The organism is Clostridium simiarum (genome assembly GCF_018919175.1).
Lineage (GTDB): Bacteria > Bacillota > Clostridia > Clostridiales > Clostridiaceae > Clostridium_L > Clostridium_L simiarum.
In genome coordinates, this window is the sequence record NZ_JAHLQL010000003.1 from 1 (window position 1) to 57,671 (window position 57,671).

51 protein-coding genes, 7 tRNA genes and 1 other annotated feature (1 of these 59 running past the window's edge) are annotated in these 57,671 nt (G+C 31.1%); of the genes, 10 read left to right on the forward strand and 48 right to left on the reverse strand.

What is annotated here, in order from left to right:
* The first annotated feature begins 528 nt into the window (after nucleotides 1-528).
* Complete coding sequence (locus tag KQI89_RS09855; protein WP_216456960.1) at nucleotides 529-1,557, forward strand: DUF5050 domain-containing protein; 1,029 nt, start codon at nucleotides 529-531, stop codon at nucleotides 1,555-1,557.
* 82 nt (nucleotides 1,558-1,639) lie between these two features.
* On the opposite strand, the gene murD is transcribed toward KQI89_RS09855, so the two are convergent.
* Complete coding sequence (gene murD, locus KQI89_RS09860) at nucleotides 1,640-3,022, reverse strand: UDP-N-acetylmuramoyl-L-alanine--D-glutamate ligase (protein WP_216456961.1); 1,383 nt, start codon at nucleotides 3,020-3,022, stop codon at nucleotides 1,640-1,642.
* 227 nt (nucleotides 3,023-3,249) lie between these two features.
* On the opposite strand from murD, the gene KQI89_RS09865 reads away from it, so the two are divergent.
* Entirely contained in the window at nucleotides 3,250-3,714 is a 465-nt protein-coding gene (locus KQI89_RS09865; RefSeq protein WP_216456962.1) for a methylated-DNA--[protein]-cysteine S-methyltransferase, read from the forward strand.
* A 43-nt stretch (nucleotides 3,715-3,757) separates the two neighbouring features.
* Here the strand turns inward: KQI89_RS09865 and KQI89_RS09870 are convergent, their stop codons facing one another.
* The 42 genes from KQI89_RS09870 to purR form a co-directional block, all read right to left on the reverse strand.
* Entirely contained in the window at nucleotides 3,758-5,149 is a 1,392-nt protein-coding gene (locus KQI89_RS09870; protein ID WP_216456963.1) for a glycine--tRNA ligase, read from the reverse strand.
* Between the two features lie 401 nt (nucleotides 5,150-5,550).
* A tRNA-Asn gene (locus KQI89_RS09875) sits at nucleotides 5,551-5,625 on the reverse strand.
* A gap of 202 nt (nucleotides 5,626-5,827) precedes the next feature.
* The gene (gene lysS, locus KQI89_RS09880) at nucleotides 5,828-7,333 is read right to left on the reverse strand and encodes a lysine--tRNA ligase (protein WP_216456964.1); all 1,506 of its coding nucleotides are present in this window, start codon (nucleotides 7,331-7,333) and stop codon (nucleotides 5,828-5,830) included.
* A 25-nt stretch (nucleotides 7,334-7,358) separates the two neighbouring features.
* Nucleotides 7,359-7,841 (reverse strand): transcription elongation factor GreA, encoded by a 483-nt coding sequence (gene greA, locus KQI89_RS09885; RefSeq protein ID WP_216456965.1) that lies wholly within the window; start codon nucleotides 7,839-7,841, stop codon nucleotides 7,359-7,361.
* Nucleotides 7,842-7,970: 129 nt separating this feature from the next.
* A complete protein-coding gene (locus KQI89_RS09890) occupies nucleotides 7,971-8,798 on the reverse strand; it encodes a hypothetical protein (protein WP_216456966.1) in 828 nt (275 codons plus the stop codon).
* An 80-nt stretch (nucleotides 8,799-8,878) separates the two neighbouring features.
* Nucleotides 8,879-9,847, reverse strand: coding sequence for a tRNA dihydrouridine synthase DusB (dusB, locus tag KQI89_RS09895; protein ID WP_032123613.1), 969 nt, complete (start codon nucleotides 9,845-9,847; stop codon nucleotides 8,879-8,881).
* A gap of 4 nt (nucleotides 9,848-9,851) precedes the next feature.
* Nucleotides 9,852-10,631 (reverse strand): type III pantothenate kinase, encoded by a 780-nt coding sequence (locus KQI89_RS09900; RefSeq protein WP_216456967.1) that lies wholly within the window; start codon nucleotides 10,629-10,631, stop codon nucleotides 9,852-9,854.
* Between the two features lie 261 nt (nucleotides 10,632-10,892).
* The gene (locus KQI89_RS09905) at nucleotides 10,893-12,056 is read right to left on the reverse strand and encodes a sodium ion-translocating decarboxylase subunit beta (RefSeq protein ID WP_032123611.1); all 1,164 of its coding nucleotides are present in this window, start codon (nucleotides 12,054-12,056) and stop codon (nucleotides 10,893-10,895) included.
* A 19-nt stretch (nucleotides 12,057-12,075) separates the two neighbouring features.
* Entirely contained in the window at nucleotides 12,076-12,471 is a 396-nt protein-coding gene (locus tag KQI89_RS09910) for a biotin/lipoyl-containing protein (protein WP_216456968.1), read from the reverse strand.
* Nucleotides 12,472-12,546: 75 nt separating this feature from the next.
* Nucleotides 12,547-12,885: an OadG family protein gene (locus tag KQI89_RS09915; protein ID WP_216456969.1), complete on the reverse strand. Its 339-nt coding sequence runs from the start codon at nucleotides 12,883-12,885 to the stop codon at nucleotides 12,547-12,549.
* 13 nt (nucleotides 12,886-12,898) lie between these two features.
* Nucleotides 12,899-14,386, reverse strand: coding sequence for an acyl-CoA carboxylase subunit beta (locus tag KQI89_RS09920; protein WP_216456970.1), 1,488 nt, complete (start codon nucleotides 14,384-14,386; stop codon nucleotides 12,899-12,901).
* A gap of 315 nt (nucleotides 14,387-14,701) precedes the next feature.
* Nucleotides 14,702-16,372, reverse strand: a complete 1,671-nt coding sequence (locus tag KQI89_RS09925) for a formate--tetrahydrofolate ligase (RefSeq protein ID WP_216457192.1) — start codon at nucleotides 16,370-16,372, stop codon at nucleotides 14,702-14,704.
* Between the two features lie 112 nt (nucleotides 16,373-16,484).
* Nucleotides 16,485-16,871, reverse strand: a complete 387-nt coding sequence (locus KQI89_RS09930; RefSeq protein WP_343216353.1) for a thioesterase family protein — start codon at nucleotides 16,869-16,871, stop codon at nucleotides 16,485-16,487.
* Nucleotides 16,872-17,046: 175 nt separating this feature from the next.
* Complete coding sequence (gene ftsH / locus KQI89_RS09935; protein ID WP_032123605.1) at nucleotides 17,047-18,855, reverse strand: ATP-dependent zinc metalloprotease FtsH; 1,809 nt, start codon at nucleotides 18,853-18,855, stop codon at nucleotides 17,047-17,049.
* Nucleotides 18,856-18,935: 80 nt separating this feature from the next.
* Nucleotides 18,936-19,472, reverse strand: a complete 537-nt coding sequence (gene hpt, locus KQI89_RS09940) for a hypoxanthine phosphoribosyltransferase (RefSeq protein ID WP_032123604.1) — start codon at nucleotides 19,470-19,472, stop codon at nucleotides 18,936-18,938.
* Entirely contained in the window at nucleotides 19,472-20,899 is a 1,428-nt protein-coding gene (gene tilS, locus KQI89_RS09945; protein WP_216456971.1) for a tRNA lysidine(34) synthetase TilS, read from the reverse strand. The genes hpt and tilS overlap by 1 nt, the downstream gene beginning before the upstream one ends.
* 301 nt (nucleotides 20,900-21,200) lie before the next feature.
* Nucleotides 21,201-23,573: a stage II sporulation protein E gene (spoIIE, locus tag KQI89_RS09950; protein ID WP_216456972.1), complete on the reverse strand. Its 2,373-nt coding sequence runs from the start codon at nucleotides 23,571-23,573 to the stop codon at nucleotides 21,201-21,203.
* A gap of 381 nt (nucleotides 23,574-23,954) precedes the next feature.
* Nucleotides 23,955-24,031 (reverse strand) — tRNA-Met (locus KQI89_RS09955).
* 13 nt (nucleotides 24,032-24,044) lie between these two features.
* Nucleotides 24,045-24,120, reverse strand: a tRNA-Met gene (locus KQI89_RS09960).
* 16 nt (nucleotides 24,121-24,136) lie between these two features.
* Nucleotides 24,137-24,225, reverse strand: a tRNA-Leu gene (locus KQI89_RS09965).
* Between the two features lie 5 nt (nucleotides 24,226-24,230).
* Nucleotides 24,231-24,307 (reverse strand) — tRNA-Met (locus KQI89_RS09970).
* 14 nt (nucleotides 24,308-24,321) lie between these two features.
* Nucleotides 24,322-24,397 (reverse strand) — tRNA-Met (locus KQI89_RS09975).
* Nucleotides 24,398-24,413: 16 nt separating this feature from the next.
* Nucleotides 24,414-24,502, reverse strand: a tRNA-Leu gene (locus KQI89_RS09980).
* Nucleotides 24,503-24,662: 160 nt separating this feature from the next.
* On the reverse strand, nucleotides 24,663-25,067 hold the full coding sequence (locus tag KQI89_RS09985; protein ID WP_216456973.1) for a S1 domain-containing RNA-binding protein: 405 nt from the start codon (nucleotides 25,065-25,067) through the stop codon (nucleotides 24,663-24,665).
* A gap of 70 nt (nucleotides 25,068-25,137) precedes the next feature.
* A complete protein-coding gene (locus KQI89_RS09990) occupies nucleotides 25,138-25,416 on the reverse strand; it encodes an FtsB family cell division protein (protein ID WP_216456974.1) in 279 nt (92 codons plus the stop codon).
* An 88-nt stretch (nucleotides 25,417-25,504) separates the two neighbouring features.
* Complete coding sequence (gene yabQ, locus KQI89_RS09995) at nucleotides 25,505-25,891, reverse strand: spore cortex biosynthesis protein YabQ (RefSeq protein ID WP_032123599.1); 387 nt, start codon at nucleotides 25,889-25,891, stop codon at nucleotides 25,505-25,507.
* A gap of 14 nt (nucleotides 25,892-25,905) precedes the next feature.
* A complete protein-coding gene (gene yabP, locus KQI89_RS10000) occupies nucleotides 25,906-26,202 on the reverse strand; it encodes a sporulation protein YabP (RefSeq protein ID WP_032123598.1) in 297 nt (98 codons plus the stop codon).
* Nucleotides 26,203-26,314: 112 nt separating this feature from the next.
* Complete coding sequence (locus KQI89_RS10005; protein ID WP_032123597.1) at nucleotides 26,315-26,578, reverse strand: RNA-binding S4 domain-containing protein; 264 nt, start codon at nucleotides 26,576-26,578, stop codon at nucleotides 26,315-26,317.
* A gap of 60 nt (nucleotides 26,579-26,638) precedes the next feature.
* On the reverse strand, nucleotides 26,639-26,959 hold the full coding sequence (locus tag KQI89_RS10010) for an HU family DNA-binding protein (protein ID WP_187117440.1): 321 nt from the start codon (nucleotides 26,957-26,959) through the stop codon (nucleotides 26,639-26,641).
* Between the two features lie 203 nt (nucleotides 26,960-27,162).
* Complete coding sequence (yabN, locus tag KQI89_RS10015) at nucleotides 27,163-28,614, reverse strand: bifunctional methyltransferase/pyrophosphohydrolase YabN (protein ID WP_032123595.1); 1,452 nt, start codon at nucleotides 28,612-28,614, stop codon at nucleotides 27,163-27,165.
* 12 nt (nucleotides 28,615-28,626) lie between these two features.
* A complete protein-coding gene (locus tag KQI89_RS10020; RefSeq protein WP_216456975.1) occupies nucleotides 28,627-30,162 on the reverse strand; it encodes a putative polysaccharide biosynthesis protein in 1,536 nt (511 codons plus the stop codon).
* Between the two features lie 200 nt (nucleotides 30,163-30,362).
* Nucleotides 30,363-30,917, reverse strand: a complete 555-nt coding sequence (gene spoVT, locus KQI89_RS10025; RefSeq protein WP_032123593.1) for a stage V sporulation protein T — start codon at nucleotides 30,915-30,917, stop codon at nucleotides 30,363-30,365.
* A 273-nt stretch (nucleotides 30,918-31,190) separates the two neighbouring features.
* Entirely contained in the window at nucleotides 31,191-32,192 is a 1,002-nt protein-coding gene (locus KQI89_RS10030) for a peptidylprolyl isomerase (RefSeq protein WP_032123592.1), read from the reverse strand.
* A 79-nt stretch (nucleotides 32,193-32,271) separates the two neighbouring features.
* Complete coding sequence (gene mfd / locus KQI89_RS10035) at nucleotides 32,272-35,793, reverse strand: transcription-repair coupling factor (RefSeq protein ID WP_216456976.1); 3,522 nt, start codon at nucleotides 35,791-35,793, stop codon at nucleotides 32,272-32,274.
* Nucleotides 35,794-35,825: 32 nt separating this feature from the next.
* Nucleotides 35,826-36,395, reverse strand: coding sequence for an aminoacyl-tRNA hydrolase (pth, locus tag KQI89_RS10040; RefSeq protein ID WP_216456977.1), 570 nt, complete (start codon nucleotides 36,393-36,395; stop codon nucleotides 35,826-35,828).
* A gap of 290 nt (nucleotides 36,396-36,685) precedes the next feature.
* Nucleotides 36,686-37,936: a S1C family serine protease gene (locus KQI89_RS10045; RefSeq protein ID WP_216456978.1), complete on the reverse strand. Its 1,251-nt coding sequence runs from the start codon at nucleotides 37,934-37,936 to the stop codon at nucleotides 36,686-36,688.
* A gap of 99 nt (nucleotides 37,937-38,035) precedes the next feature.
* The gene (locus tag KQI89_RS10050; protein WP_216457194.1) at nucleotides 38,036-39,454 is read right to left on the reverse strand and encodes a sensor histidine kinase; all 1,419 of its coding nucleotides are present in this window, start codon (nucleotides 39,452-39,454) and stop codon (nucleotides 38,036-38,038) included.
* Nucleotides 39,455-39,457: 3 nt separating this feature from the next.
* Entirely contained in the window at nucleotides 39,458-40,144 is a 687-nt protein-coding gene (locus KQI89_RS10055; RefSeq protein WP_216456979.1) for a response regulator transcription factor, read from the reverse strand.
* Between the two features lie 213 nt (nucleotides 40,145-40,357).
* Nucleotides 40,358-41,320 (reverse strand): ribose-phosphate diphosphokinase, encoded by a 963-nt coding sequence (locus KQI89_RS10060; protein WP_032123588.1) that lies wholly within the window; start codon nucleotides 41,318-41,320, stop codon nucleotides 40,358-40,360.
* A gap of 25 nt (nucleotides 41,321-41,345) precedes the next feature.
* Nucleotides 41,346-42,713, reverse strand: coding sequence for a bifunctional UDP-N-acetylglucosamine diphosphorylase/glucosamine-1-phosphate N-acetyltransferase GlmU (gene glmU / locus KQI89_RS10065; RefSeq protein WP_216456980.1), 1,368 nt, complete (start codon nucleotides 42,711-42,713; stop codon nucleotides 41,346-41,348).
* 184 nt (nucleotides 42,714-42,897) lie between these two features.
* Nucleotides 42,898-43,194 carry a septation regulator SpoVG gene (gene spoVG / locus KQI89_RS10070; protein WP_032123586.1) on the reverse strand — a complete coding sequence of 99 codons (297 nt, stop codon included), beginning with the start codon at nucleotides 43,192-43,194 and terminating at the stop codon, nucleotides 42,898-42,900.
* A gap of 103 nt (nucleotides 43,195-43,297) precedes the next feature.
* Nucleotides 43,298-44,113, reverse strand: coding sequence for a pur operon repressor (purR, locus tag KQI89_RS10075; protein ID WP_032123585.1), 816 nt, complete (start codon nucleotides 44,111-44,113; stop codon nucleotides 43,298-43,300).
* A gap of 300 nt (nucleotides 44,114-44,413) precedes the next feature.
* Here purR and KQI89_RS10080 point away from each other — a divergent pair, with 300 nt between their 5' ends.
* The 4 genes from KQI89_RS10080 to asnS all read left to right on the forward strand — a co-directional run bounded on the left by KQI89_RS10080 (nucleotide 44,414) and on the right by asnS (nucleotide 49,473).
* Entirely contained in the window at nucleotides 44,414-45,481 is a 1,068-nt protein-coding gene (locus KQI89_RS10080) for an HD-GYP domain-containing protein (protein ID WP_216456981.1), read from the forward strand.
* A 243-nt stretch (nucleotides 45,482-45,724) separates the two neighbouring features.
* Nucleotides 45,725-47,104 carry a UDP-N-acetylmuramate--L-alanine ligase gene (gene murC / locus KQI89_RS10085; protein ID WP_216456982.1) on the forward strand — a complete coding sequence of 460 codons (1,380 nt, stop codon included), beginning with the start codon at nucleotides 45,725-45,727 and terminating at the stop codon, nucleotides 47,102-47,104.
* Nucleotides 47,105-47,261: 157 nt separating this feature from the next.
* Nucleotides 47,262-47,573 carry a hypothetical protein gene (locus tag KQI89_RS10090; RefSeq protein ID WP_216456983.1) on the forward strand — a complete coding sequence of 104 codons (312 nt, stop codon included), beginning with the start codon at nucleotides 47,262-47,264 and terminating at the stop codon, nucleotides 47,571-47,573.
* 191 nt (nucleotides 47,574-47,764) lie between these two features.
* Nucleotides 47,765-48,014 (forward strand) — a binding site (T-box leader).
* 64 nt (nucleotides 48,015-48,078) lie between these two features.
* Nucleotides 48,079-49,473: an asparagine--tRNA ligase gene (gene asnS / locus KQI89_RS10095; RefSeq protein ID WP_032123581.1), complete on the forward strand. Its 1,395-nt coding sequence runs from the start codon at nucleotides 48,079-48,081 to the stop codon at nucleotides 49,471-49,473.
* A gap of 119 nt (nucleotides 49,474-49,592) precedes the next feature.
* Here asnS and KQI89_RS10100 read toward each other — a convergent pair whose 3' ends face one another.
* Both KQI89_RS10100 and KQI89_RS10105 read right to left on the reverse strand, forming a co-directional pair.
* A complete protein-coding gene (locus tag KQI89_RS10100; RefSeq protein ID WP_216456984.1) occupies nucleotides 49,593-51,317 on the reverse strand; it encodes a phospho-sugar mutase in 1,725 nt (574 codons plus the stop codon).
* A 93-nt stretch (nucleotides 51,318-51,410) separates the two neighbouring features.
* Nucleotides 51,411-52,904 (reverse strand): leucyl aminopeptidase, encoded by a 1,494-nt coding sequence (locus KQI89_RS10105; protein WP_032123579.1) that lies wholly within the window; start codon nucleotides 52,902-52,904, stop codon nucleotides 51,411-51,413.
* Between the two features lie 207 nt (nucleotides 52,905-53,111).
* Between KQI89_RS10105 and KQI89_RS10110 the strand changes: the two genes are divergently transcribed.
* A complete protein-coding gene (locus KQI89_RS10110; protein WP_216456985.1) occupies nucleotides 53,112-54,143 on the forward strand; it encodes a DUF3048 domain-containing protein in 1,032 nt (343 codons plus the stop codon).
* 74 nt (nucleotides 54,144-54,217) lie between these two features.
* Here KQI89_RS10110 and KQI89_RS10115 read toward each other — a convergent pair whose 3' ends face one another.
* Entirely contained in the window at nucleotides 54,218-55,318 is a 1,101-nt protein-coding gene (locus tag KQI89_RS10115) for a sensor domain-containing diguanylate cyclase (protein WP_216456986.1), read from the reverse strand.
* Between the two features lie 190 nt (nucleotides 55,319-55,508).
* Between KQI89_RS10115 and KQI89_RS10120 the strand changes: the two genes are divergently transcribed.
* The 3 genes from KQI89_RS10120 to KQI89_RS10130 all read left to right on the forward strand — a co-directional run bounded on the left by KQI89_RS10120 (nucleotide 55,509) and on the right by KQI89_RS10130 (nucleotide 57,120).
* Nucleotides 55,509-56,354 carry a DegV family protein gene (locus tag KQI89_RS10120; protein WP_032123664.1) on the forward strand — a complete coding sequence of 282 codons (846 nt, stop codon included), beginning with the start codon at nucleotides 55,509-55,511 and terminating at the stop codon, nucleotides 56,352-56,354.
* A gap of 6 nt (nucleotides 56,355-56,360) precedes the next feature.
* The gene (locus KQI89_RS10125; protein WP_032123576.1) at nucleotides 56,361-56,810 is read left to right on the forward strand and encodes a PadR family transcriptional regulator; all 450 of its coding nucleotides are present in this window, start codon (nucleotides 56,361-56,363) and stop codon (nucleotides 56,808-56,810) included.
* A 130-nt stretch (nucleotides 56,811-56,940) separates the two neighbouring features.
* Nucleotides 56,941-57,120 carry a hypothetical protein gene (locus KQI89_RS10130; protein WP_032123575.1) on the forward strand — a complete coding sequence of 60 codons (180 nt, stop codon included), beginning with the start codon at nucleotides 56,941-56,943 and terminating at the stop codon, nucleotides 57,118-57,120.
* A gap of 71 nt (nucleotides 57,121-57,191) precedes the next feature.
* Here KQI89_RS10130 and KQI89_RS10135 read toward each other — a convergent pair whose 3' ends face one another.
* Together KQI89_RS10135 and KQI89_RS10140 are read right to left on the reverse strand one after the other, a co-directional pair.
* The gene (locus tag KQI89_RS10135; RefSeq protein WP_032123574.1) at nucleotides 57,192-57,380 is read right to left on the reverse strand and encodes a ferredoxin; all 189 of its coding nucleotides are present in this window, start codon (nucleotides 57,378-57,380) and stop codon (nucleotides 57,192-57,194) included.
* 78 nt (nucleotides 57,381-57,458) lie between these two features.
* Nucleotides 57,459-57,671 carry the end of an Mrp/NBP35 family ATP-binding protein gene (locus tag KQI89_RS10140; protein WP_216456987.1) on the reverse strand. The gene runs 633 nt beyond the window's last position, so only the last 213 of its 846 coding nucleotides appear in the window; the start codon falls outside the window, past its right edge; its stop codon occupies nucleotides 57,459-57,461.

The following is a 57,671-nucleotide window of genomic DNA, read 5'->3' on the forward strand; positions in this document are numbered from 1 at the left end:
GAAAACTCTGAGTTTAATCTACTCAAAATAATTCAAAAGAATTGCTGGTCTTTATATCATCTTTTCTGTTCAATTTTCAAAGATCAAATTGCTTCTTTACCGAAGCGACTTACTTATCTTATCATGTATCTTTTTGCTTGTCAACAAGTTTTTTATTTTTTATTTCAACCTGTTTTCCTCGCTAAGATGTTTGTTTTCTTATCGCTTCAAGCGACTTATATATAGTAACATCCATATTAAACACTAACATTTATATTATTCAACATAATTAAAAATTATATTCATCTTTCTTTATAATACTATTTTTTTCTTCTAATTTCACTTAAGGATACGCTAGGAACTGTTATCTTTATTTTATTTAATTATTGCCACATCTTAAGCTATGTTATATTATTTACTTATTAGAAATATTATTTAATCATAATAAAATTATAATTAAAATATTAAAGAAAGGTAGGTGAAAACCTAGTTTCTAATATCTATTAAAGAATTAAGATTGTGAATTAGACATTACAAACTAGGAAAAATTTGTTTTATGGTTCTAAATTATCTAAATTAAAAATCTCCTTAATACTGTTTATAGCATTATTCACCTTGGTTGGCTGTTCTAAAGAAAAAGAAACTTCTACTGGAGACAGTAAAACAGAAAGTAGTTCTTCTACAAACACAAATAATATTACTTCCTCTGGAAATACCATAGAGGACACATCTTCTGATGAGCAACTATCTAAAGCATCTATTTCTACTCCTGTGCAACCCGGTAGTTGGCTTTATGAATTAAACAATAGTTTAATATTTATAAATTGGAAAGACCAGAACAAAATAAATATTTCTCCTTTAGATAGTAATACCTTTGACTTATCTAAAGCCAAACCCCTAGGAGAATTTTCTGCTAATGAAATATTCTTATTAAATGACTTTATTTATTATAGTAATATCTTAGACGGCGGTAAACTATATAAAATGAAGACAGATGGAACAGATAATAAAAAATTAAACGATCATAATTCTTCAAATATATCTGTGATAGGTAATATGGTCTATTACATAAACAAATCAGATAATAACAGAATATATAGTGTTAATGATGATGGAACTAATGTATCTATGATATCAAAGAATAGTACAGGAAAATTCGTTTATGGTGGTGAGTGGATTTTTTATCAAAACGCTAATGATAAATATAAGCTATATGCTATAAAAAATGATGGGAGCGAAAATGTAAAAGTAACTGATGACGTTTTTGAATATTTAGCTTTAAATAATGACTACATTTATTACTCTAATAAATCTGATAACGATAAACTTTATCGCATAAGTCCAGATGGAAGCAATAAAGAAAAGCTATTAGATTTAAAAGTATCGAATCTCATCATTAATAATAATTTATATTTTATAAATAAAGATGATATGAATAACCTTTATAGATATTCTCTAAACGATGAAAAGACAGAAAGACTCGCCACGGATATGATATTCGATTACGTTGTAGAATCTTCATCTTTATATTATCGAAAAAAGACTGATGATGGAATTCTAATTAGACTAAAAAACTAGTATACTAAAAAGACCTAAAGGTTTGTAAAACTTCCTTTAGGTCTTTCTATTTGAAATTTAATGATAAATGTATGCCTTTTAATTAGTCTAAGGTATTCACTATTTCTCTAAATTTATTTCCCCTTACTTCAAAGTTAGGGAACATATCAAAACTCGCACAAGCCGGTGATAATACCACACTATCTCCATCTTTCGATATAGATCGAGCTTTATTTACTGCCTCTTCTAAGGAATTAACTTCATAAATAGGTAACTCTAATGATTTTTCGCTCTTTACCTTTTCAAACACTGCTTTTATTTTACCTTTTGTAACTCCTAAAAGCACTAAAGCTTTTACTTTGTCATACCCCTTTTCTGCTAATGGTTCAAAAGGAATAGCCTTGTCATATCCTCCAGCAATTAATATTACTGGTTTTTCAAACACAGAAATAGTAGCTAAGGTCCTAGTAGGACTAGATCCTATGGAATCGTTATAATATTTAGTTCCCCTAACTTCTCTTATAAATTCATTTCTATGAGCTACTCCACTAAAATTCTTAAATACTTTTATCATGGCATCCTTGCTAACTTCCTCTTCTACGGCTAAAAAAGCTGCCATATAATTTTCTATGTTGTGTAGACCCTTAATTACCATGTCTTTTCTTTCACATATAGCTTTTCCTTTTATATATATGGTTTCATTTTCATAATAAGCCCCATCTTCTATGACTCTTTTACTACTAAATAGTTTAACTCTGCCTTCAACTTCATCTCTTATGCTATAGGTTATCTCATTTTCTCTATTTAATATGACCACACCGCTTGCTCCTTGATTGGCAAATATGTTTTTCTTTGCTTGAATATATTCTTCCATACCCTTGTGTACGTCTAAATGATTAGGAGTAATATTTGTTACAATAGCTACTTCTGGACATACATCCATGGTCATAAGTTGAAAGCTGGAAAGTTCTATAACAACCCTATCATTAGGTTTCATATCCTCTATCTTAGAAAACAATGGTGTTCCTATGTTTCCTCCCACCCAAGTATTATATCCTTCTTCCTTTAAAAGATTATATATTATTGTAGTTGTAGTTGTTTTTCCATCACTACCTGTTACTCCATATATTTTAGCTGGGCAATACCTAACAAACTCCTCCATTTCAGAGGTTATATAAGCCCCCTCTTCTTTAACTCTAAGAAGAGCTTCACTATCTATTCTCATTGATGGTGTCTTAAACACCACATCAAATCCTGAAAGTTTATCTAAATACCCCTCCCCTAGTTGGAATTTAACATTCTTTTTTTCAAATTCCTCAACTATAGTTCCTAACTGTTCTTCTGTCTTTTTATCAAAAGCTGTAACTTTAGCTCCTATATCCACTAGCATATTTATTAAGGGTATATTACTAACCCCTACTCCTACAACAGCTACATTTTTTCCTTTTATATATGATTTAAATTCTTTAAACTCTTTCTTTCCCATGATATATACCTCCAAAATTTTACAACTTAATCTTTGACACTATTTATTATATAAATACTTTACTTTAAATTCTTTTTATCCTTTGGCTGACATATTTATCATCCAGAATAATTTTATCACATTACCTTAAATAAGTTAATAAATTAAGCGCTTTATATAAAGCTAGTAAAAATTCTTTATTTCTAATATTATATAAATATGATATCACATAGCAAGGAGGGATTGATATGAATGAAATATTTAAAGGTTATTATAGTTCGCCCATTGGGATTATAGAGGTATCAGCAGATAATCAAGGAATAACTTCTCTTTACTTTGTTGATACTTTAGGTATTTCAGAAAACAATAATCTTATTTCAAAATGTCTAACTCAATTAGATGAATATTTTAAGGGTTTTAGAAAGGATTTTGAAATAACTCTATCCTATAAATTTGGAACTGAATTTCAACACAAAGTGTGGAATGCTTTAAAAAATATTTCTTATGGTAATACTTGTAGCTATAAGGATATAGCTATTGCTATAGGAAATGAAAAGGCAGTTCGTGCTGTTGGTGGGGCAAATAATAAGAATCCCCTCTCCATAATAATTCCTTGCCATAGAGTGGTAGGTATGAATGGCAAATTAGTGGGCTATGGTGGTGGACTATGGCGAAAAGAATGGCTTTTAGAGCACGAGAACAAAAACAAATAATTTTGTAGAAATCATAAAAAAGACCACAAATGTGGTCTTTTTCTTAAAATTCCATTTTTGATTTTACGTAGTTTACTAATTCATCTACATTCATTCTTACTTGTTGCATAGTATCTCTATCTCTTACTGTAACTGTGTTATCTTCAAGAGTATCGAAGTCTACTGTTACACAGAACGGAGTTCCTATTTCATCTTCTCTTCTATATCTCTTTCCTATACTTCCTGCTTCATCATATTCTACATTAAATTCTCTTCTTAATTTATCATAGATTTCTGTTGCTTTTTCAGAAAGTTTTTTAGTAAGTGGTAATATAGCTACCTTGAAAGGTGCTAATGCAGGGTGTAGACGTAATACTGTTCTAACATCTCCACCTTCTAGCTCTTCCTCATCATAAGCATCACATAGGAATGCTAAGGCAACTCTATCTGCTCCTAATGAAGGCTCTACACAATATGGAACATATCTTTCATTTGTAGTAGGATCAAGGTAACTCATATCTTCTCCTGAATGGCTAGCATGTTGCTTTAAATCATAGTCAGTTCTATCTGCTATCCCCCATAACTCTCCCCATCCGAATGGGAAAAGGTATTCTATATCCGAAGTAGCCTTGCTATAGAAAGATAATTCCTCTTCGCTATGATCTCTCATTCTTAGATTATCTTTACCCATACCTAAGTTTAATAAGAAATTCCAGCAGTAATCTCTCCAATATCCAAACCACTCTAAATCTGTTCCAGGTTTGCAGAAAAATTCTAGTTCCATTTGTTCGAATTCTCTAGTTCTAAATACGAAGTTTCCTGGAGTTATTTCATTTCTAAAAGATTTACCTATTTGAGCTATACCAAAAGGTACCTTTTTCCTTGAAGTCCTTTGAACATTTTTAAAGTTAACAAATATACCCTGAGCTGTTTCTGGTCTTAAATATATTTCTGATTTAGCATCCTCTGTTACACCTTGGAAAGTCTTGAACATAAGGTTAAATTTTCTTATGTCTGTGAAATTTTTCTTTTCACACTTTGGACAGTGTATATCATTACTATCTATATATTCTTTTAGTTCTTCATTGCTCCATCCGTCAGCAGATGCTACTTCTGCACCTTGCTCTGTCATATGATCTTCAACTAATTTATCTGCTCTAAATCTCGCTTTACATTCTTTACAATCCATAAGTGGATCTGAAAACCCTCCAACATGTCCTGATGCTACCCAAACTTCGCTGTTCATAAGTATTGCGCAGTCAACACCAACATTATATGGACTTTCTTGCACAAACTTCTTCCACCAAGCTTTTTTTACGTTATTTTTAAATTCCACCCCTAGAGGACCATAATCCCAAGAGTTTGCAAGTCCTCCGTATATTTCTGAACCTGGATATATATATCCTCTGCCTTTACATAAAGCTACAACTTTATCCATTGTTTTTTCAAATGCCATATAAATTACCTCCTTACTATTATATCAAGTGATTTTTAAGTTCAGGTGGATTTTTCTATAAGGAACACCTCTTCCATCTGAGCTTTAAAAGAACTTCTAAAAATGGGTAACAAAAAAAGCCTTACCTCTAAGGGACGAAAATACATTCCGCGGTTCCACCCTCATTGGCAATAGCCCTACTCTCAATACATTTCCACTCAAAAGCTCCCTTCACCTTAATACCATAATGGTTTCCACCCTGCACCATCTCTCTAAAAAAGCACTTAAAGTTACTCTTCTTTATCATTGTGAAATTTTATTAAATTATATAATTAATTTTATCAAATTAGATGCTATTGTCAAGTTCCTTATAAATATGGGTTGTATGACATAGCACATGTTATTTATCAAAAAAATAAAAATGGCTCCGCGAAGAGGATTCGAACCTCCAACCTATCGGTTAACAGCCGAGTGCTCCACCGTTGAGCTATCGCGGAACGTTATTACAAATATTATTATATCAACTTATTTTAAAATTGCAAGATATTTTTAAATTTATTTTTAAAAGTTTTTCATATCTATATAAGTTAAAACATAATAAAACTTAATATAAAATAAAGAGGATTTAAGAATTAATTAATTCTTAAATCCTCTTAAAATTGAAATTTATAATAAAAAACTTAAATCTTTAATAACAAATTAATTTTGAGGCTTCATGGTTGGGAATAGTATTACGTCTCTTATAGAATAAGCATCTGTTAAGAACATTACTATTCTATCTATTCCTATTCCTAATCCTCCTGTAGGTGGCATTCCAGTTTCTAAAGCACTCATAAATTCTTCATCTATTACATAAGCTTCATCATCTCCAAGTTCTCTTTCCTTAGCTTGTTGAGTGAATCTATCTCTTTGAACTATAGGATCATTTAACTCTGAGTAAGCATTACATACTTCTCTTCCAAATATAAATCCTTCAAATCTTTCTGTATATTCAGCATTTCCTCTTTTCTTCTTAGTTAGAGGTGATATCTCTACTGGATAATCGCATACAAAAGTTGGTTGTATCAATTTTTCTTCTGCATATTCTTCGAATAATGCATTTAATACATCTGCCTTAGTACAATCCTTCAGTTCTTTCTTGAATTCTAAATGCTTTTCTTTAGCTATAACCCTAGCTTCTTCATCTGTTTTTATTTCATTAAAATCTACATTGGCATATTCTTTTACTAAGTCAACCATAGTAGCTCTTCTCCATGGTGGAGCAAATTCTATTTCAGTTCCTTGATAAGTAAGCTTAGTGGTGCCATGAATTTTTTCGCAGGCATAAGCTACAAGGTTTTCCATTATCTCCATCATATCATTATAATCAGCATAAGCTTCATATAACTCTATCATAGTGAACTCGGGGTTATGTCTTATATCAATTCCTTCATTTCTAAAGTTTTTGCCCATGTCATATACTTTTTCAAATCCAGCTACTATACATCTTTTTAAATATAACTCTGTAGCTATTCTAAGATACATATCTATATCTAATGCATTATGATGAGTTGCAAATGGTCTTGCAGCCGCACCTCCAGCAATAGGTGAAAGTATAGGAGTTTCCACCTCCAAGTATCCCCTGTTATCTAAAAATTCTCTTATGTATCTTATTATTTTTGACCTCATGATAAAAGTTTCTTTTACTTTTGGATTTGTTATTATATCCACTTCTCTTTGTCTATATCTTAAATCTGGATCTTTTAATCCATGCCATTTCTCTGGTAACGGCTTTAAAGACTTAGAAATAAGTTCATATTCAGTAACTTGAACACTTATCTCCTCTGTTCTAGTCTTGAACACTTTACCAGTAACACTTATCCAGTCACCTAAATCTAATGTTTTAAATTCTTTATGTTTCTCTTCCCCTAATACATCTATCTTTATAAATAGTTGGATTCTGCCATCTTTATCGTGTATGTCTGCAAATCCTGCTTTACCTTGAACTCTTTTAGACATAAGTCTTCCAGCTATTTTTACTTCTGCTCCTTCTAAAACATCATAGTTTTCTTTAATTTGTAATGAACTATGCGTTCTTTCAACCTTGTACACATCAAATGGGTCTCTGCCTTGAGCTTGTAATTCTGATAACTTTTGTCTTCTTAAAGCCTCTTGTTCGCTATAACTTGCTTCAAGCTCTTTAATATTCATTTCATCATTTGCCATTAGTATCCCTCCATTTAATCCATTGTTAATCTCTTCTTATGCCAAGTATCTCAAACTTATTTACTCCTCCTGGAACATTCACTTCAACTACTGCTCCTACTTTCTTTCCCATAAGTGAACTTCCTACTGGTGATTCATTAGATATCTTAAATTCCATAGGGTCTGCTTCCGCTGAACCAACTATGGTATATTCTACTTCTTCATCGAATTCATAGTCCTTAACCTTTACTATAGATCCAACTGATACTGTATCTATAGATATTTCACTCTCATCAACAACTGACGCATTTTTTAACATATTTTCTAATTGAAGTATTCTTCCTTCAACAAAAGCTTGCTCATTTTTAGCTTCATCATATTCTGAGTTTTCACTTAAATCTCCATAACCTAACGCTACTTTTATCTTTTCTGTTATTTCTTTTCTTTTAACACTTTTAAGATATTCTAATTCCTCTTCTAACTTTTTAACACCCTCATAGGTCATTATATATTTTTTTGCCTCACTCATTTTTTTCTCCCCTTCTAAATCATCATTTTATATGTATTCTATATCATAAAAAATAAAACTACTAAAAAGTCCAATACATTTTAATAATTATAAATCAGCTAAAATGTCTTTGTCAACAAAACTCCTTAGCTAAAGCACTATTAGTCTTTCATTAAACTTTATCTTATCTATAAACAATCCATTATATCTTAAAGAAGTCTCTATATCCTTCTCTGACATTTGGCATAGTATAGCACCTATAAGCTCTGGAGATATATCTTCTAAAAGATTACTCCACTGCGACTTAAATGATATATCATTTATAAATGTATCTCTTATTTCATACGGTTCATATATATTATTTATATACCATATATTATCGCAATATCCATAACCTTTATCCCTAGTACTTATAACAAAGTCAGATATTTTTACTGCATATTCTTCCTCATAGGTGATCTCCGGAGAAATCCCAAAGTTAGCTATTATCTTTTGTTGAACTTTTGAGGTTTTTTTTATGTCCTTAGATAATAATACTATGTGCCTACATTGCTTTGAAAGTTCTTCTAATATATTATACGCTTTAGGATCTAAACTATCATCCACTAATATAGTGCTATTTTTTAAGGATTTATTAGTTTTTCTAAGAACTAGCTGTATACTTTTGACTACACTATATGCAAAAACTTTTCTTTGAAATTCATTAAGTAAATTATAATCATAATTTCTAATACCCCTAGGACTTACTAAAAATCTAGGTACACCCATCTTTCTTTTTATGTTGTAAATATTCTTAGAATATGCTGTTTTATTTCTGTTTTGTGGTAAATATCCATAATGTATATTTAGATTTATATCCTTAATATATACTTTATTATCTATACCACATTTTAATCTATCAACAATCCTGGACATGGCATTAAATTTATCATAAGGTTTGCCTCTTCTTTGTACCTCTACATTTAATATATCAATCATAAGATTCACCTCATAATATTTATACCATAGTCTATTCAATTTCTTCCTTATTAATTACTAGATTTAATTCTTTATATTATCTAATCTTCTAAGAGCTTTTTGTATTCTTCCATTAAATCCAAAACCTTCATTGCACTTTTTTCCATATTTACAGCCATTTTTATATCTGTGCAGTTTTTTAGTCCCTTTACATACCAAGCTATATGCTTTCTCATCTCTCTTACCACTTTATCTTCTTCATCATATTCTAAAGAGATCTTATAGTGTTTTATGCATAAATCTATCTTTTCTAAGTCTGTAGGATATATAGCTTCTTCTCCTTGTAGTATGGACTTTATCTGTTTAAATATCCAAGGGTTTCCCAAACTCCCTCTAGCCACCATTATACCATCACAATGAGATATATCTATAAGTCTTTTAGCATCTTCTGCAGAAAACACATCTCCATTTCCTATTACAGGTATAGTTAAAGCTTCTTTTACTTCTTTTATTAAATTCCAATCAGCCTTACCTTCATACATCTGCTCTCTAGTCCTACCATGAACTGTTACAGCCTTTGCTCCAGCTTCCTCTAAAACCTTAGCAAAATCTACAGCAGTGCTCTCTTCTCTAGTAAAGCCTTTTCTTATTTTAACTGTTACTGGTTTCCTTGAAGCTTTAACTACTTCTTTTACTATTTCAAAAGCACGTTTAGGTTCCTTCATTAAAGCAGATCCCTCACCATTTTTAACTATTTTAGGTGCTGGACACCCCATATTTATATCAATTATATCTACATCTTCTCTATTACTTAATTTTTCTGCCATGGTAGCCATTATATAAGGTTCATTTCCAAAGATTTGTACCGCTGATGGCTTTTCTTTCTCTGATATCCTTAAAAGCTTTTCAGTATTTTCACTACCATAATATAGTGCTTTTGCACTAACCATTTCAGTATAAGTTAAACCACATCCCATATCCTTACATAACCTTCTAAAGGCTACATCTGTAAATCCAGCCATAGGAGCTAATAGAACTGGATTTTCAATATATACATTGTGTATTTTCATAAAATTACTCCTTGTTTTTTTGGTATATAATATTTAATCCCTTTAATGTTAATAAAGAATCTATCCTATCTATGCACTTTGCTTCGTCAGATATAAGTTTAGCTAATCCGCCAGTAGCAATTACATAAGGTTCTTGTTCACCAAGCTCCATCATTTCTTCTTTCATCTTGGATACTATATATTTAACTTGACCTACATATCCATATATTACCCCTGCTTGCATACTATTTACAGTATTCTTACATAATACAGTATTTGGTTTTATAAGCTCTATCCTTGGAAGCTTAGCAGCTCTTTCAAACAAAGCTTCTGATGATATCTTAATTCCTGGGCATATGGTTCCTCCTAGATAATCACCATTTTTATTTACTGCACAAAAGGTAGTGGCAGTGCCAAAATCAATAATAATAAGAGGTCTTCTAAACTCATGGTGTGCAGCTACAGCATTAACTATTCTATCTGCTCCCACCTCTTTAGGGTTATCATATTTAATATTTATGCCTGTTTTTATCCCTGGTCCTACAATAATTGGTTCAATTTTGAAATACTTTCTTATAAGGTGTTCTAATGAATACATTATATTAGGGACTACAGAAGAAATTATAACCCCTTCTATTTTCTTATAATCTAAATTGCTATGTAAAAATAATTGCATTATCTCTATTCCATATTCATCGGATGTTTTTTTTGTATCTGTGGACATCCTCCAATCTGCAATAAGTTTATCTTCATCATACACCCCGAGTACTATATTTGTATTTCCTACATCTATAAGTAATACCATAAAGCCCACCGCCTCATTAAAATTATAAAAAAGCAGCCAAAAAGCTGCCTTAAATTCTACTCTATAATTTTCATCCTCTTTATCAGAAAAACTATATATGTCTTCGGACCATTAAATTATAGTTTGACAATATAATTTTAACAAGTTAATACCATTTGTCAAGTTAATTATTCCTATGTTTTATTTCATATTTTTTGTTTTTTTATTCAACTTAAAAGCTTCCGTATAAAAAACCATTCAGTCTTTTATACGGAAGTAATTTTATCCAAATAAGGTTAAAAGCACACCTGCTGCTACAGCCGTTCCTATAACCCCAGCTACATTAGGTCCCATAGCATGCATAAGTAAAAAATTACTTGGATCTTCCTTTTGACCTACCACTTGAGATACTCTTGCAGCCATAGGTACCGCAGAAACCCCTGCTGACCCTATCAATGGATTAATCTTTCCTTTCGTAACTTTATTCATTATTTTTCCTATTATAACTCCAGCTGCAGTACTAATAGCAAAAGCAACCATACCTAAGGCTACTATCATCAAGGTTTCCTTCTTTATAAATATCTCTCCTTTAGCTGTAGCCCCAACTGTTAATCCAAGGAATATAGTTATTATATTAATCAAAGCATTTTGTGCTGTGTCTGACAATCTTTCTACTACTCCAGATTCTCTAAATAGATTTCCTAACATAAGCATACCTATAAGAGCTGAAATAGATGGTAATAATAAAGTAACTATTATTGTTACCATTATAGGAAATATTATTTTTTCAATTTTTTTAACTTGTCTTAGTTGTCCCATTTTAATTGTTCTTTCTTCTTTAGTAGTTAATGCTTTCATTATAGGAGGTTGGATCATAGGCACCAATGCCATATAAGAATACGCCGCCACCGCAATAGGTCCTAATAAACTTGGTGCTAATTTGCTAGTTAAGTAAATAGCCGTTGGACCATCTGCTCCTCCTATTATTCCTATTGATGAAGCTTCTTTTGGGGAAAATCCCATAAGTAAAGCACAAATAAATGTAAAAAATACTCCGAACTGAGCACCTGCCCCCATTAATATACTAGATGGATTGGCAAGTAAAGGTCCAAAATCTGTCATGGCTCCCACCCCTAAAAATATAAGAGGAGGGTAAATATCTAATTCTACCCCTTTATATAAATAGTAGAAAAGTCCACCTATCTCTTTTGTAACTAAGTGTCCGTTTATCATTTCATAAATAGGTTCCTTATGTAGTCCTGCAAAGGGGAGATTTGCAAGCAACATACCAAAGGCTATAGGTAATAATAGCAATGGCTCGAACTCTTTAGCTATGGCAAGATATATTAATACACAAGAAATAGCTATCATAAGCAACTGTTGCCATGTTATACCTACAAAGCCTGATGATTCCCATAGATTCTTCAAGGCTTCAATAAAGTTCATCCTCTCTCATCCCTTTCTATTATTTTATAACCGCTAGTACATCACCTGTATTTACAGATACTCCCTTTGCAACTACAACTTGCGCAACACTACCATCTCTTGGCGCCATTATTTCATTTTCCATTTTCATAGCTTCCAATATAAAGAGCACATCACCTTTTTTAAATGTTGCTCCTTCACTAACATTAACTTTAAGTATGGTTCCAGGCATAGGAGATTCTATTTTCTCTCCTTCTGTACTTATTGCTGATTTATTCTGAGCCTTAACAGGTTCTTTTTCAACTTTAGGTGCCTTTGGAGCTTCTTTTATTACAGCCGTTTCATTATTAATAAGTTGACTTTTAGTTTCTCCTTGCACTTCCTCCACTTCTACCTCATACTTATTTCCATTCACAGTAACAAAATATTTTTTCATAATTATCCTCCTTACCTTTGATGATTCAATTTAATGGATTACCTTTTAATCTTTACTTTAAATTTCATCTACAAACTATCTCATTCCAGCTCTTCTCCACGCTGAATCACTGTTGTTTATTCTTTTTATACTTTTAATCTTAAATTCCATTCCTTCATTATCCATAAAAGATGATATAGCGGCCATTATTACTGCTACTAGTTCCTCATCTTTATCCTCTTCCTCTATAACTTCCTCTTTCTTAGTTATTATTTCTGTATTAGTTATATTACCTTCATCAGCTTGTTTATTTTTTCTTTCCTTTGATAGCAATAAAGTTTCTATTTTTATTAAAAACATTATTACTATAAGTACCGTAAAAACTATAGCCATAGAAAACCCTGTAATTCTTAATCCTTCTAAAAATAATTCCATAAGTTATACCCCCTTATATAAAGGTATTTCCATGATTTTTAGGATATTTTATTTCTCTTTTACTTTGAAGCATATCTAATACCATAAAAATCCTTGCCTTAGTTTCTGAAGGTATTATCATGTCATCAATCATCCCTACTTTGGCGGCTTTATAAGGATCTATAACATCTTCATAGTATTTTCCAACTAACTCTTCTTCTTTATTTTTTGGATTTTCACTTGCTAATATCTCGGATCTATTGTGAATTTTTATTATACTTTCAGGTTTAGTTAAGCTTATTTCAGCATTGGGCCAACTATAACAAAGATCGAAAGCTGAATCTTTACTAGCTAAAGTTATATATGCTGCTCCAAAAGCCTTCCCTATTATTAAAGATACTTTAGGCACTACAGCTTCGCATAAACTATAACTCATATTTGCTACGCTAAGGGCAAGCCCTTCTCTTTCTTCATTAACATTAGCTTCAAAACCTTTACAATCTACTAATGATACTATTGATATATTAAAGCTATTGCATAGGCTTACAAACTTTGTGATTTTATCAGCTGCCTTTTTATTAATATACCCATTATTCTCCTTTGAGTTGTTTGCTACTATTCCTATAGTTATTCCATTTAGCTTAGCTAAAGCAGTTACAACTTCTTTTGAAAAGTCTTTATCGAATTCTATAATTGATCCTTCATCGATTATGTTTTCAATTACTTCGTATATGCATTTATTGTCCTCTTTACTGATATTGTTTAATCTTTCACATACATTGTTGTGACAGTTTTCTTCTCTTATAGGAAGTTCCATATTGTTAGATGGTAAATATGAGAATATTTTCTTAACTAAATCTAAGGCTTCTCTTTCATTTTTGGTAGCTAATTGTATACTACCATTTCTCAGACTTTCTTCTCCCTTAGCATACATATTATAGTCTACATATTGACCTTCTTTTTCTATTATATTTTCAGGAGAACTTACATAAAAACTTCCCTTTTCTTCTGAAATTATTGTAAAATCGCTCATAGCTGCGCTTATAGCAGACATTCCATTGCAAGGTCCTAGTATTACAGATATTTGAGGTACCACTCCTGAAAGTTTTGAATTCATATTTATTATTTTTCCAAAAGCTGAAAATAAATTTATACCTTCATCTAAATCTGCTCCTACTGAGTCTAAAATTTGTACTAAAGGCGCTCCCATCTTTAATGCCATATCCATGATATTACATATTTTTTTGCTTCCTTCTAAATCAATAGAGCCACCCTTTACATTATAGTCCTGAGCATAAAGGTATATAAGTCTTCCATCTATGGTACCAAAACCGGTTATTACTGTTGTTTGTCCTAGATTTACAAATCCCCCTATTTCTACAAAGGAACCCTCATCTAGTAGAAATTCAATTCGTTCTCTAGCAGTGAGTTTTTTTAGTTGTTGTTGAATATTCATTGATTCATTTTCTTTTTTAAAATGAATCTTTTGCTTCTTTTGAATCAAATCTTCCAATTTATCCATTTATATTCCTCCTTAATGCAGTTCTTAGAAGCATTTTTTAATTTTATGATTAGTAAAGCACCAATGATGTCTATTATGATAATGGTGTTTTAGTCAATGTTTGAATTATCTTAAAAGTCTACCCATTTTAATAATAGCATATTGTAAGAAGGTTGTACACAGATATATGCAAGTTTTATTTCATTTATCTGTATATTTTTTATAGTAGGATTAATTAATTAATTAATTAATTATTTTATTTTTTTATAGCAAAAGAGAGATTTTTAAAACCTCTTTTAAAAATCTCTCTCTAAATCTCAAGAATTTAATATTCTATTAGAACAATCCTTTTATTTCTCCATTATTTAATATGTCCATCTTCTCTGCTGCTGGAACTTTAGGAAGTCCTGGCATAGTCATTATATCTCCAGTTAAAACTACTATGAAGCCAGCCCCATTAGAAACCCTAACTTCTTTTACTGTTACCTCAAATCCTTCTGGTCTTCCTAGTAATTGTGGGTTATCGGATAATGAATACTGTGTTTTAGCAATACATATAGGTTTTTTATCTAGGCCAAACTTTTCAAGCTCTTTAATTTGTTTCTCTGCTTGTGCTGTATAAACTACACCTTTTGCACCATATACTTTTGTAGTTATTTTGTCTAGTTTTTCTTTTATGGTTAGTTCACTTTCATATAATACTTGGAAGTTACTTTCTTGATTTTGTATAGTATCTAATACAGCTTCACCAAGCTTTAATCCACCTTCTCCACCATTAGCCCATACTTCTGTTAACGCTACTTTTACACCTAACTTATTGCAATAATCTTCTATAAACTTCAGTTCTTCTTCTGAGTCTGTAATAAATCTGTTTATGGCAACTACAGGAGGAACTCCAAAGCCTTTAATGTTTTCTATTTGTTTTTCTAAGTTCTTTATTCCTTCCGCTACAGCCTCAACATTATTCTTACCTAAGTCTTCTTTCTTTACACCACCATGGTGCTTTATAGCCCTAACCGTAGCTACTATAACTACACAGCTAGGTTTTAACTCTCCAAATCTACATTTAATATCAAAGAACTTTTCTGCTCCAAGATCTGCTCCGAAGCCCGCTTCTGTTACTACATAGTCTCCAAGTTTTAATGCCATTTTAGTAGCCATTATACTGTTACATCCATGAGCTATATTTGCAAAAGGCCCTCCATGAATTATAGCTGGAGTATTTTCTAAAGTTTGAACTAAATTAGGTTTTATAGCTTCCTTCATCAAAAGAGCCATAGCACCCTCAACCTTTAAGTCTTTACAATAAACAGGTTCTCCCTTTAAATTATAAGCCACCAATATATTTCCCATTCTTTCTTTTAGATCCATTAAACTATTTGAAAGACATAGTATAGCCATAACCTCTGAAGCTACCGTTATCATGAATCCATCTTCTCTTAAGAACCCATTTGGCTTACCGCCTAAGCCTATTACTATACTCCTTAATGATCTATCATTCATATCCATAACTCTTTTAAATATTATTCTTCTTGAATCTATTTCAAGAGAATTTCCTTGATGAATATGGTTATCTATAGCTGCTGCAAGCAAGTTATTAGCTGAAGTTATAGCATGCATATCTCCAGTAAAATGAAGATTTATATCTTCCATTGGAACTACTTGGGCGTATCCACCTCCAGCTGCTCCTCCTTTAACTCCAAAAACTGGTCCTAGTGAAGGTTCTCTTAATGCAATTACTGCATTTTTCCCCATTTTGCATAACGCCTGCCCTAGCCCTACTGTAACAGTAGACTTTCCTTCTCCTGCTGGAGTTGGATTTATTGCTGTAACAAGAACTAGTTTTCCATCTTCCTTCCTCCTATTTTTTTCTAAGATATCTAAAGAGAGCTTGCATTTATACTTACCATAAAGCTCTATATCATCTTCTGTCAATCCTATGTTTTTAGCTACCTCCACTATAGGAAGCATCTTTGAACTTTGTGCTATTTCAATATCAGTTTTCATAATACATTCTGTCGATAATATTATCGACATTCCCTCCTTTCAGTTATTTATTTTTTTCAAATCCATTAATGGTTTGAATATTATTTTTTTTAATTAATGTAGCTAATATTTTTTATCTATAAGCCCTATCTAAAAATTCTTTTTCATTTACAATATATCTAATATGAGTTCCTTCTCCTATTTTTCCTTTTTCATCAAAAGCTTCAACTTTGAAATACAGTCTTTTTCCTTCTACTCGTTCTAGTAAACACTGACCCTTTACTATAGAACCTATAGCACTAGCCTTTATATGTTTTACATTTATCTCTATACCCACTGTTGTGTAGCCCTCTTCAATATAATTCTTTACAGAATCCTTTGAAACACTTTCCATTAGGGCTATCATAGCAGGAGTAGCATAAACTTCCATAGTTCCTGAAGAAAGAGCCTTAGCCGTTAACTCTTCAGTTACTTTAATCTCTTCTTTATGTGTTAAGCCTTCTTCTAATTTAAGTTCCACATCATCATCTCCCAACTTAAAAGTTTCATATATATTATACCATATCTATTGGATTTCATAATACTATTTTTTATATATTTTGATAAAACTCACTATTTAAATATTTTTGAATATTTAAATAAAAGATTAATCAAAAATAACCACTACCAAAATCGGTAGTGGTTATTTTTATCTATTATGCATTTTGAAATATCTCTTCAAATTCTTCTGCTTCTAATTTTTCTTTTTGTAATAAAGCTTGAGCTACTGCGTGAAGTTTATCTATGTTGTCTTTTAATAGAGTTTGAGCTTTATCATAAGCTTCATCAATAAGACCCTTTATCTCCTTATCTATCTTAGCTCCTATCTCTTCACTAAAGTTTCTACCTCTTCCAAGATCTCTCCCTAAGAATACTTCATCATGATCTGCTCCAAAAGCTATTGGTCCAACAGTATCACTCATTCCATATTCCATAACCATCTTTCTTGCAATAGTACTAGCTCTATCTATATCATTTTTAGCACCTGTACTTATATCTCCGATTATAAGTTTTTCAGCTACCCTTCCACCTAGAAGTCCAACCATATCATCCTCTAATCTTGATTTTGATGTATAGGCTCTATCCTCTTGAGGCAAATGCATAGTATATCCTCCTGCCATACCTCTTGGAATTATACTTATTTGGTGAACAGGGTCTGAATTAGGTAATAATTTCATTACTACAGCGTGACCTGCTTCATGATAAGCTGTAAGTCTTCTATCATGCTCACTTATAACTCTACTCTTCTTTTCAGGTCCTGCTATAACTCTTGTTATAGCTTCTTCCATCTCTTCCATTCCAATAAACTTTTTATCTTTTCTTACAGCTAATAAAGCCGCTTCATTTGTAAGATTTTCTAAATCTGCGCCAGTAAATCCTGGTGTTCTTTTAGCTAGAACATCTAATTTAACATCTTCGGATAAAGGCTTATTTTTTATGTGAACTTTTAATATTTCTTCTCTACCCTTTACATCTGGAGCACCTACTACTATTTGTCTGTCAAATCTACCAGGTCTAAGTAATGCAGGATCTAATATATCTGGTCTATTAGTAGCAGCAATCATTATAATTCCTTCGTTTACTCCAAATCCATCCATCTCAACTAGCAATTGATTTAAAGTTTGCTCTCTTTCATCATGTCCTCCACCAAGTCCAGCTCCCCTTTGTCTACCCACTGCATCAATTTCATCAATAAATATAATGCATGGGGAACTCTTCTTTGCTTGTTCGAATAAGTCTCTAACTCTTGATGCACCTACCCCAACAAACATTTCAACAAAGTCAGAACCAGATATACTAAAGAAAGGTGCTCCTGCCTCTCCTGCTATAGCCTTAGCTAAAAGAGTCTTTCCTGTACCTGGAGGACCAACTAAGAGCACTCCTTTTGGTATTCTTGCTCCTAAATCTAGATATCTTTTTGGTTGTTTTAAGAAGTCTACTATTTCAGCTAACTCTTCCTTTTCTTCGTCAGCTCCTGCTACATCTTTGAATGTAACCTTCCTCTTATCTGGAGTAGCCATTTTTGCTCTACTCTTTCCAAAATTCATCACACCTCGGTTTCCACCGCCACCACTTTGTGATTGTTGCATGAATATAAACCACACTGCTAAAACCATTACTATAAGTAAAATAGTAGGTATTATCTGTAACCATGCTGGCATACCTGAAGGTGCATCATATAATTCTTTTACATCTCCACTGTTAGGATATTGGGACATAAATTGGTATAATCTTTGTGCTGGTACTACAGTAATAAAAGTTTTACCATCTTCAAGAGTACCCTCTACTGTCATTTTATCTTCTTTCACTCTTATGCTTTGTATGTTATTGCTCTTCCATTCTTTCTGGAACTCATTAAATGCTATTGTATTGCCGCCTTTTCCTGTTTCTGACCAGGCTAATGCTGCAAGTATTACAAATATAAATACTATAATCCAGGCCGTTGCACTTGAAAATTTTTTCATTATAGGCCCCCCTCTCTTTCTAGTTACTATAAAAGATTTTAACATACTAAAATTTTCATTACAATAAGTAAGTATATTAATTATTTATAAACATTTTCTTTTAAGATTCCTATAAAAGGAAGATTTCTGTATTTCTCAGCAAAATCCAATCCATATCCAACTAAGAAATAATCTGGCACATCAAAACCTAGATATTTAACATCTATTTCTGCTTTTCTTCTTTCTTTCTTGTTCAATAGACATGCTATTTCTATACTGTTTGGTTTTCTTCCTTTTAAATAATCTATAAGATAACTTAATGTTATGCCTGAATCTATTATATCTTCAATTATTAACACATCTTTATTTTCTATAGAATGATCTAGATCCTTAAGTATCCTAACTACTCCTGAACTTTCACTAGAATTTCCATAGCTAGAAACAGCCATAAAATCCATGCTACAATGAATAGAAATCTCTTTCATAAGATCTGACATAAACATTACAGACCCCTTAAGCACTCCTATTAATACTAGTTCTTTTCCCTTATAATCCCTACTTATAGCTTCGCCTATCTCTTTTATCTTTTTCCTTAGTTCATCTTCTGTCAATAGTACCTCTTTGATATCTTCTTTCATTAATTTTTTACCCCTCTTTCAATTGTTATGCTTAAAATGTTTTTTGTTTTATTTTCTACTTTAAAAGTATCACTTACCTTATACCCCACTATCCAAGCTATATGTTCACCAAAGCATATAAGTGGAATATTATCTCTCTCTTCCCTAGGCACTTTACTATCAATAAATATATCCTTTAACTTTTTACTTCCTCTCATTCCATAAGGGATAAACCTATCCCCTTCTTTTCTATATCTAATAGAAAGATTCCCTTTAATTTTATCAAAATCGAAATATTTAATATTATATTTACCATTTAAATTTAATTTATTATCATTCTTACACAAAAGCTTAATCCCGAGACATATCCTTAGTTCAGGAATATTAATGCTAAACCCATCTTTTAAAGCTTCTTTAGAATAACTTTCTAAATTAATTAAAAAAGTTAACTCTTTACACTTTGTGTCTCGTCTAACCTCTTTTTTTATAACTACATCATCATAAATATTTTCAGCTATAACACCTCTAGGTAGACTAATCCTTTTTCCTGTCCCTTGTTTTCCTAAAGATATTATACTGTAAATATGAGTCATTTCAACATTATTTAAAGTTCCTTCTAATTTTTCTATAGCTAATCTAATTATTCTAGTTATAATTGAATCCTGCTCATTAAAAGCTTCTTGATGAATTACTATAGATTCCTCAGAATTTATTTCTATATGCTCATTAAATTTATTATAAGCTAACTGATCTAAATATTCACTATCTTTTGCCATAAGTTCTGAAAATCTATTTAATGTATTTATTATATCTTCATTAAAATTTTCTTTTATGTAGGGTATTAGCTCTAATCTCACCTTATTTCTAGCATATATTGGCTCACTATTAGTTTTATCTATTCTTGGATGAAGATTATTTATCTCACAATACTCCTCAATTTCTCCTCTTGAGAGAATCAATATAGGTCTAATATATACATCATCCCTTATGGGTCTTATCCCTGTAAGTCCTTCAATTCCCGTTCCACGCATAATCCTCATAAGAATAGTTTCAGCCTGATCATTAGCATTGTGGGCTAAAGCTACCTTATTTATGTTTAGTTTTTCCTTTAAGTCTTTAAAGAAATCATATCGTACTTCTCTTCCTGCCATTTCACTAGATATGCCTTTTTCCTTAGCTATAGTGTTTATGTCATATCTTTTAACAAAACATTCAATACCTAAATTTTTGCATATATTTTTTACATATACCTCATCCTCATCTGATTCATATCCTCTTAACTGATGATTTATGTGAGCTGCATATATCTCTATGTTTAATTCTTGTTTTAAACTATAAAGTATATGTAAAAGGCATACTGAATCTGGACCACCAGATAAAGCCACTAAAATTTTATCTCCTCTATCTATCATAGAGTGCTTGCTAATATACTCTAAAATCTTCTTCATGAAGCCACTTCCTAATTCTTATGATATTCTATTATAACACAAAATTATGCATATAAATGAAATTATTGCAATCAAAAAATTAGAACTCTAAAATTCATTTAATACAATCTAAGTCTATAATATTTATAATTTAACCTGGATAAAATATCCACATAATTAGCATAGACTTAATATATTTTCTTGAATTTAAGAGTCCTTTTAAATTTTAGTTTCTCCTCTAATATAACTTAAAATCAACACTCTAGAAATAAATCTAGAAAAACCCTTAATGACATACTAATTATACTTAACTTTTCCTAATTTAATATAGGTTATATATTTTTGATACTATAACAGTCATGTCATCTTTAACTTTTCCTCCCGTTAAACTCTGTGCCTTTTCCATTATTTCATCTGCCAATTCTTTCGGTGTGCTACTTTTGCTGCTAATAAGGTACTCAGCTAACCACTCCATATTTCCTCCTTCACAGCAATCTAATACTCCGTCACTTACAGTAATTACTATATCTCCGTTTTTAACCTTCTTTTCTATTATATCTATATCAACTTTGTCCAATACACCTATAGGAAGGGTTTTGGATTTTATTATATCTATCTTTTCTCCTCTTTTTATAAAACTGGCTACCGCTCCAACCTTCATAAAAGTTACTTCTCCACTATAAAGATCTATTGAATTTAAATCCACAGTTGAAAATTTTTCATCCTCTGAAAATTTAAAACTCATTATAGAGTTAACAGTATCTATAGCGGTAATTTTATCAAAACCCGCATTGGTGAATTTTTCTATCAAGTCTACCGCCGCTTTACTTTCTTCACCAGCTTGAGGTCCCGAACCCATTCCATCACTTATTATAGTCATATAAGTACCATCTTTTAATTTTCCAAAGCTATAGCTGTCACCATTAAACACTTCTCCATCCTTGCATTTTCTAGTTATAGAAGTTGCAATATGGTATTTAGGTGTTTCCTCAAAAGTTACAGTGCAATTGTCATTTTCTGGATTTATAATGCAACCCTCATCACAAATACACATAGGTCTACCTACAGCTTCATTTATCAACGGTAGCATATCTTTTACACATTTTTGCCTTCCTCCACAAGAGGCCATTGTTATTTTAACTTTTAACCTAGCATTTCTGTCATCGTAACATAATATATCATTAATTTTTATATTAACCTTATTTAAACACCTCCTTATATGCCTTTCCATATCATTATTAACGGAAACTTCTGAGCTAAAATCTTCAACTATTTTACCGATAGATTTTGCCATATTATGAATCTGTGAAGCTAGCATCTTTCTTCCTTCACTTAACCTACTCCTCCACATTTCATTTATTATATATGAATTAAGAAGTTCTTCAGCATTTTTTATTAAAGCTGTTCTTTTTACGCACTTCCTTTCTATTTCATAAGGTATATTATGAACTTCCTCTTGATAGTTTTGAATAAGTTCACTGAAAGCTATATAGGTACAGTGCATTTCCCGTTTCCAGCAAATAGATTTCATATCGCAACCACTGCATACTCTATCTGCTAGATTTTCTACCAATGCACTACTTTTTGTTTTCATAAGCAATTTATCATTATCCACTAAATTATTTAAGGTAGTTGACATATTTATTAAAACTTCTGAAAAACTATCTAGCTTTTCTGTAAATACTTCTTTTAACTTATGCATATAACTTTCATTAGTTATATCTTGCTTTTTCTCCCAATCTAGTTCTACAGATATTTTTTCATAAATTCTCTCAGGAATAGTTATAAATATTAAGAAACTCAATAACCCTTCAATAAGTTTAAAATCTGTACTCATTCCTAAGTACACTTTAAGTAAGGTAAATATGGTTATATAGGCTAATGAAGTGAACCACTTGCCTGTCTCTTTAAATATTCCTGTTACAAGTCCACATACTGCATAAATAGATACGTAATTAACCATATTATTTGAAGTTATACCCATTATCACTCCTATAGCCACCCCTGTAGCTGCTCCTGTAGAACTTCCATTTACATAAGCCATTATAGAAACAAATATTAATCCTATTACATTTCTTATATCTATATTAAAGAACTTTATTCCCCAAGTTCCTGAAATTATTAGAGAAAAAACTATAGACATGCTTATTATTTCTTCATTGGTAAAAAGATGTTTGCTTTTAAACTCTCTTGAACATGTTAACGCATAATCTATAATAAAATATATAGGCAATATACATCCTATATGAAAAGAAGAAGTAAGAATGTTTATACCTAATGTATACTGATTTATTACAGCCCTAAATATAATAGATTCCAGCAGCATAATTAAACTTATAAAAAATATTCTTTTCCTTCTTGCTATATCTCCTGTAAAATAACCAAAAAGAATTAAGGTTCCTATCATTATTATATAAAGAGCTATATCATCTAAGTTTTTATATAATGTTACATATCCTATTATAGCTCCTGTTCCTGCAGCTATAGAAAGCTTGTCCTTCCTTTCATTCATTACCGCCATTATAAAAGCTAATCCAAAAGGAGCTGTACTGTTTATCAGCACTACACGACTTATAAATATAGCAGCAACAAAATATCCTACTATCCTAAAAGACGATATATACCCTTCACTTTTCTGCCCTTTTTTATTTTCTTTTAATCTTTTGTATGTTATAACCTCTGCTCCGTACTGCATATTATTCCCCCTCTAAATCTTTTAAGTTTTCCAAATTAATAACTCACAATTAAGTGAACTATACAGTATCTAGATTATAGCAAAGGGTTATGGAAATAAATGTCATAAGCTGTATGGCATTTTTTTATTAATAGGACATAAAATTCTTATTTATTTTATTAAAGGCAAAAAATATACATCTTAAAATATCTATATATTTTTTAAAGATATTTTAATTGTCATCTGCTAAAAAAAACTCAACTAATTTGTGGATAACTTTTTGTAATAAAAAACTTTTCCACAACAAAAGCAATGCATGTTGACAAAATTCTATTAATAATTAAAAAATAATAAATAAAACAAAAATACTCACAAAGATCTATCTTTGTGAGTATACTTATATGGTAGCGGAAATAGGACTTGAACCTACGACTCTTCGGGTATGAACCGAATGCTCTAGCCAGCTGAGCTATTCCGCCATATTTACTTTTTTGGTTGCGGAGGCAGGACTTGAACCTACGACCTTCGGGTTATGAGCCCGACGAGCTACCAACTGCTCCACTCCGCGATATTAATTTAAAAATTGGTGCTGAAGACCGGAATCGAACCGGTACGGTGTTCAACCACCGCAGGATTTTAAGTCCTGTGCGTCTGCCAGTTCCGCCACTCCAGCACTATTGGTAGCGGAAATAGGACTTGAACCTACGACCCTTCGGGTATGAACCGAATGCTCTAGCCAGCTGAGCTATTCCGCCATATTTAGTTTTTTTGGTTGCGGAGGCAGGACTTGAACCTACGACCTTCGGGTTATGAGCCCGACGAGCTACCAACTGCTCCACTCCGCGATATTAATTTAAAAATTGGTGCTGAAGACCGGAATCGAACCGGTACGGTGTTCAACCACCGCAGGATTTTAAGTCCTGTGCGTCTGCCAGTTCCGCCACTCCAGCACTATCTGCCAACTATTATCGGCGACATAGATTATTATATATCAGCCATATACTATTGTCAACATATTTTTTAAAAAATCTTTTTTTACTTATAATAGCTTCTATAATTAAACCCCTATATCAAAATATAGGGGGTTTACTTACTGAATATATCATTTTACTAGATTTTTTTATTATATCCTCTTGCTCTGTTGTCTTGATGCTTTTTAACATCTTGCATTCTTTCTTCGCTATCCTTTAAAAATTTTGACATTATGTCTTCAAAGTTTCCTGAAGAATTTTTGCCCTTTTCTGTATTCCAGTCAATCTCAGCTGGTCTAACAGATTTTTTCTTTATGTTCGCTTGTTTAATAGAAAGACTTATCTTGCCATTATCGTCTATAGAAATAACCTTAACTTTTACTTTATCTTGTTCTTTAAGATATTCCTTAATATCTTTAACAAAAGTATCAGCTACCTCTGAAATGTGAACTAGACCAGTCTTACCCTCCACTTCAACAAAAGCTCCAAAATTAGTAATATTAACCACTGTACCTTCTAAAATGTTTCCTGCCATTAAGGTCATATTAAAAAGACTCCTCCTTAAAAATAATTAATATATATTATATAAAATAATAAACCTAAACTTAAATGAGTTACTTAGAATTACTATCAATTACAGGAGTCTCTCCAGGTTTAACGTAACCTAATCTTTCTCTTACCTGCTTTTCCTTGTAAAGATCCGTATTTGATAACTCAAATTCATCCTTTAATTTTTGATTTTTCTCTTTCACTAATTCCAATTCTTTTTGTTGGTTTGATATGTCTTTTTTTATTTTTTTCATAGTTAACTGCTGACTAACTATAGTGTACGAGCTAAAAATCAATAATAAAATTATTATTACACTTTTAAGGGTAAGTTTTTTCTTTTTCATGATATATTTCCCCTTTAAGTTAATAGTATGGTTTATCTCTTAAGTATATTTTAAATATAATTCATTTTTTATTCAAGTGTTTTCATAGTTATTTTTTATTTTCATCATAGAATATTAATTTAAAAGGATATGATAGATAGTTAAAGAGTAACCTAAAAGTTTTTGCTATGATTCTATATAGACTATATTGAATCTTCAAAAGGTATCTACTAAAAATTTTAAGATGTAAATATATTCCCAAAATTATGTATAGGTACACATAAACTCCTATAAAGGCATAATTGGTATAGAGTAAAAAGATAAACACAATCAGTGATGCTAAAATCCAAAATAAAAAATCTTCGATAATTACTAAAACTTTATTATTATTGTACCCTCTTATAATTCTATAAAAGTCAAAGAGTATACCTGTTATAAATCCTGCTAATATACTAAATAATAGGATTTTAAATTGAAATACTAATGGTACTATCATTATAATGTCTCCATCTATTTAAATAATCTTTTTATAATACTTTCTTTATTTACTTGTTTTGCATCTGATGTGCTGTATACGAAAGAATCTATGGTACCTATAATTGCAACTTCACCATTTTGAACATCTAATTTATTCATCTTTAAATTTTTACCCTTTATATTCAATACTCCCATAGAAGTATTTAGTGCTATATTTTCTTCATTAAAACTAAATACCTCAATAACTCCTGTTAGGGATAATCTTTTTCTACTATCTAAAATCAGATTGCTTTTTTTATCTTCAATCTTTGTATCTTTTTTGTTTTCCATAAAACTAACCTCCCAATATATTTCTCTACAATATATGTGGAAGGTTATATATATATTACTTGTTATTTTATAGTTTTTCTTTATTATAATATATTATTCCTTTATAACTTATTTATTCCTCTGTATCTTCTTCTCCTTCTAGAATATCATACATAGCTTTTGCATCTTCTTTTCTTACATGCTCTGCAACATTTATTATTCTAGCTCTTAAAGATTTATTTGCAAAAGAAATTTCTATTATATCTCCTTCTTTTATTTCTGTACTTGGCTTTGCTACCTTCCCATTAATAGACACTCTACCGCTTTCACAAGCCTCTTTTGCTATAGTTCTTCTTTTTATTATTCTCGAAATCTTCAAATATTTATCTAATCTCATAAATCTTCCCCCTTGTATTGAAAAAACCCGAGATACCCCGGGTTAAACAGTTTTAAATACTTATTTATTAACTCTTTCCTTAAACTCTTTACCTGCTTTGAATACTGGAACAGTTGTTGCAGGTATTTTTATAGTTTCTTTAGTTCTTGGATTTCTTCCTTCTCTCTCAGCTCTTTCTCTTGTTTCAAAAGTTCCAAAGCCAACTAGTTGAACTTTTTCACCTTTTTCTAGAGCTTCTTGTACGCTTTCTATGAATGATTTTAAAGCTGCTTCTGCATCTTTTTTAGTTAATTTACTTTTTTCAGCCATGCTTGAAATTAATTCTGATTTGTTCACCTTTTTTTCCTCCTTAAAATTAGAGTTTAATTTGAACTTATACATGTATGTATAAGTTTATATGTATAAGTTTTATAAATTTATTATACATTATCATATTATATAATTAATTGCAACACAAGTCTACATCTAGCTTTCAACAATTTAATTTTTTTTTTATTTTAACATGATATTTGTAAATAAACCTAACTCTCTTTTCTAAAATCTATATATTCTCCATATTATAATAAAATTCCTTCTAAAAATTATTACTTTTCATTGTTTTTTGCAACATTCCACAGTTCATCCATGTCTTCTAAGGACATATCTTCTAAATTAAGCCCCTTTTTTTCTGCAGTTTTCTCAATGAAAGTAAATCTTTTTATGAATTTATCTGTTGTTTTATTAAGTGCTAGCTCTGGATCTATCTCTAAAAATCTAGCTACATTTACGCAGGCAAATATAAGATCTCCTATTTCTTCTTCTATTCTTGCCTTATTTGAGTCTTTATATACATCTTTTACCTCATAATATTCTTCTATAATTTTATCCATAGCATGCTCTACTTTATCCCAGTCAAAACCTACTTTCTTTGCCTTAGACTGAACCTTTTCAGCCCTTATCAATGCAGGCAAGGATTTAGCTATATTTAACATAGCTTCACTATAACTATTATAGCCTTTTTCTTTATTCTTTATTTTATCCCAATTTATTAGAACCTCTTCTGAACTCTGAGCCCTAGTCTCGCCAAATACATGAGGATGCCTATCTATCATCTTTTGATTTATAGCATTTATAATATCACCTATATCAAAATAACCATCTTCTTTTCCTATAGCAGCATGAAATACCACCTGAAGTAAAACATCCCCTAACTCTTCTATTATTTTATCTTCATTATTTTCATCTATAGCTTCTACAACTTCGTAGCTTTCCTCAATTAAATACTTTTTTAGACTATGGTGAGTTTGTTCTCTATCCCAAGGACATCCATCCTCTGATCTAAGCTTCTCCATTACATCTAAAAGATCATTAAAATCCTTGTATCCTTTTGAACCACTTGGAATGTATATTGAAGTTAAGTAGTCTATATCCTCTTGCCTATCTAGAGTGTATAGTGGAATCTTTCTTATACTTTCTTCCCCCTTAACTCCTGCTGCTCTAACAAAATATATATCCTTATCGTCATCATAATACTGACATAGCTTTATTTTAACCTCTGAAGCAATATAAGGATCATATACCTGGGTTATTATTATCCCAACTCTCTTATCTAATACTTGATTACCTATATCAAAAGCATCCATGACTTTAATTCCTTCTATAGGATCAATATTTAATCTTTCCATCATAACATCTATAAAACTCACTGCCGGCACTATATCTACAGATATATTATTATTTTTACATAAATCCACCAATATGTTTACTGTTTTTTCTGCTACAAAAGGGTGTCCTGGCACTGCATATATAATATCCCCTTCTTCATCATGCTTACTTATTAAATCCTTTGCTATAAAATCATAAACTTCATCAAAGCTATCAAACTTATCATAAGCAAAGTCATAAGTATTAAAACTTATACCCATATCTTTAATATATCTTACTGTAGGATGTTTTTCTGTTCTTAAATAAATTTTATTACTTGCCTTAAGTTCATTTAGGGCACCTAGGGTCAATGCCTCAGGTGCTCCTGGTCCTAAGCCTAATATTTTAATCATCTGTTTCTCTCCTTATCTACCGAAAAATCTAGATTTTATATAGTCATATTTGAAAACTCCAAACACTATTGTTAATACTATATATATAATAATACCTAAAAATACAGCTATGAGGCAAGAAGCACCATTACTTTTTGTATAGATAAAAAGTTTGTTATAACTGACTAACACACATATCATCATTATCACAGAAGCATAAGCAGGCTTTATGGTGGTATCGTAATAGTTTATCCTTATACCTAATCTCTTCCTTAAATCCATCATATTAAGCACCGAAGACACCATATAGGCTAATATAGTAGCTATAACAGCACCATAAATATTAAAAATTGGTATCGGTACAGTGATTAAGGTTATTATAATTTTAACTATACACCCTATGAAAAGATTAATAACAGGTTTAATATAATTTCCAGTGCCTTGTAATATAGCAGTACTAGTTTGAGCTAAAGCTGTAGCCGGTATAGATATAGCTAGATACCTTAATATATTATAACCTTCACTATGCCCTGGAAACAGTAAATTCATTATAGGATTTGATAAAAGCATAAGTCCTAGCATAGAAGGGATTGCAATTACTGATGATATTTTAATTGCAATCTCTACTTTATTTATAATATCACCTTTTCTTTGCAATATATAAGCTTCAGCAATAATAGGCACTATAGAGGCACATAGAGCCATGGAAAGAGTTAATGGTACATTTACTAATACATTAGCCTTTCCCGTTAACTGGCCGTATAATATAGTAGCTTCTTTAGAATTAAATCCAGCTTCTAATAGTTTTTGAGGAACTAAAACTGAATCTATAAGCCCCATTATAGTAGATACAGTAGCTCCTAAAGATAGTGGAATTGCAATCTTTAAGATAACCCATAAAGTTTTATCATCTTTTTTTATTCCTTTTAATCTTATAGGTTTATTTATTTTCATGTATTTAATAAACAAATAAATTCCCGCAAAAAGGCCTCCTGCCGCCGCCCCCAAAGCAGCTCCCCCTGCTGAATATTCTACTCCATAAGGTAGCAATAAAAAGGCAAGTCCAACTCCTACCACCACTCTACCTATTTGTTCAATAATTTGAGACATCCCTGTAGGCTGCATATTTTGTAACCCCTGAAAAAAACCTCTAAATACACTCATTATAGATATAAATGTGGGTGCAATGGCAATAGCAATGAGAGAGTAATAAGACTTATCATTCCACCTTAAATATTTTATTATAGGTCTCGAGAAGGTAATGAGCAATAAGGTAGCACCTAATCCCATAAAAATCATTAATATAAAGGATTCTTTTAGTACTTTCATTATCCCTTCATGATCACCTATGGCATTTTTTTCTGAAACCAATTTTGATATGGCTATAGGAACTCCCGAAGCCAATGCTACAAAAAATGTATAGAGGGGATAGGACATCTGATAATATCCTATTCCTTCATCCCCTATTAACATTATTAGGGGCCATCTAAAAAACAATCCTAAAAACTTGGCCACAATTCCTGCCACCCCAAGTATTATAGTGCCTTTTATAAGCGAATGCTTTTTCATACAATACCTCCAAATCCGTTGAGTAAATCCTTTAATAGTTATTTCTATTTAAAGATTTGAAGTATTATTACTAAAAATTTCACTTATTGTTTACTACATATTTAAAGTACTTATAAATTTTATACTAAATTGAATATATTATAAACTTTGTGTCAATAATCATAATGCTTGGGTAAAAATAAATGGCAGCCAAGCTGCCATTATTGTTCCATTTGTTTACCCAAGAAGGCGGATGCAGTTTCAGCAAGCTTTAATTCTAAGTCTCCAAATTTATCCCCCTCTTGTTTTGATAGGATTATAACTGCTCCTATTGCATCCCCTTCTGCTAATATAGGAGATATAACTTGCGTAGAGTACTTTTCTTTAGGTTCTTCTTCATTATAAAGTGCAATTAAATTATCTTTTTCTTTTAATAATAAAACTGTCTTTCTTTCCTCCATAACCTTTTCTAAATCATTGCTGATTTTCTTTTCCATATAATCTTTCTTAGCAGTTCCACTAACAGATATAAACGCATCTCTATCCGCAATCAATACTATATGTCCAATAGATTGTTGTAGGGACTCTGCATATTCCTTTGAAAAATCACTTAATTCTCCTATAGGAGAATATTTTTTTAAAATTACGCCCCCTTCTCTATCTGTGAATATTTCTAAAGGATCTCCTTCTCTAATCCTTAGAGTTCTTCTAATTTCTTTTGGTATAACAACTCTTCCAAGATCGTCAATACGTCTTACTATTCCTGTTGCTTTCATTTGTTTCCCTCCTTATTCTGTACACTGAGATTAATTTATTGCATTATTATTATCCATCAAATTATGCAATTTTATACACTATTGTAGGTTTTTATTTTAGTTATCCCTAATTTAACAACATATCCTTTAAAAAGCCTAAAGAATACTTAAAAACTCCTTATTCTATAGCAAATTTAGTTTAATCCCACTTTAATAACTTTATGGTTTAAAAATATTCTTTAAAAAAATCACCAAAGGGATAATTCTAATCCCTTTGGTGATTTTTATTAAAACTTAAATATTATCTTCATATATTTTAACTTTAGCTTCTTTTTTCCAATCTTCTAAAGTTTTATTAAATGTTTCCTTTTGTTTTTCTTGTAATAAGGTATTGGTTATATCTTCTTTAACTTTGTCAAATTCCTTAGCAGTTGCCTCAGTTTTAATTCCTGTAACCTTTATTAAATGATATCCCCATTGAGTTTTTACTAATGATGACACTTCACCTTCTTTAAGGTTCTTAAAACCAGCTACAAAATCTGGATCATATGATTGTGTATCATATTCTATAAATCCTAATTTTCCTCCTTGATCCTTAGTTCCATCTGTTCCATACTCTTTTGCAAGAGCTGCAAAATCTTCACCTTTATCTATCTTAGCTTTTATAGTATTAGCAGTTTCCTCATCTTTTACTACTATATGTGAAACATCGGCTCCTGGTTTATCTGTATAAAGAGCATCTTTATTTTTCTCATAATAATCTTTAGCTTCTGCTTCCTCTACTTTAACGTCTTTTATCATGTATTCTTGAACCTTAGACATTATTGTATCTTCTTTTATAAATTCTTTTATTTCATCTAGGGTTAACCCTTGCTGTTTCATTGCCTCTTCAAACTTAGTATCATCATTACCAAACATAGTTTTCATGTCTGCTAATCTTTTATCTATTTCTTGATTCATCTCATCCCCTGTTGGAATGATTTTTAACTCTTCACCTTTTTTAGAGAATATCTCCAAAGCTACTAATTGATCTACCATTTGAGTTCTAAGGTTTTTTACAGCGTCCATAGCCTCTTGATTATTTTTATAGTCTTCTCCAAATTGTTGTTTTACCATATCATCATAAGGAGCCATCTTTTTATCTAAATCTCCTCTAGTTATCTTCTTACCACTTACCTTAGCCACCGCACTTTTCGCCATAGCTTCTGGAGTTTTCTCTATCATCGTACAGCCAGCAGCTGTTAAAGTAAATGCAGCTATCATAGTGGCAGTTATTATCTTTTTTATATTCTTCACTATTATTCCCCCGCTCTTAATTTTTTTAATTTTTGTACATATTTCTGATTTTATCAGTATTTTAATATAAATTCAATTGTTATTTATTCCTAAGTGTTACCATATATTCTAGTAGACTCTTAAATTCATCTAGGATTTCTTCTTTCTTCACCATTGCAATCCTATACCCAAAGGCTGGCTTTTCTCCAAACTTGAATATCACCTTCTTACTATACTTATCCATTAAGCCCTTTATAATAGTTTCATCTAAACTATTTTTGCTATCAAATTGGAATATAACCTCTTCTTCTTTTTCTTTTATTTCTTCTATATTTAAAATCTTTCCAAGACTTCTTATATAAGATATATTTATAAGATTATTTACTGGCTGTGATATATCCGAAAATCTATCTTCTAATTCATCCATTATATCATACATGTCTTCTTGATTTTCAATAGATGCTATTTTCTTATAGATTTCTATCTTTTGAACTTCGTCTTCTATATATTGATTAGGTATATAGGCATCTATATTTAAATCTATAGTGGTTTCTACTGGCTCTTTTTCTATATCTCCCTTTATAAGTTTTATAGTATCCTCTAGCATCCTGCAATATAAATCGTAACCTACCGCAGCCATATGTCCATGTTGAGCTGAGCCCATCATATTTCCAGCTCCTCTTATTTCTAAATCTCTCATAGCTATCTTAAATCCAGAGCCTAATTCCGTAAATTCTTTTAATGCTTTTAATCTTTTTTCTGCTACCTCTGTTAGTATTTTATCCTTTTTATAGGTAAAATAGGAATAAGCTATCCTATTGGTTCTCCCCACTCTTCCTCTTAATTGATAAAGCTGTGAAAGCCCCATTCTATCTGCATCATAAACTATCATGGTATTTACATTTTGAATATCCATTCCTGTTTCTATTATAGTGGTACATACAATCATATCTATCTCACCACTTATAAATCCAAGCATTACTTTTTCTAGTTCTCTTTCAGTCATTTGACCATGAGCTATACCTATCCTAACCTCAGGAACTAAATTTTGAAGATAACCTGCCATATTTTTAATGTCTTCTACCCTATTATAGACAAAATATATTTGTCCTTTTCTATTTAACTCTCTTAATATTGCATCTCTTATAAGCTGATCATTGTATTCAACTACATAAGTTTGAATAGGATACCTCTCCTCTGGAGGTGTTTCTATAACACTTATATCCCTTACTCCTGTGAGAGACATGTGAAGAGTTCTAGGTATAGGGGTAGCACTCAAAGTAAGCACATCTATATTCTTTTTTAAATTTTTAATCTTTTCCTTATGGGTTACACCAAATCTTTGCTCCTCATCTACTATAAGAAGCCCTAAGTCTTTAAAATTTACATCTTTAGATATAAGTCTGTGTGTACCTATTAATACATCTACATTTCCTTCTTTTACTGCCTTTAATGTAACCTTTTGTTGCGCTGCTGACCTAAATCTACTCAACATATCAATCTTAATAGGAAAATCTGAAAATCTTTTAAGCATATTCTTATAATGTTGCTCTGCAAGTATAGTAGTAGGCACCAAAAAGGCTACTTGTTTACCATCCATTACTGCCTTAAAAGCGGCTCTCATAGCTACCTCTGTCTTTCCGTATCCTACATCCCCACATAAAAGTCTATCCATAGGCTTATCAGATTCCATATCACCCTTTATCTCTTCTAAGGAGGTAATTTGGTCTGGTGTTTCATCATAAGGGAATTCTTCTTCAAATTGCTTTTGCCATACAGTATCTAAGGAATATTTATACCCCTTTAAAGTAGATCTTGTAGCATATAATTTTACCAGATCTTCTGCAATCTCATTTATAGACTTCTTAACCTTACTCTTAGCTTTAGCCCACTCACTACCTCCAAGCTTATTTACCTTTGGTGATTTTCCTTCGCTACCAATATACTTTTGTACCATGTCCAACTGCTCTACTGGTACATAAAGTTTATCTCCTTTATCATAGCTAATATCTAGATAATCTCTCTTATGTCCTTCTAGCTCCAATTGTTTTATACCCTTGTACACACCAATTCCATGATTTACGTGAACGACATAGTCACCTGGCTTAAGTTCTGCAAAACTTTTTATTTTAGCTACACCTTTTTTACTAGAAACTCTTTTCTTTGTCTTACGTTTTGATTCACCAAAAACTCCCCTATCTGATATTACACATATCTTAAGTTCTGGATACTCAAATCCTTTAAGTTGATTACCAAAGGTAACAACTACTTCCCCGTACTGTATTTCAGATACAATATCTTTATATACACTTTCAATTCCCTTATCTCTTAGTGTATCTACAAGTCTTTCACCTCTAGGTCTTGTACCTGACAATATGATTGTTTTATATCCTTTAGATTTTTTATCTTTTATATCTTCAATTAAAAAATCTAACTGTCCACCGTAATTTGTTAAAGTTATCTCAGAAAAACCATATATAGCTCTTGGTTGTATATATTTATTAGTTTTAGCAATAGACTCAAGGGTTATCAAAGCTCTTTCTGTTAAGTTTTCCACTATACTTTCTTTAAGTACTAACAATTCTCCTTGCCTTGGAAGTATATCTCCTCTTTCTAGAAAAGCCTTATAGTTCTCCTCAAACTCATAATATATACTCTCTAGCTTTCCCATAGATCTTTGAACATCATCTAATATTATTATTCCATCATCAATATAATCAAAGAAATTAGAAGGATTTTCAAAAAAATAAGGTAAATAACTGTCAATAGTTTCAAAGTTCCAACTTTCTTTTAAAGATTCTAAATTTGCATTAACTACCTTATTTATCTTTTGAACCATATCTTTATTCTTTTTACTGTTACGAGAGTCTACAAAAGAATCCAAATCCTTCTTTATTAAGCCATAGCCCCTTTGTATACTTTCAGTGCTTAGTATCATCTCTTTTGCAGGAAATATCTCTACTTCCTTTACTTTTTGTATACTTCTTTGAGATTCAACATTAAAGGTTCTTATTGAATCAACTTCATCTCCAAAAAGCTCTATTCTATATGGGCTAGAGCTTATAGGTGGATAAATATCCAATATACCTCCTCTTACAGAAAACTGCCCTTTTCCATCTACTAAATCCATTCTCTCATAACCACATTGGATCAACTTTTCTGTTAAATCCTCTATATTTATAACATCTCCTACATTATATTTAAGATTATATTTTTTATATAAATCTATAGGGGTATAACAGGGTGAGAAAGCCTCAACAGAAGTTACAATCACCTTCTTCCCTGGTCTTATCATCTCTTTTATAACCTTTAACCTTTCCCATCTTAAGTCTCCAGATATGGCATCTACATTATAAAACACAACTTCTTTTGTAGGAAAATAGTATATCTCTGGTATATACAAAGATAAATCCTCATATAAATTTTTAGCTTCTAAATCACTATGACTTATTATGAAAAAAGGTCTTTCTTCTTCTTCATAAATAGCATCAATAATATATGATTTAGCAGATTCAGATATTCCATATATGGATATAGGGTATCTATTTTCTTTTATATTCTCTTTTATACTTGCAAATTCTTTACTCTGCTTTAAAGGTTCTAGTAATCCTTTAAACCTCATCTCTTATAACACCGCCTTAAACCATAGAACTGTTATCTTTCAGCAATAAACCCATTGAACTTATTCATTGACTCATTTAACCCTTCTTTCATAATGCAAGCTGTAGCCTCCACTGAGGCTTTTATAGTTTCATCTATTAATTCTTTATCCTCTTTAGAAAACTTCCCAAGAACGTGAGAAACAAGGTCTCCCCTTGGACACCCCACTCCAATCTTTATTCTAGGAAATATATCTGTACCTAAGTTTGCAATTATACTTTTAATTCCGTTATGCCCTCCTGCGCTACCTTTAGCCCTTATCCTCATTCGACCTATATCTAAACTTATATCATCATATATAACTACAATGTCTTGATTTTCTATTTTATAAAAGTTTACAATTTCTCTTACGCTTTCACCACTAAGGTTCATATATGTAGTTGGCTTTAATAAAATAGTCTTTTTTCCATCTATAAACCCTTCTCCATATATCCCTTTAAATTTTGTCCTATTTAATGAAATATTATACCTTTCAGCTAGAACATCTATAAAATTAAACCCTACATTATGCCTTGTATTCTCGTATTCCTTACCTGGATTACCTAACCCTACTATAAGATACATCTAATATTTCCTCCAATTAACTCTGATATAGTATTTACCAGATGACTCCCCGCTCTAATACCCCCATCTTCTTCAAATTTGGAATAAAGAACGGCTACGTCCCTGGATAACGATTTCTAAGCTTTATAGGGAGTAAAAACTCCCTATAAAGGCAAAAGCTCTGTTTATTTAGGTTATTTAAGTCTCTGCTCTCTGAGTTCAAAAACCTATGTTAAATCTCCTTATATAATATATTAAAAAATGAAAACAATAAAGAGACTTTTAAAGTCTCTTTAAAATTAAAATAGAATTTATTTCTTTTCTGTAAGAGTAAGGTCTAACTTCAAAACACTTCCGTCTCTCCATATTTTGCAGTTTATCAAATCGCCTACTTTATGTTCATCAACGGTATTTTGTATATCGGACATTTTTTTAACTTCTTTATGATCTAATTCAACAATTATATCCGTAGCTCTTACCCCTGCATTATGAAGAGTTTCTCCTTGGGTAACTTCTCTGACGTAAACACCCTCTACACCAAAATTCTCTGAATTATTATTTCTAACTACAGTTTGACCCACAAAACCTAAGTGTGGCTTATTTACTTTACCATAGTCAGTTAAAGATTTTACTATATGTGTAACTTCATTTGAAGGTATTGAAACTCCCATACCTTCAGATATATACTGGTTAGTGAGTTTAGCACTATTTATACCTATTATTTCTCCAATACTATTACATAAAGCCCCTCCTGTATTATAGGCATTTATGTTAGTATCTGTTTTTATCACCTTGTAAGAACTCTTCTCTCCAGTTTTAGGATCCACATATTCTAGTTTTTTATTAGGCATACTTACAATTCCCATAGTTACAGCACCTGACATATTTTCTCCTAAAGGATTGCCTACTGCAATAGCTAAATCCCCAGCTCTTACCTTTTCTGAATCACCAAACTTTGCATAAGGAAGATTATCCTGCTCTATCTTTATTACAGCTAAATCTGAACCTCTATCAAGTCCCACTACTTTAGCCAGCATAGGTTTTGCTCCATAACTTGATAATTTAACATAAATCTCCTGTACCTCATCAACCAAGGATGAATTAGTTACAATATAACCACTTTTATCAAATATTATGCCTGAACCAATATTTTTACTGATTTCATTTTTAGAAAAGCTGTCCTCTTTGTTACTAACACCTACTATTACATCGCTCAACCCTTCTACAACCTTATTTATGTCATTCTTTGGTACTATTTCCTTTGAAGTATCATCTTTAAGGTCACGTTCCTTATTTGAATATATTATAGAATTATTATTTTTACTTTGCATTATTTTGCTATACTTTTTTTCAATTATATAGGTGGCTGATAGGGCACCTGAAAATGCGGCTATTAACATTAGAGAAACTCCCTTGCAAAAGTACTTTATCTTTCTTCTTTTCTTACTTTGCCTTATGTTTATTTCTCCATAATTAGCGCAGGGTTCTACTCTCTCTTCTTCATTAAATTTTAGATCATAATTAACACTTATGTCTTTATTTAATTTGTCTTCTCTTTCCATAAAGCACCCCCTATATTTCTGAAATTATTATACTCAAATAATTTAAATTAAGTATGAACAAAATATGATTTTTTAATTACCTTTTCATATATTTAAACTCTACGCTTTAGTCAAAGTAAATACAAAGGTTACTCCCTTTTCCTTTATTTTATTTTCAACCCATACATCTTCCCCTAGCTGAGACAATATGTTTCTAACTATAGGTAACCCAAGTCCTGTACTAACCTTTGAGGTTCTTGATTTATCTGACTTATAAAACCTATCCCAGATGTGTCTCATATCCTCTCCAGAAATATTAGGTCCATTATTAAATACTGAAACCAATATTTTATTACCTTTTATTTTAGTGGCTACTTTTATGTTCCCTCCATCTGGCACATATTTTATAGCATTGTCTAATAAGTTTGTCATTACTTGAATAAGTCTATCTCTATCTCCCGCTACATATAGATGTTCATCTTGTAGTAGCACATCTACCTTTAATTTCTTATCATTAATCTTAGGTTCAAATTTTATAACACATACTTTTATAATTTCATTTATATCTATCTCTGTTATCCTAAGAGAAAACTTTCCTGACTCCATAGCCGCTAAATCCAAAAGATCATTTACTAGTCTAGTTAGCCTTTGAATCTCTTCATAAGCTATCTGAAGATAATGATTTTCCTTATCCATAGGAATAACTCCATCCAGTATACCTCCTATAAAGCCTTTTATAGAAGTTATTGGCGATCTAAGTTCATGGGAAACATTAGACATAAATTCTCTTCTATTTTTTTCTACTTGCTCTAGAGAATCTGCCATAGTATTAAAGGATTTTGCAAGTTCTCCTATTTCATCATTGGAATCTATGTAAACTCGTCGTTCTACTTCCCCTTTTGTTATCTTTCTTGCTACAGTATTTATCTTTGCTAAGGGTTTTATAATTATCCTCTGAGAAAAATAGTATATTATAATACTAGTTATAATTACAGAGAAGATAGCGCCAACCCATATTATAGAGTATACTTTTTTTATAGGGGCCTTTATTTGATCTATTGGAGTATGCATCAATATGAAACCCTTGAAGACCCCCTCTGAAAATATAGGTTTCATATAAATATAGGAAGGCTTATCTACTATATTTTCATATACCCCTTTCTTTTCAACAGTCCTTCCAAATCTTAATTCATCCATTTCTTTAATAACTAAACTATTTGGTGCGATATCTTTATATTTTGGATTAGATACTGCATACACATAACCCAAACTATCAGCTACGAGTATATCTGAACTTATTAAGTCTCCTATAATTTGCATTTCACTTTCTAGTCTATTGAGAGAAATATTAGTTCCATAGCTTAAAAATTTTGTTGCTGAGCTAGCTATTTTATCTCCCTGCATATCTAATTGACTTTTTCTTTGATTAAAATAATAATTTTCAAACCAAAAAGATAATATGGTTGCTACCATAATAAACATAATAGCCACAATAGATGTAAAGGCTGCTATCATTTTTGACACAAGGCTATTTTTTATCATCTACTTCACCTCAAATTTATATCCAACACCCCAAACAGTTTCTAGTTGCCAATTTGATCCTCCATGAAGCTTCTCTCTTAATCTTTTAATATGAACATCTACTGTTCTAGAGTCTCCTGGATAATCATATCCCCAAACTTCGCAAAGAAGTTGTTCTCTTGTAAAAACCCTATTTTTATTATTTGCAAGATAATATAATAATTCAAATTCCTTAGGTGGCATCTTTATCTCTTCACCTTTATAAAGTACAGTGTATGAATTTACATCTATGGATAAATCGGGGAATGAAAGTGTTTCTTTACTTCCGTTATCCACATTATACCTTCTCATAACCGCTTTAATTCTAGCTATAAGCTCTTTAGGTTCAAAAGGTTTTACCACATAATCATCCGCTCCTAGTTCAAGCCCTAGAACCTTATCAAAGGTATCACCTTTAGCAGTGAGCATTATTACCGGTGTCTCATTTTCCTTCCTTATCCACTTTAATACATCTATTCCATCTACGTGAGGAAGCATTATATCTAAAAGCACTAAATCTGGTTTATATTCTAAAAAAACCTCTTGTGCCTCTTTTCCATCATTTGAAATTCGTGTATCATATCCTGAACTTTGTAAATACATTTTTATAACTTCACATATGTTTTCATCATCATCTACTACAAGTATTTTCCCTATAGTTCCTTCCATCTTTCTAACCTCCTAACCATAATATGACCTAATTATACCTATATATTAATTTATCACAAATTAATATTTAAATACTCCTTTATATTAAAATGTTACAAATAATTTACCACTGTACAAAATATTTAAAATTATTTAAAACTTGTTGTTTAAGTTATAATAACTAAGGCATAACAATACTTTTATAGTATCGTTATGCCTTTATGTATAATATTTCTATTCTTGTTCAAACAATATGCTAAGAGGAACATCATCATATATTCTTCTTATAGCTTCTGCGAATATTGGAGCCACAGAAAGTGAAGTAAACTTTTGTAAATCATCTCTCTTTGGAAGATCTACAGTATTTAACATAACCAATTCTTTAATAGCTGAATTATTTATCCTATCAAAAGCTGGTCCTGAAAGAACTCCGTGAGTACAGCAAGCATATACTTCTTTTGCTCCTAAATCTTTTAATGCATTTGCAGCATTTGCTATGGTTCCAGCTGTATCTATCATATCATCCACTAAAATAGCAGTTTTGCCTCTAACATCTCCGATTATATTCATTATTTCAGATACATTAGCTCTTGGTCTTCTCTTGTCAATTATAGCTATAGGTGCTTGCAATCTATCTGCAAATTTTCTTGCTCTCGTAACGCTACCTAGGTCTGGTGATACTATAACCACATCTTCATCTTCTCTGAATCCCTTGTCTTCAAAATATTTTGAAAGTATAGGTACTCCCATCAAATGATCTAGTGGTATATCAAAATATCCTTGAATCTGTGAAGCATGCAAATCCATAGTAAGTACTCTATCCGCTCCTGCAGCTGTTATAAGATCTGCTACAAGTTTTGCAGTAATAGGGTCTCTTGACTTTGCTTTTCTATCTTGTCTTGCATATCCATAGTAAGGCAGAACCGCTGTTATCCTTCCTGCTGAAGCTCTTTTAAATGCATCTATCATTATTAAAAGCTCCATCAAATTGTCATTAACAGGAGAATTTGTAGGTTGTATTACAAACAAATCCACACCTCTTACAGTTTCATTAATATCTACTGATATCTCTCCATCACTGAATGTTCCTACTTTTGCTTCACCTACAGGTACGCCTAATATATCCGCTATATCTTTAGCAAGTTTTGGATGGGCGTTTCCAGTGAAGATTTTTATTGTTTTGCCATGGGTTATCATTTTGAGTCCTCCTTAAATTTTTTATTTACTTTTTAAGTCCCTTTTTATCTACCCAGCCCTCAATATTTTTTTGTTTAGCTCTTCCTATAGCAAGGCTGCCTTCTGGCACTTCATTGGTTATAGTAGATCCTGCAGCAATATAGCTATTATCTTTCACCTCAACTGGAGCCACTAGATTAGTGTTACATCCAATAAAGGCTCTATTACCAATTTTAGTTTTGTATTTTGCTTTACCGTCATAATTTACTATTACAGTTCCACAACCAAAATTGCAATCCTCGCCCACTTCTGCATCGCCTATGTAAGTCAGATGAGACACTTTCGTATTATCCCCTATAGTAGATTTCTTAATTTCTACAAAATCCCCAATTCTAGCATGTTTTCCTATAGTACTTTCAGGCCTTATGTATGCAAATGGGCCTACTGTTGTTTCTTCCCCAATATGACTTTCAAGTATTACAGAACTTTGTATGGATACACCTTGTTCTATAATGCTATCTTTAATCCTAGAATTTGGATATAATACACAATTTTCTTTTATAACTGTCTTTCCTTCTATTGCGTTACCAGGATAGATTATAGTATCCTGTCCTATTTGTACATCAGCACCTATATAAGTATTTTCAGCATCTATTAGCGTAACTCCATTTTCTAAATGCTTTTTATTTATTCTGTTTCTTAATATCTTTTCAACTTCAGCGAGTTCCACTCTAGAGTTTACCCCCATAGTTTCCTCATAGTCAACTATCATAGCACCTACAGTATTATCTTCACTTCTTAATATCTCTATTACATCTGTAAGATAATATTCCCCTTGAGCATTATTATTGTTGAGTTTATCTAAACTTTTTACAAGACTTTCTATATCAAAACAATATATACCTGCATTAATCTCATTAATAGATAACTCTTCCTTATTGCAGTCTTTATGTTCTACTATCTTATCCACTACACCTTCTCTTCTTACGATCCTCCCATAACCTGTTGGATCATTTAATAGAGAAGTTACAATGGTGCACTTATAACCATTGTTTTCATGAGTTTCAATAAGTTTTTTTACTGTTTCAGCTCTCATAAGAGGTACATCACCATTAAATATAGCCACTATACCTTTTTTATGTTTTAAAAACTCCTTAGCACAAATTATAGCGTGTCCAGTTCCTAATTGTTTATCTTGATAGGAATAACTAACATCTCTAAACCTTGTACTCTCTTTTACTTTATCTGCGCCTTTTCCTATTACTATATTTATATCACTTAAATCTGCTATCCTCATAATGTCTATTACGTGATTGACCATTTCCTTGCCACATACCTTATGTAAAACCTTTGGTGTAGTAGATTTCATCCTCTTCCCTTCACCAGCAGCTAGTATTATAGCACATTTATACATTCCCTCACCTCTTTATGTTGTATATTAAAGAATTAGAGTATGCTATTTCCGTTAAAAACATAACATTGAAATTTCATGCCCTTTTTATTATATTTTATAAAAAGATTATTTTCAACACCGAAATGCCTTATTCTACTTGTAAGAAAATTAAAAAAAATAAAAAGGAGACGTCTCCTTTTTATTTTTATTCACCCTCAACTTCGTTTTCTGTTTCTTGAGGCTCTTCATTTTTTACTTTTTCATACTCATCTAGTATAGCCTGTTGTATTCTTTCTCTAGTTTGAGTATTTATTGGATGCGCAATGTCCTTAAATTCTCCATCAGGAGTTTTTCTACTTGGCATTGCTATGAAAAGACCATTTTGTCCTTCTATTACCTTTATGTCATGAACCACAAATTCATTATCAAAAGTAACAGAAACTATAGCTTTCATTTTACCATCAGCTGCGATTTTTCTAATTCTTACGTCTGTAATTTGCATTAAAAATCCACCTCCAAGATGCTTTATAGAATATATATTTCTCTATATGTTTTGTTTTTCCTTCTTTTTTATGTAAAAAACTTATAAATTTTTAGAAAATTTATTATTTAAAAAACTTTGATGGTTTTAATATAGACTCTCCGTCTTTATCTATACCAAAAAATTCTATAATAGAAAAATATTCAGTAACAAGTTTTCTATCTAACTCCACGTTATCTACCAATACCCCTATACCTAATAGTTGGCTTTCAAATTCCTTTAAAAGATCCATTATGCCTTTTGCAGTTCCTCCAGCTTTCATAAAATCATCTATAAATATACACCTACTACCTTTTTTCAATGATTTCTTGGAAAGTGACATATTTTGTATCCTTCCACTAGAGCCTGATACATAGTTTATGGTTACTGTAGGTCCTTCTGTAACCTTGGTATCTCTTCTTACTATTATAAGCTCCACTCCGAGATTTTTTGAAACCTCATAAGCTAGTGGTATTCCCTTTGTTTCAACAGTTACTACATAATCTATTTGCTGTCCTTCAAAGAAAGATGATAATATAATTCCTGCCTTAGATATTATTTTTGGATTAAACATTATATCATTAATGTATATGAAATTTCCTGGCACTATTCTTTCTTTATTCATAAGATTCTCACATAAATCTAATGCAAATCGATTCATTTCTTCTTTTGAAATCTTTGGTATGTATTTTATCCCTCCAGCAGCGCCGGATATAGTTTCAATCTTACCTAGTTGAAGTTTTTCCATGGTGTCCCTTATTATTACTATATCTTCACTTATAGTAGATTTAGCTGCATTTAATGGTTCTAAAAAATTATTAAGACTTATTACCTTGTTAGGATTCCCCAAAAGCATCTTTGTTATAGCTACAATTCTATTATTTCTATTAAATCTATCCATTCCTATCACCCATCACTTAAAATATTACGAATTATATGATAAAAAAACCTTTTATTATTCATATTCTATTCTATTAGAGCTATAATTTCAATTATTATTGAACCAATAATTAATTTAATAATATTATATATGTATACAAGTAACTTTTTCCCTTGGGATTTTTTATAAATAAATCATTTTATATCCTATTTTATTAGATTTTATGTTAAAATTATATTGTATTTTCAGCATATTAAGAAATATATGAATAATAAATCTTGTATTAAAACATTTAACCTAATCATAGAAAGGAATGATTTTATGAATGCTCACAGTATAAAACCCATTCTACCTTTTAATCTTAAACCCGGCATGATTCTTGCAAAGGATTTATATATAAATAACCTTAAATTATTATCTAAAGATACAGTTCTCAATGAAAAAAATATAGATAGAATTAGAGCTATATTTCCCACAACCCCTATTCATATATATACCCATGAAGAGAATTATGACTTAGAAGTTACAAGATCAAAAATCTCTGGCGAATACAAAGAGGTTGAAAGTAAATTTTCTAAGTTCTCTGATAATGCAGAGATCATCTTTTCTCAAGTTATGTCTAATTCAAAAGTTGATATAAAAAACATAAGAGGTCTTTCTGAGGATATACATACTCAAATGAAGGATTATGGAATAATTATTAAAAATATAATTGATGATAGAAATTCTAACAGTTATCTCTTTCATCATTCGGTAAATGTTGCCATACTAAATGCTATGCTTGGCAAATGGCTTAATCTGTCTTCTAGAGATATAATGCTTTTAACCTATACTGGGATACTTCATGATATTGGTAAGTCGAAAATCCCTGCTAGCATAATTGACAAGCCCCATAATCTTACTAAAAAAGAGTTTGAACTTGTAAAAACTCATTCTATAAAAAGCTATGATATAGTAAAAACAATTCCTTATATAGATCCTGCTGTTGAAATGGGGGTACTTATGCATCATGAGAGAATGGATGGTAGTGGCTATCCATTAGGTTTAAAAGGTGATACTATACATCTTTATGGAAAAATAACTGCAATTACTGATATGTTCGATGCTATAACCTCAAATAGACCTCACAAAAAAAAGCAATGCCCTCTTCATGCTTTAGAAATACTAAAAGCAGATTCCTTCGGAAAGCTAGATCCTAAATGTGCCACTACTTTTGTGGAAAATATGGTAACCTACTATGAAGGAGAGTTTGCTAAGCTTAACACAGGAGAAATTGCAAAAATATTAAAGATTAATAAAAATTATATATCTAAACCTAGCATTTTTTTGCATAATGAATTAATTGATTTAACCCAAGATAAAAATTTATTTATTGTAGATATTCTATAAAATTTCGATGTGTATTATTTTATATATAAAATATTCCCTATAAAACTGTTATTTTGCTATAAGTTTGTTTATAATTATTAAATGTATGGGCTATGCAATATATAGAATTTTGTTTATCCTATGTGTATGGATAAGTTCTTCTTAGCTTCAGATAAGGTGTTTCATTTAATCAAAATCCACCTAACGCAAGAACTTCTGATATCTTAGCCCTTTGATTTATAACCTATTAAAAGGAGTGAGTATATGTCATTTGACTTTTTAAAAGATAAGAATAAAAAAATTCATTTTATCGGTATCGGTGGCATAAGCATGAGTGGCTTAGCTGCTATAATGCTTAAAAATAACTTTAAAGTTTCTGGATCTGATATGAAAGATTCGGAAATTTTAAATAAACTAAGAAAAAAAGGTGCAGAGATTTACATAGGTCATAGTGATAAAAACATTAAAGATGTAGACTTAGTTGTATATACTGCAGCTGTTCCAAAAGATAATCCTGAACTTCAATATTCTATAGAAAATCAAATTCCATTAATGGATAGAGCTGAGTTTTTAGGTGAAATAATGAAGGGTCACAAGTATAATGTAGCTGTATCAGGTACCCACGGGAAAACCACTTCTACCTCTATGTTAGCTCATATAACCCTTAAGGCGGAGCTTGACCCTACTATCCTAGTAGGGGCGGAGTTAGATATCATAGATGGTAATTTCAGAACTGGAAATAGCGAATATTTTGTTACGGAGTCCTGTGAGTACAAAAAATCTTTTCTTAAATTTTTCCCTTACATAGGGATAATATTAAATATAGATGCAGATCATTTAGATTATTATAAAGACATCGACCACATAGAATCTGCCTTTACTGAATTTGGAAACCTAATTCCTGAAGATGGTTATCTTATAGGCTACGCAGGCGATCCTAGAGTTATGAATGTAGTAAATAAGGTTAAGTGTAGTACCTTAACTTACGGAATTGACTGTGGAGATATTCAAGGTAGAAATATTTCCTTCAATGATAAAGGTCAGAGCCATGTGGATGTCTACAGAAATGATGAAAAATTATTTTCTATAGTATTAGGGGTACCCGGAAATCATAATATATTGAACGCTTTAAGTGCCGTGGCTACTTCATTAATTTTAGGTATAGATCATAAAGCCATAATAGAAGGATTGGAAAGCTTTAAAGGTGCTCACAAAAGATTTGAATTTAAAGGGGAAAAGAAGGGTATCACTGTAATAGATGACTACGCTCATCACCCTACAGAAATAAAGGCTACTTTAGATGCAGCCAAAAATTATCCTCATAATAAAATATATTGTGTATTCCAACCACATACCTACAGTCGAACTTTAGCTTTATTAGAGGACTTCACCCTTTCCTTCGATAATGCAGATGAGATTCTTCTTATGGATATCTATGCTGCTAGGGAAAAGGACACTGGTCTTGTAAGCTCAGATATGTTAGGGGATAAAATAAGAAAAAGAGGTTTAAAATGCACAAATCTCCGTAACTTCGATGAAGCGCTAACCTATCTAAACTCTAAAGCTTCAAAAGGAGATTTAATATTAACAGTGGGTGCAGGTGATGTGGTTAAGGTCGGGGAGATGTTTTTACACAACAAATAGTTTTAATAATTAATATAAAATCTATTATTAACTTTAGTTTTGTTGTGTTAAATTTAACCATGTAAATTTTTGTTTTTTTCTTATAATAAATTTCCTGGTGTAAAAAAATTATTATAGTTAATAATAAATATATAAACTACACCAGGAGGTGTTTTATATGATGAATTTTCTAATATCTTCCGCGGTAAATTTAATTATTATTCTAATAAGTTTTTTCATATTCAAAAGCATTATTAGTGGACCTACAAGACATAGACTCTATGAGAAATTTATGTCATCCTTTGCAAAGTTTATAATATATGTTTTTGTAGCCTCTATAGTTATAACCGGTCTTACGGCTCTAGTTTTATATAAAACTAGATATATAGCTTACGTAAATATTGCAGCACCAGCTTTGGTTTCTATAATAGTTGGATTTGTAGCTTCTACAGTACCAACTAGAGGTGCGGGTGATAAAGAAAAAGCATGACTAAATGGACAATTGATGGATATCAATTGTCCATTTAGTCATACATTTATTCCATTTCCACCATTACTAATACTCTTTTTAATGAAATATATTTTTTTGTATTAATTGTACTTTAATTTTTGCTTAAAAAGTATATTAAAATATTTGCATTAACCTTACTTTTAGTGTAATATAATGATATTCATATAAAAAAATCAACCGTGAAGAGAAGAGTAAATATAGGAAGTAGTCTTAGCGAGTCGGTGAAAGTGAAAGATCGATACGAGGCCTATATCGAAGAACATCTCGGAGTTTCTAACCGAAATCCTATAGGAAAGTAGACTTAGACGGAATCAACCCGTTAGAGATTGAACAGCATTATTGTGCTGATAGAGTGGTCAACATATTTTTATTATGTTGACAAAATGGGTGGCACCACGAATTTAGCCTTTCGTCCCTTTGTGAGATGAAAGGTTTTTTTATATTTATTTTTAAATTTAAATAATTAGAAAGGCAGGAATAAAAAATGAAACCTTTAGAAATTAAAGAACTTTATAGAAGCGGCGACAAACATTATAACCAGAAGGTTAAAATAAATGGATGGATAAGAACTTCAAGAGCTTCTAACGCTTTTGGATTTATTGAACTTAATGATGGAACATTTTTTAAAAATGTTCAAATAGTTCTTGAAAGTGATAAATTAGATAACTTTAAAGACATAACTAAACTTCCTATAAGTTCTTCTATTACAGTTGAAGGAGAACTTATACCTACTCCCGAATCAAAACAACCTTTTGAAATTAAGGCAGAAAATATAATAGTAGAAGGTCTTTCATCTGCTGACTATCCTCTACAAAAAAAGAGACATAGTTTTGAATATCTAAGAACTATTGCACATTTAAGACCTAGAAGCAATGCTTTCTCTGCAGTATTTAGAATTCGTTCTATGGCAGCCTTTGCTATACACAAGTTCTTTCAAGAAAAAGGATTTGTTTACACTCACACTCCTATTATAACCGGAAGTGATGCAGAAGGTGCTGGAGAAATGTTTAGAGTATCTACATTAGATATTTTAAACCCTCCGAAAACTGAAAATGACAAAGTAGATTTTTCAGAAGACTTCTTTGGTAAAGAAACAAATCTTACTGTAAGCGGTCAACTCGAAGGAGAAGCTTATGCTTTAGCTTTCCAAAAAATATATACTTTTGGACCAACTTTTAGGGCTGAAAATTCAAATACCGCAAGGCATGCATCTGAATTTTGGATGATAGAGCCTGAAATAGCTTTTGCTGATCTTAAAGATGACATGCAACTAGCTGAAGATATGCTTAAATATGTTATAAAATATTTACTAGAAAATGCCCCTGAAGAAATGGAGTTCTTCAACAGCTTTATAGATAAAGGTCTTATAGAGAGATTAACAAACATAGTAAACTCTGAGTTTGCTCATGTTACCTATACAGAAGCTATTGAGCTTTTAGAGAAATCAGATAAGAAATTTGACTACCCTGTTAAATGGGGGATAGATCTTCAAACAGAACATGAAAGATATATTACTGAAGAACTATTTAAAAAACCTGTTTTTGTAACTGACTATCCAAAGGAAATAAAAGCTTTCTATATGAGATTAAATGAAGACGGAAAAACTGTAGCTGCTATGGATTGCTTAGTTCCTGGAGTAGGAGAAATAATTGGTGGAAGCCAAAGAGAAGAAAGACTAGATGTATTAGAGGGAAGAATTGAAGAATTAGGATTACACAAAGAAGATTACTGGTGGTATTTAGAACTTAGAAAGTTCGGTGGTACTAAACACGCTGGATTTGGTCTAGGTTTTGAAAGACTTATAATGTATGTAACTGGTATGTCCAACATTAGAGACGTAATACCGTTCCCAAGAACTCCTAAAAGCGCTGATTTCTAAAATAATTAATTTAAAAAGGAAGTTTAGAGGTAATATACCCCTAAACTTCCTTATTTTTATCTTATAACTACTACCTGTAACATTTCTTAAAGATGCTAATCTTTATATCTTCAAACTTATTACTTAACTTTATCTAGTTTATCTAAAACTAAATTCTCTATATTTTTTATCTTATTATCTGCTTCTTCTAAAGTATCAGCTATGGTGTAAATATATAGTTTAATCTTTGGTTCTGTACCTGATGGTCTTAAAGCATACCAACTCTTATCATCAAAGAGGAATTTTAACACATCAGATTTAGGTATCTCTACAGGTAACTTTTCTCCAGTATTAAAGTTAAATAGAACTCTATCTTTAAAATCTGTATACTTCTCAAGCTTCACTCCATGAACTTCTCTTAAAAACTCTTTTCTGTATTCTACCATCATTCTTTCAATTCTGGCTTTACCTTCAACTCCCTCAAGTACCAAAGATATTTGTTTCTCTCTGTAATATCCATATTTTTCATAAAGCTCATTTAGCACTTGAATTAATGTTTTTCCTTGAGTCTTATAAAAAGCAGCTGCTTCACATAATAGCATAGCAGAACTTACTCCATCTTTATCCCTCACAAAGGTCCCAGTTACATAGCCTATACTTTCTTCATATCCAAATATAAATTCAGCTTCCCCAGTTTTTTCAAACTCTGGTATCCTTCCGCAAATGTTCTTAAAGCCTGTTAAAGCTTCATAGGTCTTAACTCCATAATCCTCTGCTATTCTCTTTCCTAAATCTCCAGTTACTATAGATTTAACTATAGCTCCATTCCTAGGTAACTTATTCTTTGCTTTTAATCCTTCAAGTATGTATTTTATTAAGATAGCGCCTGTTTGATTCCCTGTAAAAGGAACATACTCCCCATTACTATCTCTTACCTCTATAGCTAATCTATCACAGTCAGGATCTGTAGCAATTAAGAGCTCAGCACCTTCTTTTTTACCTAACTCCTCTGCATATTTAAATGCCTTTGTATCTTCAGGATTTGGATATCCTACCGTAGTAAAATCTGGATCTGGATTTTCTTGCTCTGGAACTACTATTATATTTGTGAATCCTCTTTCTTTTAATGTTCTTCTAACAGGTATATTTCCTGTTCCATTTAAAGGCGTATAAACTATTTTTATATCCTTATCTATATCATCCCTTATACTTAAGCCCTTAACCATAGCTATATATTTATCATCCATTTCTTTTCCTAAATAGCTTAATAAATCTTTATTTAATGCATCTTCTTCTTTTATGGTTTTAACTTTACTAAAATCATCAATGCCTTGAATATTATCTACTATAGCATCAGCAATATTAGATAATATTTGTGCTCCATCTTCCCAATAAACTTTATAGCCATTATAATCTCTAGGATTATGACTAGCTGTTACAACGATACCAGCAGCAGTCCCTAAAGTTCTCACAGCAAAGGAAAGCTCTGGTGTAGGCCTTAAACTTTCAAATAAGAAAACTTTAATTCCATTACCCGCTAATACTAAAGCTGCAGTTTTAGCAAAATCTGGAGAGAAATGTCTGCAATCGTAAGCTATAGCCACCCCTCTCTTTGCATAGTCATAACCTCTAGAGTTAATATAATCAGCTAACCCTTGAGTAACCTTTGAAATATTATATACATTCATTCTGTTAGTGCCTGCTCCAAGTTTTCCTCTAAGCCCTGCTGTCCCAAACTCCAACTCCTTATAAAACCTATCTTCTATCTCTACTTCATTACCTTCTAACCCTTTAAGTTCTTCTTTTGTTTTTTCATCAATATATTGATCCTTAAGCCATTGGTCATATATACTTTTATAATCCATTATATAACCGTCTCCTTCTCATTAATTTTATAACTTCTAAGCAAAAGCTTAGAAGTTATATTATTTTACATATTAAATTTAATAAGCTACCCTCTACTTATTGCAACTTTCTTTGCAGGATTTTTCTTTAGCTAGGTAATATAGGATCCTAACTCCTGCACCAGTACCGCCTTTTGATAGATATTCCTTTTCACTTTCACTCCAAGCAGTACCAGCTATGTCTAAATGTAGCCATGGTTTATTTTGTACAAATTCCCCTATAAATAGACCTGCTGTTATAGTACCAGCATTTCTTCCACCTATATTCTTTAAATCTGCTATATCAGATTTAATAAGCTTTTTATATTCATCAAAAGCAGGAAGCTGCCAAACCTTTTCTCCTGAAAGCTCTGATGCCTTTTCTAATTCTTTGTAAAAATCATTATTATTTGTAACTACACCAGTGGTAGTATTTCCCAGAGCCACAAGTACAGCCCCTGTAAGAGTAGCTACATCCACTACCTTGCTAGCCTTCTCTTTCTCTATTGCATAATGTACAGCATCTATTAAAGTTAAACGCCCTTCCGCATCTGTGTTTAATACTTCTATAGTTTTCCCAGCCATTGAAGAAATTATGTCTCCAGGCTTATATGCCTTTCCAGAAATCATATTCTCGCAAGCAGCTACTACAGCTACAACATTAATTTTTAATTTCATCTTAGCTATAGAAGCCATAGCTCCAATAACTGCTGCTGCTCCACCCATGTCACTTTTCATAGTAACCATTCCATCAGTTGGCTTTATTGAGTATCCGCCTGAATCATAAGTCAATCCCTTTCCTACTAGCCCTAAGATATCCTCTTTATTTGCTTCATCACCAAAATATCTCATAACTATAAGTCTTGGATCTCTTGAGGAGCCCTTTGCAACTTCCATAAAGGAATGCATCCCTAACTCTTCTATCTTATCTTTCTCATGAACTTCTACCTGAAAACCATACTCTTTACCAATATTCTTAGCTCTTTTAGCTAATTCTTTTGGATCAAGGAAGTTAGCAGGCTCGTTTACAAGTTCTCTTGCCTCAATTACAGCTGAAGCTAAAACTTTAGCTTCACCTAAAGCCTCTTCAGCCTTAACCTTATCTTCCTCTTTTATGCCTTTAATAAACACTTCTTTTATTGAAGATTCCTTTTTTTCACTTAAGTATTTATCAAATTTATAGTTCGCAAGAATCATGCCTTCATAAATAGCCTTAACTCTTCTCTTTATGCAAACCTCATTGGATTCAAACATTTTCACTAGTACATTATTAAGCTTAAGTTCCTTAACTTTTTTCAAAGCCTTAGCATAAGCTAGTCTTATAGTTTCTGAGGATAACGCTTCCTTTTTGCCTAATCCTAATAGTAAGGTATACTGAAATCCATCTTCAACTTCTTTCACTGTATAAAATAATTCTCCAGCCTCGCCCTTAAACTTACCTGCTTTTTTTAGTTTATCTACTTGAGATTTTACACACCCACAAATATTTTCTTCACTGTCATCTTGAAATAATGGATAAATTAATCCATCAGCTTCTGTATGGTTTAAATCTCTAATAAAAAAATCCATTTTAATCACCTCTCCAATCAGTTCTTTATATCTTTATATATAGTATAATTCAATTTAAAGACAATTCCAATAAGGAAAATCATTATTGTTTAATTTATTGTTATAAATTAGTTTAAATAGTCATATAGTTAATTGAATATATTTCTAAACCATTAATGATCCCTTAAGATTTCAAAAGAAACTTTTAAAAACTAAAGGAGGAGTATCATGAATAAAAAACTCTTATTATCTTTAATTATTATAGTATTTTTATCTGGTTGTGGAACTAGTGATAACAATACTATTTTAAATGACAACTCTTCAAATAATTCTTTATCTCTTAACACCTCATCTCCCAAGGAAGAATCTTCTAAGCCCCTAGAGAAAACTTATCCTTTCACAGGGGAACCTATGACACAAGAGAATAATTTTTCGCCTTTTATGGCTATAGTAGAAAATTCAAAGGATGCAAGACCCCAATCTGGACTTTCTAAAGCTGATATAGTATTCGAAACCATGGCAGAGGGAGGGATACCTAGGTTTATGGCTTTATTTCATAAAGAATCAAGCAAAGAAATAGGTCCTATAAGAAGCTTAAGACCTTATTTTATAGAAATTTCAGAAGGTTTTAATCTCCCTTTTGCTCATTGTGGCGGAAGCGAAGATGCTCTTAATCTAATACAATCTAATAATCTTATGAGTCTTAATGAAATGAGGTTCCAAAAAAGCTATTGGAGAGATAATAGTAGAAAAGCTCCTCATAACTTATATACTTCTAGCGATAAAATTACTACTCTAGCTAAAGAAAAAGGGTATAATAAAGAACCTAAGTCTAACATCAAATTCTTATCCTCCTATTGGGATAACAAAGATTTAAAAGAGTGTAATGGAATAAAAATAAATATGAATAAATACTATGAAACTTCCTATACGTATGAAAATGGAGGGTATAAAAAATTTATTGGCAAAGATGTCTTTGTAGATAAATCAGAAAATAAGGATATACAAATAGAAAATATCGTTATACAACAAACTACCATAAATTTAAACAAAGATAATGTCCATGTAGATATCCCTTTAATAGGGGAAGGCACAGGGTATGTACTAAGCAAAGGCAAGATTATGCCTATGGTATGGAGTAGAAAAGATATAAATAATTCTCCTGAGATAAAAGATGCCGAGGGCAACACAATTCCTTTACATCCAGGCAAAACATGGTGGAATATAATAGATAAATCCAATGAAATAGTTCTTTATTAATTAAAAAGAAGAGATATGGTTAATACATGAAATCTTACTAATCAACAATTAACTATATTTCTTCTCTTTACTAATTAAACCTTGACTTTTCTTAATCTCTTATTAAAATACATATTGTTATCTGCCATCTTTAGGATTTTCTCTGATGATACACCTCCTTCAGGATGTATAACCTCAATACCATAACTAAAACTTATGCTGCAAGGAAGAAGTTCCAATCCTATGAGAGATTCCCTTAGATTCTCTAAAATTCCCTTTGAATCTTTTAATGATTTGTTTGAAAATATAACAACAAATTCATCACCAGACATTCTAAAACATTTATCTTTTTCAGTAGTTGTTTCTATAAGCTTTTCCGAAAATATTCTAAGTGCTCTATCACCTATACCATGACCATAATTATCATTAATATATTTAAAATCATCTATATCTAAAAGCGCTAAGCAAGATACATATCTTTTTTCCCTTATATCCATCATTTCTTTCTCTACCATATGATTAAAACTTCTACGGTTGTACAATTGGGTTAGTTCATCATGAGATGCCATATACTTTAATTTATCTTGAATCATAAAATTCTTTAAAGCTAATTCCATTTCATGTTTTACATACCTTATTGTTTTTACATCTTCCTCATTAAAGTATTTTTCCTTATTGTTTACGTCCAAATTTAGTATACCTATTAACTTTTCATCAATATATATAGGAGAACTTAATGTGGCTTCAATATTCATAGCTCCTATTTCTGATAATATTTCAAGGCTTTTTCTTTTAACAAATTTTGAATTAAAATCAAAAGGATTATTAATAATAGTGATATCCTTAAATCGATTACACCTGTATAAAAATGTATCTTGTTTTTCAAATTTCACATTATAAATCTCATTAGAAAATCCTCTTACTGCTTTAAAGTGAAATTTATCATCTTCTTCTATAATAAGAATGCTACCCCTATCAGCTTTCTCTACTATTCTCAAAGCATAATCCAGTATAAGAAAATACACATCATCCTTACTTTCAGCCTTACTAACACTTTCTCCAAGATTAAATATCTTATTTTTTATATCTTGAATACCTTCAGAATATCTCTTTAAATTCTTAAACATTAATCTCTGAAGAAGAAGCATAGTAGTTAAAATAAATATACAAATCATTAATAAATAATCTCTTACCATTACCAAGCACCCCATTACCTATAAAATAGCTACCAATAATCTATATAGGTACTTAGAATTATAGACCATATTACAAATATTCACAATTAAAAATTTACAACTATATCAATAGTGATATATATCACTATTGATATAGTTGTCAGTTGTGATATAATTATTATATTAATTTAGTATTTAGGAGGAATTTATGTTGGAAAAAATAGCATTAATTGCAGACAGTACTTGTGATCTACCTGAAGAATTAATAAATAAATATAATGTTAATATACTACCTTTAAAGGTAATTTATACAGATAGGGAATATACAGATAGAGTTGATATAACTCCTCAATACCTTTATGATAACTTAAAAACAGAAATACCTAAGACTTCACTACCTTCTATGAAGGATATGGATGATCTTTTTGAAAGGTTAAAAAAGGAAGGTTATACTCATGCCATAGCAATATGCATATCTAGCGGCTTATCCGGAACTTATAATAGCCTTAAGCTTGTTAGTGAAAATCATCCTGAAATAATATCTACTATTTTTGATTCTAAGTCCATATCCTTTGGAGTTGTACCGACAATAGTGGAATGTGGTGATTTAATAGCTAAAGGTGAAAAATATGATTCCATAGTATCTAAACTACCAAGTATGCAAAAGAAGGTATCTGCATACTTTATGGTAGATACTTTAGAATACTTAAAAAAGGGCGGAAGAATAGGCAAGGTTTCTGGAACTATAGGTGAATTACTTCACATAAAACCCATAATTTCTATAAATGAAGAAGGTATTTACTACACTTATGCTAAGATTAGAGGCAAAAAACAAGCCTTAAGTAAGTTTCTATCTATTATAAAAGATGAATTAGACAAACAAAAATGCGGTCTTTGGGTAGCCCACGGGGGAGCTTCTGAGGAAGGAAAAAATATCTATAACACACTAAGCACTTATAATAACCTTACTAGCATAGGCTTTGGTGAAGTTGGTCCTGTGGTTGGTGTTCACACTGGACCAGGATTTATAGCTATCTCTGTCAAAAGAGAAGATTAACGTTTTATGAGAGATAGCGATTTTAACAGTGAAGATATAAAAGCCGAAGAGAAGCGTTTATATGAAGAGTACAAGAAAAAACTAGCAGAACTTAAAAAGGTACAGAAGGAAAAAGAAGCTGTAGGTCAGGTTTTTACAAAAGGATTATTGCCTATATATGTACTCTATATATTAAGCTTAGGCCCTACTAACGGTAATGATATATCTCACAAAATTGGCGAAAGAACCAATGGTCTATGGGTTCCGAGCACCGGTGGAATATACCCAATGTTGAAAAAATTTGAAAAAGAAGGCTTTATTAAAGGGGAATGGGACGATCCAGATAAAAAATTTCAAAAGATATATAAATTAACAGAAAAGGGGTATTTAGAGTTTGAAAGTAGAAAAGTTCTTCTTCAAAGTAAAATAGAGGAAGCCCTTGAAGTTTTTAAACTTATATATAAGGATCTTTATTAAATGAAAATAATTTATTTAACTTTTATTTTTTTAATATATCCTAACTTTCTCTTATAAGCAAATACTTCTTTGTGTTCTGGTATATAGTAGTGCATCTAGGTAATACTATATACAAAGGAGTGATTGAGCTATGAAAGGTAAGATAATCGATAATTCTTTTTCAGAGGGATTAATAATTTCTGAAGATTGTAATACATCTTTATTACCTTTAAATAAAATCTCCAGTGTAAAAAAAGCTGGAGATAAAATAAATCTTTCTTCTTCTAATGGTTGCTCTTCTTCTAGACAAAGGTTAATAGACTTTTATTAGTTTTATACTTTAAAGTAAACATAAATAACAGCTTGTTTATACAAGCTGTTATTTTATAACCTATAATGTATTTAATCTACAGAAATAGCGTTAACAGGACAACTCATAGCTGCATCCTTAGCTTCATCTTCATTTCCTGAGGGCACCTCATCTACTATAGTCTTGGCTTTACCATCATCATCCATTTCAAAAACCTCTGGACATATAGATGGGCATAAACCACAGCCTATACAGGTTTCTTTATCTACAATAGCTTTCATAAAAACACCTCCGTTAATACAATATTAATCGAAATTAGTATTTACTTTATATGAGGTATTTATACCTTTCTATTCTCATTAGATTACCTTATCAATTATTACATTATACTCTTCATGATTCTTCACATATTCTTCTGCCTTACCGGCTTCTAGACTATCTACTAAATCTAAGTTTATAGGAAGTTCTGCTAATAGCCTAAGGCCTAAATATTCAGCCTGTTCTTCTGCTGATTTTTTGCTAAATACACGCATCTTTTCTCCACAGCTATCGCATACTATATATGACATATT

What these genes read in the sequence shown, in the direction of transcription:
- murD (WP_216456961.1), bottom strand. Translation starts at nt 3,022, where the DNA reads ATGGGAAAGAAAGAGTTTAAAGAATTTAAATCATATATAAAAGGAAAA.
- KQI89_RS09865 (WP_216456962.1), top strand. Translation starts at nt 3,250, where the DNA reads ATGAATGAAATATTTAAAGGTTATTATAGTTCGCCCATTGGGATTATA.
- KQI89_RS09870 (WP_216456963.1), bottom strand. Translation starts at nt 5,149, where the DNA reads ATGGCATTTGAAAAAACAATGGATAAAGTTGTAGCTTTATGTAAAGGC.
- lysS (WP_216456964.1), bottom strand. Translation starts at nt 7,333, where the DNA reads ATGGCAAATGATGAAATGAATATTAAAGAGCTTGAAGCAAGTTATAGC.
- greA (WP_216456965.1), bottom strand. Translation starts at nt 7,841, where the DNA reads ATGAGTGAGGCAAAAAAATATATAATGACCTATGAGGGTGTTAAAAAG.
- KQI89_RS09890 (WP_216456966.1), bottom strand. Translation starts at nt 8,798, where the DNA reads ATGATTGATATATTAAATGTAGAGGTACAAAGAAGAGGCAAACCTTAT.
- dusB (WP_032123613.1), bottom strand. Translation starts at nt 9,847, where the DNA reads ATGAAAATACACAATGTATATATTGAAAATCCAGTTCTATTAGCTCCT.
- KQI89_RS09900 (WP_216456967.1), bottom strand. Translation starts at nt 10,631, where the DNA reads ATGGTATTACTTATAGATGTAGGAAATACAAATATAGTACTCGGGGTG.
- KQI89_RS09905 (WP_032123611.1), bottom strand. Translation starts at nt 12,056, where the DNA reads ATGAACTTTATTGAAGCCTTGAAGAATCTATGGGAATCATCAGGCTTT.
- KQI89_RS09910 (WP_216456968.1), bottom strand. Translation starts at nt 12,471, where the DNA reads ATGAAAAAATATTTTGTTACTGTGAATGGAAATAAGTATGAGGTAGAA.
- KQI89_RS09915 (WP_216456969.1), bottom strand. Translation starts at nt 12,885, where the DNA reads ATGGAATTATTTTTAGAAGGATTAAGAATTACAGGGTTTTCTATGGCT.
- KQI89_RS09920 (WP_216456970.1), bottom strand. Translation starts at nt 14,386, where the DNA reads ATGGATAAATTGGAAGATTTGATTCAAAAGAAGCAAAAGATTCATTTT.
- KQI89_RS09925 (WP_216457192.1), bottom strand. Translation starts at nt 16,372, where the DNA reads ATGAAAACTGATATTGAAATAGCACAAAGTTCAAAGATGCTTCCTATA.
- ftsH (WP_032123605.1), bottom strand. Translation starts at nt 18,855, where the DNA reads ATGAAAAAATTTTCAAGTGCAACGGCCTGGATTATAGTATTTATATTT.
- hpt (WP_032123604.1), bottom strand. Translation starts at nt 19,472, where the DNA reads ATGAAAGAAGATATCAAAGAGGTACTATTGACAGAAGATGAACTAAGG.
- tilS (WP_216456971.1), bottom strand. Translation starts at nt 20,899, where the DNA reads ATGAAGAAGATTTTAGAGTATATTAGCAAGCACTCTATGATAGATAGA.
- spoIIE (WP_216456972.1), bottom strand. Translation starts at nt 23,573, where the DNA reads ATGCAGTACGGAGCAGAGGTTATAACATACAAAAGATTAAAAGAAAAT.
- KQI89_RS09985 (WP_216456973.1), bottom strand. Translation starts at nt 25,067, where the DNA reads ATGACCTTAATGGCAGGAAACATTTTAGAAGGTACAGTGGTTAATATT.
- KQI89_RS09990 (WP_216456974.1), bottom strand. Translation starts at nt 25,416, where the DNA reads ATGAAAAAGAAAAAACTTACCCTTAAAAGTGTAATAATAATTTTATTA.
- yabQ (WP_032123599.1), bottom strand. Translation starts at nt 25,891, where the DNA reads ATGATAGTACCATTAGTATTTCAATTTAAAATCCTATTATTTAGTATA.
- yabP (WP_032123598.1), bottom strand. Translation starts at nt 26,202, where the DNA reads ATGGAAAACAAAAAAGATACAAAGATTGAAGATAAAAAAAGCAATCTG.
- KQI89_RS10005 (WP_032123597.1), bottom strand. Translation starts at nt 26,578, where the DNA reads ATGAGATTAGATAAATATTTGAAGATTTCGAGAATAATAAAAAGAAGA.
- KQI89_RS10010 (WP_187117440.1), bottom strand. Translation starts at nt 26,959, where the DNA reads ATGTATAAGTTCAAATTAAACTCTAATTTTAAGGAGGAAAAAAAGGTG.
- yabN (WP_032123595.1), bottom strand. Translation starts at nt 28,614, where the DNA reads ATGATTAAAATATTAGGCTTAGGACCAGGAGCACCTGAGGCATTGACC.
- KQI89_RS10020 (WP_216456975.1), bottom strand. Translation starts at nt 30,162, where the DNA reads ATGAAAAAGCATTCGCTTATAAAAGGCACTATAATACTTGGGGTGGCA.
- spoVT (WP_032123593.1), bottom strand. Translation starts at nt 30,917, where the DNA reads ATGAAAGCAACAGGAATAGTAAGACGTATTGACGATCTTGGAAGAGTT.
- mfd (WP_216456976.1), bottom strand. Translation starts at nt 35,793, where the DNA reads ATGAGGTTTAAAGGATTACTAGAACCTTTAAAGCAGAGTAAAGAATTT.
- pth (WP_216456977.1), bottom strand. Translation starts at nt 36,395, where the DNA reads ATGTATCTTATAGTAGGGTTAGGTAATCCAGGTAAGGAATACGAGAAT.
- KQI89_RS10045 (WP_216456978.1), bottom strand. Translation starts at nt 37,936, where the DNA reads ATGGAAAGAGAAGACAAATTAAATAAAGACATAAGTGTTAATTATGAT.
- KQI89_RS10055 (WP_216456979.1), bottom strand. Translation starts at nt 40,144, where the DNA reads ATGGAAGGAACTATAGGGAAAATACTTGTAGTAGATGATGATGAAAAC.
- KQI89_RS10060 (WP_032123588.1), bottom strand. Translation starts at nt 41,320, where the DNA reads ATGATAACCCATGGCAAAACAATAAAAATCTTCACTGGAAACGCCCAT.
- glmU (WP_216456980.1), bottom strand. Translation starts at nt 42,713, where the DNA reads ATGTATAAATGTGCTATAATACTAGCTGCTGGTGAAGGGAAGAGGATG.
- spoVG (WP_032123586.1), bottom strand. Translation starts at nt 43,194, where the DNA reads ATGCAAATTACAGACGTAAGAATTAGAAAAATCGCAGCTGATGGTAAA.
- purR (WP_032123585.1), bottom strand. Translation starts at nt 44,113, where the DNA reads ATGGATAGATTTAATAGAAATAATAGAATTGTAGCTATAACAAAGATG.
- KQI89_RS10080 (WP_216456981.1), top strand. Translation starts at nt 44,414, where the DNA reads ATGAATGCTCACAGTATAAAACCCATTCTACCTTTTAATCTTAAACCC.
- murC (WP_216456982.1), top strand. Translation starts at nt 45,725, where the DNA reads ATGTCATTTGACTTTTTAAAAGATAAGAATAAAAAAATTCATTTTATC.
- KQI89_RS10090 (WP_216456983.1), top strand. Translation starts at nt 47,262, where the DNA reads ATGATGAATTTTCTAATATCTTCCGCGGTAAATTTAATTATTATTCTA.
- asnS (WP_032123581.1), top strand. Translation starts at nt 48,079, where the DNA reads ATGAAACCTTTAGAAATTAAAGAACTTTATAGAAGCGGCGACAAACAT.
- KQI89_RS10100 (WP_216456984.1), bottom strand. Translation starts at nt 51,317, where the DNA reads ATGGATTATAAAAGTATATATGACCAATGGCTTAAGGATCAATATATT.
- KQI89_RS10105 (WP_032123579.1), bottom strand. Translation starts at nt 52,904, where the DNA reads ATGGATTTTTTTATTAGAGATTTAAACCATACAGAAGCTGATGGATTA.
- KQI89_RS10110 (WP_216456985.1), top strand. Translation starts at nt 53,112, where the DNA reads ATGAATAAAAAACTCTTATTATCTTTAATTATTATAGTATTTTTATCT.
- KQI89_RS10115 (WP_216456986.1), bottom strand. Translation starts at nt 55,318, where the DNA reads ATGGTAAGAGATTATTTATTAATGATTTGTATATTTATTTTAACTACT.
- KQI89_RS10125 (WP_032123576.1), top strand. Translation starts at nt 56,361, where the DNA reads ATGAGAGATAGCGATTTTAACAGTGAAGATATAAAAGCCGAAGAGAAG.
- KQI89_RS10130 (WP_032123575.1), top strand. Translation starts at nt 56,941, where the DNA reads ATGAAAGGTAAGATAATCGATAATTCTTTTTCAGAGGGATTAATAATT.
- KQI89_RS10135 (WP_032123574.1), bottom strand. Translation starts at nt 57,380, where the DNA reads ATGAAAGCTATTGTAGATAAAGAAACCTGTATAGGCTGTGGTTTATGC.